This is a genomic window from Rathayibacter sp. AY2B9, assembly GCF_002931595.1.
Taxonomy (GTDB): domain Bacteria; phylum Actinomycetota; class Actinomycetes; order Actinomycetales; family Microbacteriaceae; genus Rathayibacter.
Map to the genome: position 1 here is coordinate 129,732 of NZ_PSUB01000008.1, position 42,499 is coordinate 172,230.

The following is a 42,499-nucleotide window of genomic DNA, read 5'->3' on the forward strand; positions in this document are numbered from 1 at the left end:
CGGTCTTCGTTCCGGTGACGGTGACGGTGACGGTCGCGCCGACGTCGGCGGTGACGGGCTTATAGGTCGATGTGGTCGCGCCGCTGATCACGGTGGTTCGGCGCTTCCACTGATACGTGAACGTCGGCACGGGATTCCACGTCCCGGGCACTGCCGTCAGGGTCAACCCGACCGTGGTTGTCCCGGTGATCGTCGGCGTCGGCGCGGCCGTGAACGCTGTCGCTGCGGCAGCCTTGATCGCCGCGGTCGCCGCGGAGGTCTTGGAGGTCGTGGTGTAGCCGGTCTTCGTTCCGGTGACGGTGACGGTGACGGTCGCGCCGACGTCGGCGGTGACGGGCTTATAGGTCGATGTGGTCGCGCCGCTGATCACGGTGGTTCCGCGCTTCCACTGATACGTGAACGTCGGCACGGGATTCCACGTCCCGTGACAGCGGTCAGCGTCGAGCCCACCGTCGTGGTTCCGGTGACCGTGGGGACCGGCGCGGCCGTGAACCCTGTCGCTGCGGCAGCAGGGGTTGCGGGTAGCCCGGTCAGTACGAGCGCTAGTAGCAAGAGCATCGCAATGCGGGCGCGGGAGGAGAGCTTGAGCAGCACCGGAAACCAATCGAGGATGTGACAAGGACCGCGACATCGCTCGGGAGGACGGAAGAGTAGCAGCCCACACCGCCCGGTTGAGAAGCCGCTCATTGTCTCCACAGCCGGAGCTACTCCACAATCACCAAAACGGTGACAAATCGGTTGACGTGGCGTGAGGGGCCGATGTGAGAGTTAGGTGAGCGGTCCGGGCTCGAAGAAGTGCGGCGGCAGGGGTGTGTAGGGCAGCGGGTCGCCGGGCTTGTTCTCGTCTGTTAAGAGTGACGAACGGCGGGTGCGTCCCGGCGCACCAGCTGGTCGGCTGCGGGAGAGCTTGCAACCAGCGAACTGACATAACGTTGGTTATCGGAGCTTGGACCCGACAGTCTTGAGTTTGCCACTGACTCGGGCGCAGATCTCACGCTCTACGCTCAATCAGTGAACGCCCAGGAGCACATGGCGCGTGACCGCGTTGGTACTAGAACGGATCTACCCCGCCCGCGACATCGCCGCTCCCCGCGCATGCGCTACCGCTCCTCCGAGCCACTTTCCCCGTCAGACGAGCCCTCATTGGCGATTCTTACGCTACATTGCGTTCACAACCTCGCCGGCTCGATTGGACACCTGGTGCACAACAACATCTCGGACGAAGACTGGAACGCCCTCGTCGAGGGCCTTGTCCTCAAGCGGTATCACCTACTTCTTGGTGCAGGTGCTTCTCGAGACGTTCAGGATCGGAACGGGATTACGCTTCCGGGCGGGGACGAGATGGCCACCGAGATGGCCAGTACCTTTCAAATAACAGTTAACGACCGCGAGCGAACCGATTTACCTCGTATTTTTCGAGCCGCGGAACGCCATAAGACTACCACGGGTCAATCACGAAGCGAATGGATCGCAGCTCGATTCTCTCGCACGCAACCCCCGGCCTGGTACGAAATGATCCACTCGGTTTCGTGGAAAACGATGTGGACACTGAATATTGATGATGCCCTCGAGGAATCCATAGAAGGCAACTGCCGCTCAGTCCATTTCACGGACCAAGTCGAAGAGGTGAACTATGGAACACCCTCCATTGTACACCTTCACGGAAGCGCAAGAACACCATCCAAAGGCGTGGTGTTTACCATTGACGAATATAACGAGTACATCTTGCGGCCGCGATCTTGGCCAATCCGTTTCCAAGAAGTTCTTTCTGACAACCCGTTTGTGATTCTGGGTGCTGCCCTACACCACGAAGTCGACCTAATTAGTTCTTTACGCACCCGCTCCGCCGGAAGATCTCGTATAGAGCCAACCATCGCCGTTATGCCGAACCCGTCGGCGATGGACATAGAGGACTTTGCGCAGTGGAACATCAAAATCTTTGACGGCACTGCCGAACAGTTTCTAGTTCGAATGCGAGACTCGCTTGTTGAAGCAAGAGTGCGTCTTGTTCCCACCGGGCCCAACCGGGCCCCCAGTCCAACTCTTGTCTCTTTTCTTGAACGATGGCGACCAATAGCTAGGACTCCTCGATCGCCCTGGCATGACTACCTTGGCGGCGAAGAACCGCAATATGCGGATGCAGCAAGCGACAGTATCGTAGAGCGAAGTATGCAGGCCGCGATCATCAGGGCAGTCGAGCAAGGTGAGCCCGTCCTCATTTATGGTCCGCCTTTCAGTGGAAAATCTTCTGTCGCCCTTTCCTCTTTGAGACAACTCGAGAACCAGGATTGGCGCGTCTTTTCCTTCGATGGCGACTCCGAATTCGATCATCTAGCGGTTATAGCAAAGCTTAGAGAAAATCCTGAAAGCATCTTATATATCGATTTTGCCAGTGAGTTCACAAGTTCGATACAGAGGCTATTGCAACATGCTGAAACTGTTGGTATCCCGGTTCGGCTAGTAGCAGTTGCCCGCTCGGGTCCAATTGAACAGTTGCGCGCGACCAGACGGTTCACAGAATTCGAAATACCGGAGACTCTCACCGAGAAAGAGTTGATCCTCTTATGGACTAAACTGAAACAATCGAATCGCCTGGTTCGACCATGGTCGGCGATGAAGGGAATGCCTACCTTCAACGAACTCAAGAACGCGGGAGTCACCTCCATGAGCAGAGCCATTTCTGTTCTCGTGCTCGGCGAAGCGTTTGAGTCCAGAGTTCAGCGTGATTATCGTTCGATCGCGGACCCTAGCGTTAGAAGCGTCGCCATCCTTGCCGCCCTAGGCTCACGAGTAAGCGGTGGCATAACACTGGGAGTCGTCGCTGTCGCCCTTGGAATCAGCGCTCGATTGATTGAAGATAAGCTCGCGACGGACAACATGGGTGCATCGATCGTTCGACTCGACAACGGCCGCTTGCGGCTGCGGCACCGCTTCTTCTCAGAGTATCTGACGGACAGCGTAGTCCTGCAGAAGGAAATGAAGGACGTAGTCACTGGGCTATGCTTCGCACTTGCCCCCCAATTGAGCCTCGATGCTATTAAGCATCGCACTTGGGCTCATCGTATGTCGCGTCACGTTCTCGACCATGACCAATTGTCGAACCTTATCGGCAGGTCTGAGCTGGACAATTTCTACACCACTATTGAAGGCGCATTCAGCTGGAATGCGAGATTTTGGGAGCAACGTGCTCTCGCTGCCGATAAAGATCATGCTTCGGTCATCGCGCGGCAATACGCGAACCGCGCGCTCGAAACGTATCGTGATAGCTACACTCTCAATACTGTCGCCACAATCTTATTGAGGCAGATAAAATACCGAGATAATCTGAGTCCGGCTGATCAGGGACGCGTGCATGAAGGCTTTTGGGATGCGGTTGTTTATCTACGAGAAGCTCGCAATACCGCTAAGGCCACATCGGAGCACCCATTTGTGAATTTCTTCACCAACGTCATCCGATACGGAAGATGGCAGATCCGGACGTCGGGAGAGCTTAGTTTTGCCGTCAGGAAGGAATGGAACGAGTGGTATCGCCTGGCACAGGAGAGTAGTGCGTACGTGACCCCGGAGAGACTTGCTGGACTTCAGCAGTACCAACACGAGTGGCTGCTTCTCGTAACGAACTGATGACCACATCAGGCGGTATCGACGCATGAACTCACCGGTGGCAGTGCTGGGTAGCGGTTAACGCGCCCGCTCTCGGCTGCGGCGAACGGGTCACTGAAGGTGTGCGGCTGGTCTCCGGCACGAGCACTCGTCCGGATTGCGTGACCGCTTGGCTCACCGGACGCCCTTGAGCGATCTATGCGCGCATGCGCACATCGATGACGCTTCGCGGGATCCCATGGGCGTTTATCTCATTCGCGATGGCCGTGCTGTCGTAGAAGAGGTGGAGGCAATACATGGGGAAGTAGGCCCATCGATTTGGCACGCCCAGTTGAGGAGCGCCGTAGCCCACCCGCCGAGCGGCCGGACTCGGCGCCGACCGCTCGATGGTGCTGCAGCACCAACTAGCGCGCATGCTCGCCGCGCTCCGGCAAATGCGCTGCTGAACGTCCGCGGTTGGTTCTCGGCACGTGTACGCGACCGGACTGCGCGACCACATCGCTCGACGGACGTCCCTGAGCGATGTCGGCACGCATCCGCACGTCAATGACGTCTTGCGGGATCCCGCGGACCTTCATCTCGTTCGCGGCGGCCGTGCGGCGAGCGGCGCTGTCGTACGACATCCCGCTCTCTGCTCGCAGCGCGTCTGCTCGCCCCTCGGCGCCAGCCGGAACGGCGTCAGCGGTACGGGCGCTCTGGGAGGGCAGGGGCTCGTTGCGGAAGTAGGCGGCCTCGTCGCGGTACTCCGCAGCGTCGGAGCGCAGCTGTTCCGGGGTCAGCGTCGCTGTTCCGCCGGCATCCGCCTCGCGATCGAACCGGTCTGCCTCGCTCAGCAGGAAGTCGACATCCTCGTCAACGTCGCCGCGGTCGAGAGCCAGTTGGTAGTTGTCATCGAACCTGCCGAGCCGAGCGGCTTCCGCCTCGGCCGCGAACTGATCGAGACGCCCTGCCTCGACGTCGGCAGCGATGGACTGGTGGAGATCCCCGCCCGCGGCAGCGAGCTCTGAGGCGGCGGCGTTGTCGGCGGCGGTCAGCGCGCCGGCGCCGTCCCGGTAGAGCTGCGCCTGAGCGCGGGCGTCGTCTGCGAGGGCGCGCAGCTGGTCGGGCGTCTGCTCGGAGGTTCCGCCTTCCTCGGCCTGCGCCTCGTACTCGCGAGCGTTCAGCTCGAGCGCGGCCGCCTGATCGATGTTCTCTTGACCGTTCTCCGCTCCGCCCTGGTCGGTCGGCGTGGTCGGCTCGTCCCGCGTGGCGTCGGCGCGGCGCTGGTCGGCGTCCATCATCCCGGCGACGGCTGCGGCTTCGACGGTTGTCTCGACGCTCTCCGCCCGTCCTCCGTCAACGGCCGCGCGCTGCTCGTCGGTGAGGAGCTGCAGGACCTTCTCAGCGATCGCAGCGTCCACCGCCGCGTCATTGCCGGCCAGAGCCTTCACCTCGTTCAACGGATCCGCAGGGCCGGACTCGGGCACCCGATCGGTGGCCTCAGCGGCTGCGACGACAGCGAGGGCCTTCTCGGCGGAGAAGTCGGCCGACTGGTCGCCGCGCAGCTTGTCCGCGATGTCGGCGACGTCGACGCCGTAGCGGTCCTGGACTTCACGCGCGATGGCCTGTGTGGCACGTTCGGCTACAGGGTCGAGGTCCTTCCACTGCTGCGCCGTGGAGAGGACGTCAGCGACCTGCTGCAACTCGGCGCGCTGCCACCAGTCGGGGCGATCCACAACAGCGATCTGCGCACGCGCGACGTCGCGCTCAGCCGAGAAGCGGGCCGCGAGCGCGCGCGCGTCGGCCTCGCTCGTGCGCAGCGCCTCACGCGCCAAGTCCTCCCGCAGTCGGGCGAACTTGTCGCCCAGCTGGAGCGCGACGGTCAGCGCGACCCGCGCCGACTGACCGACCTCATCCTCAACGCTGTCCCCATCGCTCATCAGCTCTGTCCCCTCTCGCTATCTCTCGAAACCGTCGCGCTCACGCGTGCCGGCAGTCTTCGTGGTCGGCACCTGTACAGCCGGCTCCGCCGCGGGAGTCAGGCGCGTGGGCACCGGCCCGCCGCGACCCGCGGCGAGCTCTGCGCGCTGCTTCGCGGCCTGCTGCTCCGGCGGGAGCGCGGCGACCTGGTTGGCGGCGATCTGCGCGGTGTAGCCGTCACGGACGACGGTCAGGCGCTGCGTCATCATCCGCGCGAGCTCCTGCGACCGGTGCAGATCCCCGACATCCTTCGCGGCACGGAAGATCGACGCGGTGGTCTGCGCGAGCTGCTTCAACAGAAGAGCCTCCGCTGCCGCGTTCTGGCCGCGCTTGGCCTGCACCAGGATCAGCGCAGCGGTCGTTGCCGTCGACGGCATCGCGACCGGTCGCGGCCGCGACTCGCCCGCCCGCGGCTGCGCCGACCGGGCCAGCGTCCGCGACGCCTCGGCCAGCGGTCCCGGCGTCGGCTCCAGGCGCCGCCACCACGCCGCGTACTCGCCGGACGCCTCGCGGGCGAGGTGCGCCCAGGTGGCCCTGTCTGACGGGTCGACGGAGGCGATGTAGTCATGCAGACGGCGCATGTCCTCGGCGTACATGGCGAAGAACTTCGGAGACATCTCGCTCTCCTCGCGCCCCGGATTCGCCGGCCGGGACTGCCACGGATTCTTCGACGTCGCACGCCACTCCTGCGCCGCTTCGGACGCGGACTCGGGACGGTCCGGCCATCCCTTCCGCAGCTGCGGGAGCGTGAGGTCGAGGGGTATCCTGCCGCCTCCGTGCCGCACGACGGGCTGGCCCTTCTCCGGGCACAGCGCCACGGAGTAGCCGACCACGACGTCGTCACGTCCGACCGCGAACCGCGGACGGATCACGATGCCCTCACGGCGCATCCGACGCACGAGCTCGCCCTCGTCCTGCGACGCGGTAGCCGCCGCTCGAAGGCTCCGCTCCAACCGCTTCGCGTCGACCTCGGTCCCGCCGCGGCGCGACGCGGACTCGCGCTCGGCCGGCTTCTCGCCGCGCTGCGCCCCTGCGCGCTCGGACTCGTGCAGCGGCTGCAACTCGAACTCCCGCTCGAGCTCCCGCGTGATCGTCTGCGCCTTCGAGAAGTCGCGATGGACAGAAGCCTTCGTGCCGTCCTCGCGCACCAACGACACGGCGATGTGCACGTGGTCGTTACCGTTTTTCGACAGGCCGTGACGCACCGCCACCCACCGGCAATCAGCCTTGCCGATGTCGGCGCCGGCGAACCCCATCCGCTCCACGAACCGCTCGGAGATCTCGGCCCACTTCTCTTCCGAGAGCTGGCCCTCCTCGGCGCTGATCGAGAGCGAGCAGTGCCACACGTCGACGTCAACGCGCTCCTTCGACGTCACACGCCCGTCTCCGGATCCGTGACCTCCTTGACGCGGGTGACCGACGTCCCGAAGACGCGGCGCGGCTCATCCAGATCGGCAGCGATCGCGAGGGCCGCTGCGCGGTCCAACTCGACGTAGCCGTTCTCCGCCATGATCGCGCCGTTACCGGCGACCAGGTGTGGCTCTACGTGCTCGTTCGCCCGACCCTCACCCTGCAGGTAGCTCATCAGTCCGGACATGCGTCCGCCCCGGGTCACGCTCGGGATCACGCGCCGGCCAGCCTCTTCATCGCCACCGATACTCAGAGACGACCGCGCGGTAGTCAGCGATCCTCGTCGGGGAATCGGCTCTCCGTGTTCGCGAACCGGGCGAGCTGGTTGAGGTTGCTCGAGACGTACCCGATCGTGCTGCGGATGTTCATCAGATCCGCGGCAACTGACTTGAACTCCGCGTCCGTGATGACCGCGTCCTCGGCCGTCGCGGACTCGAACGGGGAAGTGCGACGCCCGCAGCGGGTCGAGCAGGCTGTCGCCGGCGACTACTCGCCGTCCTTCGCCCTCGCGCTGATGCAGAAGGACGCGGGGCTGATCCAGGCCTACGCGGACAGCGTCGGCGCACCCGTCCCCGGCGTCGCGACGGCCCGCCACTACATCGACGAGGCGATGGCCGCCGGCTTCGGCGGGGAGAACGCCTCGGCGCTGATCAAGGCGATCGCCGCGGAGGCCGACGTCGACCTGACCCGGCGCTGACCCTCCGCCCCGGGGTGCCCCTGCCCGGCCGTGACGGCCGCCGCAGGGGCTCCCCCGGCACCCTCCCCGTCCCGGCCGCGCCGCGTGCTTCACTGGAGGGATGACCACGCGTGACGACCACATCGCCGACTTCGCCGAGTTCCTGACCGCCTCCCCCTCCTCGTACCACGCGGCCGCCGAGGCGGCACGGCGCCTCGAGGGAGCCGGATTCACGGGGCTGGACGAGACGCAGGCGTGGCCCGCGGGGCCCGGCCGGTACTACGTCGTCCGCGACGGCGCGATCATCGCCTGGCACCTGCCCGAGGGCTCCGGGGCGACCACGCCCTTCCGCATCCTGGGCGCCCACACCGACTCCCCCGGCTTCATGCTCAAGCCCCGGCCGACGATCGGTTCGAAGGGCTGGCTGCAGGCCGGCGTCGAGATCTACGGCGGCCCGCTGCTCAACTCCTGGCTCGACCGCGAGCTCGAGCTGGCCGGGCGCGTGGTCACCCGCGACGGCTCGACGCGCCTGCTCCGGACCGGCCCGCTGCTGCGGATCCCGCAGCTCGCAATCCACCTCGACCGCACGGCGAACGAGGGACTCACCCTCGACCGCCAGAAGCACACCGTCCCCGTGTTCGGCGTCGGCGACGCCTCCGAGGTCGACCTGCTCCAGCTGCTCGCCGCGCACGCCGGGCTCGACGACGCCTCCGACATCGCCGGCTACGACCTGCTCACCGCCGACACGCAGGCGCCGCGCCGCTTCGGCCTCGACGAGATGTTCCTCGCCGCCGGGCGGATGGACGATCTCAGCTCCGTGCACGCCGGCCTCGTCGCACTCCTCGCGGCGAGCGCCGATCCCGCGGCGCCGCCCGCGCACATCAGCGTGCTCGCCGCCTTCGACCACGAGGAGCTCGGCTCGGCGAGCCGGTCCGGAGCGAGCGGGCCGTTCCTCGAGGACGTCCTCTCGCGCATCGGCACGGCCCTCGGCGCCGGCGTCGACGAGCGCGCCCGGGCGATCGCCGCCTCCTGGTGCCTCTCGGCCGATGCGGGCCACTCGGTGCACCCCAACTACTCCGAGAAGTACGACCCGGCGAACCAGCCGGTCGCCGGGAAGGGGCCGCTGCTCAAGATCAACGCGACGCAGCGCTACGCGACGGATGCGCGCGGTGCGGCGCTGTGGGCGGGCGTCTGCGAGCGCGCCGGGGTCGGGTACCAGGAGTTCGTCTCGAACAACTCGGTGCCGTGCGGATCGACGATCGGCCCGCTGACCGCGACCCGGCTCGGCATCTCCACGGTCGACGTGGGAGTGCCGCTGCTCTCGATGCACTCGGCGCGCGAGCTCGCCCACGTGGACGACCTGGTCGCCCTGACCGCGGCGATCGAGGCGTTCTTCACTCCCTGAGCCGGGTCCGGCGCGATCGGGGTCCGCGGCGCCGCGCAGTGTGCGGGCGGACCCTGCGACCCCGCGCAACCGCCAGGCGGACCCCGCGGCTCCGCTCAGTCGCCGGGCGGCCGCCGGCGCTGCTGCTTCGTCTCGGAGCGCTGCTGCTTCGCGGCGAGCCGCCGGCGGGTGGAGCCGCGCGTGGGCCGGGTCGGGCGCCGCGGGGCGGAGGGAGGCGCGAGGGCCGCGGTGATGATCCCGCGGAGCAGCTCGAGGGCCGTCTCCCGGTTGCGCAGCTGCGAGCGCTCCTGCGCCACCGTGACGGTGACCGCTCCGGAGACGAGCCGCCGCCCGAGGCGCTCGAGCAGGCGCGAGCGCTGCTCGTCCGAGAGGGCCGTCGACTCCTCGACGCTCCAGGTGAGCTGCACGCGGCTGTCGGAGGTGTTCACGTGCTGCCCGCCGGGCCCGGAGGAGCGCGAGAACCGCCACTGCAGCTCCGATGCGGGGACGACGAGCCCCGGCCGCACCTCGAGATCCATGCGGCAAGCCTGGCACGCGCCCACCCCGGAGCGGGAGCGCCGGCGATCCGCTCCCGGGTGCGGTGTCCTCTTGCGGACGTGTCCGCTACAGGCTCTTGTCCCCGTCGTGGTCACGTCCGGACACTGGAGAAGTGCCCGGGCGGGCGCATCGGCCGACTCCTCAGGGCCACCCGAAGGCGTCGAGGGGTCGGCCGCACGGCTCGGTCCCGCGGGGGCTCAATCGCGCGGCACCGTCTCGGCGAGGTCGATCTCGCCGTCGCCCAGCGCTCCCGGCTCGAGTGCCTCCGGATCGTCGAGCACCGGCTCTCCGGCACCGGCGTCGCCGTCGCGGGTGCGCGAGTCCGCCGCCCACGCCGTGCCGAGCGCGAAGAGCGTCGCCACCCCGTAGTACTCCATCGCGGCGGCCACGCGGCGGCGGCCGGTCCGCGGATTCATGCCGAGCCGGTGCGACGCGGTCTCGAGCGTGACGCCCTGGCGCATCAGCCGGAGCAGCGGCAGCCAGCTCTGGTCAACGGCGCCGATCGGAGCGGCCTGCCGCCACAGGACCTCGAAGTACGACTCGACCAGCCCGGCCAGCGCCGCATGGCGCACGCCGAGCACGCTGGTCGGCTTCGTCTCGCCCCACTCGAACGGGACGGCGAGGTGGTCGCCGTCGACCCAGAACCAGCTCGGCGGGCTCTCGAGGAGCCGGTACTCGACGCCCGCCGCCTGGTACGCCTCCACCCGGGCGAGCACCCGCGGGTCGCGCGCGCCGGCGGCCGGCATGATGACGCGCACCCGGTCCTTCGCCGCGAGCGCGTGCCCGAAGCGGATCGCCCGCTCCGTCGGCGGGTCGAGGAACCGCTCCACGTTCGGGAGCACCGCCACGAGCGAGCCGGAGTCGCGGCGCACCAGGTCGAACCAGAGGTCCTCGGAGGCGTGCGGCCCGTGGCGGAGGAGGGTCGGCACGGGATCCGACGTGTCCTCGCCGACCCGCCAGGCGCCGAGCAGCATCGGCAGGCCCGCGACGACGCGCTCGATCCCGTCCAGGGACTCCCTGCCCGCCCGCCGCGCCGACTCCGTGTGCCGGGCGATGGCCGCGGCCGCCCACTCCATCGGCGCCGGGAAGTCGAGCTGCTCGCCCTCGCCGCCCATGAGCCCCCGGCCGCGGAGCCGCTCGATCGCCGCAGCGACCTCGGCCTCGTCGATGTGGGTCAGCTCCGCCGCGTCGGCCAGCGTCGCCGGCCGTCCCCGCAGCAGCGCAGCCAGGAGTCCGTCGTCGTCCATGCGTCTCCTTCGCCGTGGGCCGTCACCCGAGGGTGCCGTCTCCGCGGTCGAGGAGCAAGGGACGCGCGGCGGACGGCGGGGAGCGGCCAGGCGGGGGCGGGGGATGAACTCGTGACGGGCCCGGACCTCGGCTCACCTGAGGACGTCCAGCGGAATCCTTCTTCTTCGCTCTCGATCGCACTCTCTCGCAGTGGCGGCTCGTCACCGGGAAGGCGGTGGTCACTGCGGACGTCCGGGATCGATCAGGAGCGCGGTACTGCGGTCACTCGGACAGCAGCGGGATCGAGCGGCCCAGGCGCCTGCCGTACTCGGCGATGGCGCGGCCGACGGGGAGCCGCTCGGCCTCGTAGCGCTGGAGCGCCTCGTCGACCGGGTGCCGCGCGAGGGAGCCGGCGAGGGCCAGCGCGTCGCCCGCCGCCTTGGCCGCACCCATGGCCGTGTGCGGCCTTACCGTCACGGCGGCGTCACCGAGGAGGGCGACCCGGCCGCGGACCGTCCGCGGCGGGACGTAGTCGACGATCGCCTGCAGGAAGGGCTGCGGCTCGGCCAGGACGGCGGCCGCGAGGGGCGGCGGCAGGCGGTCGAGCGCGTCTTCCTCGAGCCGGCGGCGGAGGTCGTGGGCGAGATCGCCGGGCGCGAGGGACACGCTCTCCGGCGGACGGCCGGACGCCGTCATCACTCCGCGGAGGGCGTCCTCGGAGAGGGGCCGGTACCAGACCCAGTTGTAGCGTCGGCGGCCGGGCTCCACCTCGCCGGCGGGTCCGGGGACGAGGTAGCCGAGGATGTGCTCGCCGGGCGCAGTGTAGAAGGCGAAACGCCCGAGGAGAGTCGCCGCGGCCTGGGCGGGGAGCGCCGACTCCGGGATCAGCCCGCGCCAGGTCGAGTAGCCGGCGTAGCGGTTCCCCGGCGCCTCGGGCGCGACCGCCGCGCGCATGACGGATCCGAGGCCGTCGGCTCCGATGACGATCTAACTCCAGGCCGCTCCCGTCGCGCAGCTCGACGACGACCGGGTCCGTCCCGGTCGAGGGGCGCACCCCGGCGACGGCGTGACCGAGGAGGTAGCGGTCGGCGGGGATCCGCGAGCGGAGCGAGTCGTAGAGGTGGTCCCACGACACCTGCGTCTGCGGGGAGGGGTCGCGGCCGATCACGCGCCCGGAGCGGTCGAGGGTAATCCGCTCGTGCGCGACGACGCCGACCCGCGCCTCGTCGTCGCGGCCGATCGCGTGCAGGAGGTCGATCAGGTCCTGCTGGGCCACCAGCCCGGCGCCCCGCCGCGACAGGCCCGTCGCCGACCGCTCGAGGACCGTCACGCGGTGCCCGTCGCGGACGAGCAGGGCCGCGGCGAACAGTCCGCCGATCGAGCCGCCGACGATCCCGACGTCGAGCGGGCGCACCGCTCCTCCTGCTGCAATGAGCGCGACCGCACCGGCGAGCGGGCGGCCCTCGTTCCTACAGAGGGCGGAACAGCGCGGCCTCAGGACGCATCAGCCCGGAGATCCGGAGAACCTTGGACAGCCGTGCCTCGCGAACTCAGCGACCATCACTGCACAGCTCTCTCACCTAGACGGATCAGAAGGGTCTTCGCATGGGCATTCATCGGTTCGGGTGAATCCGGCTCGTAGCGGAAGAGTGCGGTTCCCGACCGATCTGCAAACGCGAAAGCAGACCTGGTGAAGCCGGACTTGGAAACAATGACTGGTTTTTTCTGATCGATCATCGATGCGCCGCACAGATCTCGCACCGCGGGTTCGGAAATCGGTCGCGTCTGATACTTCACCTGCACGATGAGATCGACGGACTCGATATCGATCCCTCCGTCCCTGGATCCGCGTCCCAACCGGGCACGTGCAACGCCTTGGCGGATCAGCCAGCGCCAGACCTCCCGCTCAGCCTCTCTCCAAGGCCGGTCCTGGTTCGTGGATGCTGCCAGACTCCGCGGATAGCCGTAGTTGCCGCCGGGTCCTGAGTCCGGACCGCGGTGCCAGACCGGTCCATCCGACCTCGGCGGGGTCGTGGGTTCGACCAACGAGCCGAAGGCCAGTTTCTCCCCAGCGGACATGATCAAGAGCTTGGGCGGTCGCGGAACAACCTCGGCAGATCGCTCCTTCTCGCGGTGACGCTCCCCGAGGTGACTCCTCGCCTCGGAATCCGACATCCCCACGAAACTGAGCGGAGGCGGACCTTGACGCACCGGTTGCCGGAGCAACGACAGCGCCACGAGTCGACTGTTCGTCTTCCAGGACGCGACCGCCGCTTCTACCAGTACCCTCGCGCCGAGTTTCCGATGCGCGGCACGATCGCGAGGGGCGAGCTGTGACCAGAGTTCTTGAGCGGTCGACTGGATCTCAGCCCTGACGGCCTGCTCACTGGTGAGCCGCACCAGCGACGATCCGAGAGCCTCCACCCGCGCAAGAGCCTCACCCAGCTGCAGCTCGCGTCCCACGCCACGACTCTAGTGAGAGCAGCCGTCCCCAGGCGATCAGTATCGAACAAGCGGTCGAAGACGCCCGTGCGCCCACCGCATCCTTCGCGGGCAGGAAGCAGCGAGCGCGAGAGTGTCGGCGGACGGCTCGTTCGAGACGGTGACGAAGAGGGAGAGACCTCGGCGGTTCTCGCGTGCGCCGTTCAAGCGTTATCCGCACTCAAGGGGGTGCTCCGAATGTCTCTGCTGACACCTGTGTCCTGGCTGATCATCGCCGCGAACGATCGGGAACACCAGAGCGCCCGCGAACACGCCGACAAAGATCCCGTACGCCGTATCGCCGGCCCCCTCAAGTGCGGTCGTCCACCCGCAGCGACCGGATCATCCCGCGGAGCAGGCGCGCCGCCGCCTGCCGCTCCTCCTCCGCGAGCCCCTCCAGCATCCGCAGCTCCACCCCGCGGACGGCGGCGGACGCCTCGGCGAGGCTCCGGCGTCCGCGCTCGGTGAGTCGGGCGGGGAGCGCCTTGCCGACGGGAGCCGCGTCGGGGCGGGTGACGACGCCGTCGCGCTCCAGAGTCTGCAGCAGGACGTTCATCGACTGCCGGGTGACGAAGGCGCCCCGCGCGAGCTCCGAGTTCGAGAGGCCCGGCCGCTGGGCGAGGAGCTCGAGGCAGGAGTAGTGGGTGACCGTCATCCCGAGCGGGCGCAGCACGGCCTCCATCGCCGCGCGCAGGGCGCTCGACGCCTCCTTGAGGAGGTAGCCGAGCGAGGTCTCGAGGTCGATGCCGTCTTGACTCATGTCAGTATTCTGACATACGCTCCTGTGTGTCAGAAAGCTGACACAACCGAGGAGGAACCCCATGCCCGTCACCGGCCCCGACTTCGTCTCGCTCCAGGTCCGCGACCTCGCGGCGTCCCAGGCGTTCTACGAGCAGTACCTCGGCCTGGTCCGCTCGCCCGCCGGCCCGCCGCACGCCGTCGTCTTCACGACGACTCCGATCGCCTTCGCCCTGCGCGACCTCGCGCCCGGCACCGACCTCGACTCCGCCTCCCGCCCCGGGGTGGGCGCCGCGATCTGGCTGCACGCGACCGGCGTGCAGGAGATCCACGACGCGCTCGTCGCCGACGGGCACCCCGTCGTCGCGGCTCCCATCGACGGCCCGTTCGGGCGCACCTTCACCCTCGCCGACCCGGACGGCTACCACGTCACCCTGCACGACCGCGCCTGAGCGGGACGGTGCGGACCGCGCCTGAGCTGAGCGGGGCAGAGCGGGACGGGACGGGGCCGAGCGCCTCAGCCCATCGCGCGCAGCTGAGCCGCGAAGAGGTGCAGCGAGCGGTCGACCTCGGGCAGCGCCGGCGTCCGGTTGAGGTGCCCGTGGGGCATGCCGACGGCCAGGTGCCCGGTCACGGAGACGCCCGCCTCCGCGAGCTGGCGCAGGAGCAGCTCGGCCGACCCCCGCAGCTCGTCGTACTCGTTCACGACAACCGTGACCGGAGGCAGACCCGCCAGCGGCGCGGAGCCGGGCAGCGCCTCGACGGGGAGGTCGGAGATCCGCCCGAGGTAGGTGCGCACCATGCCCTCGATGCTCGACGGAGGAAAGCGGAGGACGGGCGGCAGCTCACGCAGCTCGGCCGCGATCGCGTCGTCGACGGCGGGGTTGGGGAAGTGGGCGAAGGGGTAGGCCAGGAGCACGTGCTCCGGCAGCCGCGCACCGGCGTCGCGCTCGCGGAGGACCGCGCCGAGGGCCAGGGCCGCTCCCGCGCTCGCGCCGCCGATCGCGACGGGTGTGGATCCGGACTCCGTGCTGCGGAGGTGCCGCCAGGCGGCGTGCACGTCGTCGAGCGGGACGGGGTAGCGGACGTCGGGGCCGGCGAGCCGGTAGTCGACGGAGACGACCCGGGCCCGCGCCCGGTGGGCGAGCTCCGCCGCGACGACGTGCGACTCGCGCATGTCGATGCTCCCGGCGGCGAACCCTCCTCCGTGCACCCAGAGCAGAGCGCGCTCGGGCGCGGCGGGCGAGTACACGCGCAGCGGGACCGGTCCGTGCGGGCCGGACGCCGTCTCCGTGACGACGTCGATCCCCTCGGGCAGCGACCAGGGCCCCGGATCCTCCTCGAACGCGGCCATGCGGGCGGCCTGCTCGGCGTCGAGCGGATACGCGAGGCCGGCCAGGAGGGGCAGCCGAGCGGCGAGGTACGGATCGAGCGGCATCGGCGCCTCCTGCGGGGTCGGGGTCGCGGACCACGCTAGCCCGGCCGCGGGTCCTCGAGCGGCGCCTGCTCAGCCGCGTCTCTGCAGGAGCATCACGCCGTCCAGGAGCACGGCTGCCGTGCCGTCGGGAGCGGTCACGGCGCGCTCCCTCGTCTCGACGAGCTCCGCGGTCCACTCGGCGGGGTCGAGGGCCAGCTCGGCGAGCTCCTCCTCGGGGCCGACGAGGTGCATCGCTCCGTGGCGGTGGTCGTCGCCGCTCGCCCACGGCGGGGGCGCGGCGTGCGAGACGACGGCGAGGCGGCCGCCGGGAGCGACGACGGAGGCCGCCCGCCGCAGCACGTCGATCCGCGGAAACTCGGCCATCGAGTGCAGGAAGCTCGCCGTCACCAGATCGAACTCCCCCACGACCGGCCAGTCCTCGGCGAGGTCGGCCTGCACGAAGTCCACATCGGCGCCCCGCTCGGCCGCGGCCGCGCGCGCCCGGCCCAACGCCGTCTCGGAGAGGTCGAGCCCGGTGACGCGCCAGCCGAGCGACGCCAGCCACAGCGCGTCCGCCCCCTCGCCGGCGCCGAGGTCGAGGGCGCGGCCCGGCGGCACCGGGCCGACCAGCCCGACCAGCGTCGCGTTCGGCCGGCCCGACCAGATCCGATCGGAGTCGGCGTAGCGCGCCTCCCACTGCTCGCGTGCGGTGCTCATGCTGCTCCTCGTCCCCGGGCGCAGGGGCACCCGCGTCGAGGATGCCGCGCCGCCGCTCCGGCCGCCAGCCGTCGTGCCGAACCGGCACGGGCACCCGTCCCGCGGACGACACGTCCGGACGGAGCCGCGGCGCCGCGCGGACCCGCCGGACGCACTTCCCCGACACGCCCCGCGCCGATTAGCGTCGGTGCATGGCCCTCCGACTCGAAGAGATCATCGTCGACTGCACCGACTTCCGGACCCTCGGGCACTGGTGGCAGGAGGCGCTCGGCTGGGACGTCGTGGACGAGGACGAGGACGGCATCGAGCTGCTCGCCCCGTCGGGCCGCGGGCCGAGCCTGCTCTTCCTCGACGTACCCGAGCGCAAGACCGTGAAGAACCGCCTGCACCTGGATTTCGTGCCGGACGACCAGGAGGCGGAGGTCGCGCGGCTGGTCGGCCTGGGGGCGACGCGGTCCGACGTCGGGCAGGGCGAGCAGTCCTGGGTCGTGCTCGCCGACCCGGAGGGCAACGAGTTCTGCATCCTCTCGGCGCGGGAGTGAGAGCGCTTCCACTTTCCAGGACGGTTGTCGGGAAAGCGCTTCCATGCGCATGCATCGAAAAAGATTCTGAAATGTCAAGGGTAGAACGATCGTTCTCGACTCCCTAGCATCGCCTCCGACGCGTTTCCCGACCGGGAGCGCGCGGAGCCGAGGAGTCACCGTGACCACCTACGACAGACCCGTCGCCGCCGTCGGCATGACGCAGTCGCAGCAGCAGGGCGAGCTGCTCGCCGGCCGCGCCCTCGAGAACCGCGCCTTCGGCCTCTACGCGTACGCCTACCGCCTCACGCTGTCGGACTCCGCGGCGAGCGCCGCCCTCCGCCACGCGGCGGTCACCGTCCGCAGCGGACGGCCGCAGGGACTCGACGACACGGGCGCCCTCGACCTGATGCGCTCCGAGGTCGGGCGCGCGAGCGTGCAGCGCGGCGGCTCCGCGATGGAGCGCACCGAGCAGGCCCCGCCGGCGATCCGCGAGGACGACCTGCTGCGCTCGGGCTTCCACCGCCGCCTGCACGCCCTGCCGACGCTCGAGCGCCAGGCCTGGCTGCTCCGGCACACCGGCGGCCACGACGTCGACGCGATCGCGGCGATGCTGCAGGAGCCGGCGGAGCGCATCCGCTCGGCCCTCGCCTCGGCCGCCCGCACGCTGGTCGAGGGCGAGCTGGCCGAGAGCGAGTCCGCGGAGTAGCGCGGCACGAGGTGCCCGAGAGACGCCGGGTCCAGCCGGCGGCGCCCCTCAGGCGTCTGGGACCCGGCCGCGACTCGGCGCGACCGGGAGGACGGGGTCAGTCGAGGTAGTCGATGTCGTCCCACGGCTGGTGGACGTCACCGGTGTCGCGGTCGTCGTCCGGCACCTCGAGCTCCTCGAAGATCACCGGAACACCCGTCGAGATCAGGACGCTGACCTGGCGGTTGCCCACGATCACGAAGTCGACGAGGCCTCCTCCGGCCTGCGTCGCCTCGGTCGCCGACCGCTTCAGCTCGGCGACGTCGGTCCCCTGGGACAGCCCGTAGGTCTTGCCCTCGATGGTGACGGTGGTGCGGATCATGTGGCGCTGCTGCTCCTCGGCTCGATGGGTTCAGCGTACGAATCGCGACAGAGCGCTGCCAGGCCTTGCGGTGGAGGCCCGCGGCTGCCACGGGTGAAGGGGCCGGCTGAGGCGAGCGGCGTCCGGAGCCGAGGCGGGAAGCAGCGTGACGGGCCGCTCGGGCGGATCCGCCGCTCCTGACCTCGGTTCCGGACACCGGGCGGCGGAGTCAACCGGGCGCGCTCCACGGAGCTCCCGCCGTAGCGTGGAACCTGTCCGCACGTTCCGCATCCGGCGACAAGGAGGATCCGATGACCGAGAAGAACACTCCCGAGGACCCGCAGACCACCGACCCCGAGCACGTCGACCCCGAGACGGCCACCGACCCCGAGGGCGACCCGGTCGAGAACCCGTCGGGCTGACGCCCGCACCGGAACGGCCCGCGGCCACCGGGACACCGCTGAGAAGGCGGAGTCCCGGGGGTCGCGGGCCGTTCCCGTGTCCGGCGCCGCCATACTGACGGAGTGCAGGCCGAGGACGATGAGCGCAGGGATCTCGAGCGGATCCTGTCGGCCCGACCCCGCGACGACGGCGCCGACCGGGACGAGCGGCGCGAGGCGCTGCGACGGCTCGGCGAGCTGGAGGCGGAGGACGCTCCTCCCGGAGTGACGGGATCCGGCGCTCAGACCGGCGCCGCGCCGTCCGGAGCGCAGCCGGGCGCGGCGCATCCCGGGACGGCGACCGGCTCGCGTGCCCCCCTGCCGGCGACCGCACTCCCGCTGTCGGCGACCGCCGGCTCCGAGACTGCGGAGTCGCCCGCCGAGCACCCCGACCGGCCGGCCCCGCGGACGCCGCACCCCCGCCGCCGCCGCCTCGTGCTCGCCGCCGCGATCGTCGGCAGTGCCGCGGTCGGCGCGATCGTCCCCACTGCGCTCCTCCTCCCTCCGCCCGCGGACCCCGTCGCCCCGCCGACCGCCTCCGCGGATCCCGCCGACCGCTTCGCCGCGCTCGTCGAGGGCTGGGAGCCGACCACCGACGTCCCGCCGGGTCTCGCCCTGCTCGCCGGGGAGGCCGTCGTCTACGGCTCCGGGTTCGACACCGCCGAGAACGACCGCCTGCTGATCACCGAGCCGAACGGCACCACGGTGTGCCTCGCCGTGCAGCGCCCGGACGCGTCCTTCTTCGCCGGCTGCACCGGCTCGGAGGCGTTCTTCGCCGGGGAGCCCCTCCGGGTCAGCGGCACGACGCTCCGCAGCGGCGCCCCGGTGTACACGCAGATCCTGCTCCGCCCGGACGGGACGATCGAGGGCGGCTACCAGCTGGTGCCGGAGCCGCCGCAGCCCGAGGCGGAGGAGTCCGGAACGGTGGAGTCCGGGTCACCGGACCCCGCGACCAGCGAGCCCTGAACCGCCGGGCCCGCGACCAGCGAGCCGTGAGCCTGCGACCAGTGAGCCGCTAGGCGCGCGTCGCCTCCGCCGCGTCCGCGATCACCTCGGCCGCGGACGCCGTCCGCTCCCACACCGCGCGCTGCCGCTCGGCGCCCGTGCCCCGCGCCAGGACCCGCTCGACGCCGCATGCCGCGACCTCCTCGTCGCCCGACTCCGCCAGCGCCCGACCCGCGTGGTCGAGCAGGCGCGCCAGTACCGCGGAGGCGGGGGCCGGGCAGCCGTCGACCGGATCGATCAGGTCGCCGGTCGTGCCGTGGCGGCTCGCCAGCCAGGAGGAGACGGCGATCACCGGAGTCGGCAGCGGCACGGGCGGGACCCCGGCGCCCGCGTCGCGCACGGCCGTCTCGGCGAGCGCCCGGATCAGGACGGCGATCAGCGCCGAGTCCTCGGCGTGCAGCGGGACGTCGGCGATGCGCACCTCGACGGTCGGGTGCGCACGGGAGAGACGGGCGTCGAAGTAGAGCATGCCCTCGTCCAGCAGCACGCCGCAGGAGGTGAGGGAGGCGACGACGCTCCGGTACTGCTCGACGTCGCCCCAGATCCCGACCGGGCCGGCGGTGGGCCAGCGCCCCCAGGACTGGTAGCGCCAGCTGGCGAACCCGGTGTCGACGCCGGCGCTCAGCGGGGAGTTGGTGCTCAGGGCGAGGAGGGCGGGCAGCCAGCCGCGCAGCCGGTCGAGGACCGCGATCCCCTCCTCCGGCGACCCGATCCCGACATGGACGTGCAGGCCGCAGGTGAACTGCTCGCGGGCGACGAGGCCGAAGCGCTCGGCCATCCGGTCGTAGCGCTCGTCGGCCGAGAGGTGCGGCTCGAACGCGGCGGGGCTGGTCGCGACCGCGACGGCGCGGGCACCGACCTCGCGGGCGGAGTCGTCGGCCAGGCGGCGGCCCTCGCGCAGTCCGGCCAGCAGCGCGTCGTACGTGCGGGCGGGCGAGCCGACCGCCTCGATCTGCTCCGCCTTGAGCTCGGCGGCCAGGGCGACCGCCACGGAGCCGCGCACGGAGCCGAGCAGCAGCGGCGCCGCGGGCGTCGGGAGGAACGTACCGGCGTCGACGAGGAGGTACTCCTCCTCCACCCCGAAGGTGCGGGCGCTCATCGGAGCGCCTTCCGCTCGAGTCCCCCGCCGCAGCCCACCCGGTCATCCCACCGTGCCGGGCGCCCGCCGGGCAACCGTCCTCGGCCGATGTTCAGCGTCGGGACGCCCGCGGCGCCGGTCCGCGGGCGGGCTGTCAAGGCCGGGTGCTGCCGGGCGCGGAGCGGCAGGATCGGAGCACACCCAGAACCGGAGGTCCCCGTGCCCGACAGCACTCCCGAGCAGGCCGAGTACGACGTCGCCGTCATCGGCGCAGGACCCGCGGGGACGGCCGCCGCCCTCCGCGCCGCGGAGCTGGGAGCGCGCGTCGTCGTGCTCGAGGCCGCGCGCGTCGGCGGCACCTGCGTCAACACCGGATGCGTGCCCACCCGCGTCCTGGCGAAGACGGCGCGGATGATGCGCGAGACCCGCTCCGCCGGCGACTACGGGATCGAGATCGGCACTCCCGTCCTCGACTGGGCCGCGACCGTGCGCCACGTGCACGAGCGCGTCGACCTGGTGCGCTCGATCAAGCGCGAGGCGCAGCGGTTCGAGGAGGCGGGGGTCGACCTGATCCACGAGGGCCGCGCCCGTTTCGTCGACGAGAGCACCCTCGTGCTCGACAGCGGGCGGCGGATCCGCGCGCGCTCGATCATGGTCTGCGTCGGCGGGCACTCGCGGCGGCTGCCGATCCCGGGCGCCGAGCTCGCGACCGTGCCGGAGGACGTGCTCGGGCTGACCGAGCTGCCGCGCCGCGTCGCCGTGATCGGCGGCGGCAACACGGGCGCCCAGCTCGTCACCGTCTTCAACGCCTTCGGCTCGGAGGTGACGCTCCTCGACGTCGCCCCGCGGATCCTGATGACCTCCGACTCCAGCATCTCCGAGCACGTCGGCGCCGCCTTCGAGCGCCAGGGCGTCCGCGTCCGCACAGGGATCGAGACGGTGTCGGGCATCGAGCGGCAGGACGACGGCTCGCTCGCGATCGCGTGGCGCGAGGGCGGCGAGGACCGCACGGCCGAGGTCGACGCGGTGATCATGGCCACCGGCTGGCCCGCCGACGTCGAGGACCTCGGACTCGAGAACGCGGGCATCGAGGTCGTCCGCTCGGCGATCCCCGCCGACCAGTACTTCCGCACGGTGGTGCCGCACATCTTCGCGGTCGGCGACGCGAACGGGCGCGACATGCTCGTCCAGGCGGCGCAGTTCGAGGCGGAGGCCGCCGCCGAGAACGCGGTGCTCGGCGCGAACCGGCGCACGCCCCAGTTCCTCCTGCCCGCAGGCGGATTCACGGACCCGGACTACGCGGGCGTCGGCTTCACGCAGGAGCAGGCCCGCGAGCGCGACCCGCAGTGCGTCGTCGCCTCGGTGCCGTTCTCCAATTTGGACCGCGCCGTCATCGACGACCGCGAGAACGGGTTCCTCACGCTGATCGCCGACCGGCGCCGCGAGCTGCTGCTCGGCGCGCACGCGGTCGGCGAGAACGCGATCGAGGTCGTGCAGTCGGTGACCACGGCGATGGCGGCCGGAGTCGACCTCGCGACCCTCGCGAACGTCCGCTTCGCCTACCCCACCTACAGCGCGGTGATCGGGATGGCGGCGCGCGCCCTGCTGGCCGAGCCGGCGCGCCCGACCGAGCTGGACTGACGCGCTACCCGATCCTCGGAGGCGGCGCCAGCCCCGAACCGGCGGCCCGCCGCCTCCGAACAACTGGAGACGGGCACTCCGCCCGCCCCGCCGAGAGGAACCCCTGTGCCGATCCCCGCTGTCGACTACAACCACGTCCGACTCACCGTCCGCGACATCGCCGTCTCGCGCCCCTTCTACGACTCCGTCTTCGGCTTCGACGTCGCCTTCGAGGCGCCGCCGGCCGACGCGTCGCCGGAGGAGAAGGAGCAGCTGGCGTTCGTGTTCGGCGGCGTGATCTACCAGTTCCCGGGCGGACTGCTCGGCCTGCGCCCCGTCGCGCCCGGCGACGACCGCTTCGACGAGGACCGGGTCGGGCTCGACCACGTCAGCTTCACCGTCCCCGACCTCGACGCGCTGAAGGCGGCCGCGGCCGTGCTCGACGACCTCGGCATCGCCCACGAGCCGATCAAGGACGCCGGCGGCATGAGCCTCCTCGAGTTCCGCGACCCCGACAACATCGCGCTCGAGATCACGTCCCCGAGCTGATCGGAGCAGCGCGCGCACGATCGGGCGGGTCTCACCAGGCCTCCACGCTGATTGAGTAGCGCGCGTATCGAGATCCCCCACGCTCGAAGGGGCGGGTCTCGATCCGCCGTTGCGCCGCTACTCGACCAGCAAGGGTCCCCGCCGTGCTGATCGAGTAGCGCGCTCAGCGCGCGTCTCGGGATCCCCGCGAACCCACGGAGCGCGGATTACGGACGACGTCGACGGTACGGAGTCGTCGTCGACACCCGGACCAGGCCCGCGCGCTCCAGGATGGGCCGCGAGTACCCGGTCGAGTCGCTGTGCACGAGGGTCTTCCCGAGTGCCTGTGCGGAGGCGGCGCGGGCGGCCGTGACCAGGCCGTAGAGCCCGCGTCCGCGGTACTCCGGCAGCGTCGCTCCGCCCCAGATGCCGGCGAAGGCGGTGCCCGGGACAGGCTCGAGCCGGCCGCCGGACGCCATCCGCCCGTCGACCTCGGCGACCCACAGCTCCATGCCGTCGCCGCGCGCCAGGCGGGCGACGAGCGAATCGGCGATCGACACGTCGACCTCCTCCTCGAAGGCGGCGTCGATCATGGCGCTGAACGCGCGGACGTCCGGCTCGTCGACGACCCGCCGCAGCACGACCCCCTCCGGGACCGGCCGGTCCGAGAGCAGCGCCTCGACCGGGCCGATCATGATCGACTCGGCCTCGTCCGGCGCGAAGCCGTTCGCGACGAGGGCGTCGTGCAGGCCGGGGGCCTCGTCGTGGCTGCGGGTCTTCCACTCGACGCGGGTGATGCCGGGATCGGCGTCGAAGTGCGCGCAGGCCGCGGCGACCAGGCGGGCGATCTCCGCGGAGGAGGCGCCGGCGAGGTCGCGGTAGGTGACGAAGCCGCGTCCGCCGGCGAAGGTCACCAGACGCAGAGGCCCCTCGCGCGTCACGGAGACGGCGCTCGGGGTCTCGGCGTCGGAGCGGAGCTGGTCGTCGTAGGCGCGGAGGTAGTCGGAGCTCATCGCCCCGACGCTACCCCCGGACCCGGGCGATCAGGTCCTGGATGAAGGGGATGACGTCCTTCGCCTGGTCGACGCTGGCGAATCCGGTGGCGACGAGCGGCCAGATCGAGCCGATGAGCGTCGCGATCACGGCGGCCACCGCGGCGACCCAGGCGAGGGCCGCGTTGCGGGAGAGGAACGCGACGGCGAGGCAGGCCAGGCCGACCGCGTAGCTGAGGACGATCGAGAGGACGATCGCGCCGACCGGGACGTCGAGCGCCCCGGCCGTGGTGCCGTCGGCCGCGCCGATCAGCCCGAGGACGGGCAGCAGCACGGCGACGACGACCACGAACGAGAGCACGACGCCCGTGCCGAGCGCGATCCAGGCCGCACGCGGCTTGCGTCGCGCGCCGTACGAGCGGGTGCGCACGGGACTACTCCCGACCGGCGGTGGACGACGCGCGGTCGTCCTCGGAGCGGTGGGCGTCGGCGTCGTCGGACGCGTCGTCGCGATCGGCCGCGGCCTCGTCGCGCTCGACGTGCTCGGACTCCTCCGCCGGAGCGACCTCGACGGTCGCGGTGCGGGGGTCGCCGTCGTCGTCGACCGGCTCGACCTGGACGCGGACCACGAACTCCGCGGTCTCGACGACGGCCGGGGCCGCGTGCGTCTCGACGCGGGGGTCGTCCTCGTCGCGCTCGGCGGCGCGCTCGTCGTCGGCCGTCTTCTGGGCGGCTGCGCGCTCGTCGCGCTCGTCGGCCGCGCGCTCCATCGCGTCAGCGGCGTCGTCGGCGGCGTCCGCCAGGCGTCCGCGGGCGGAGTCGACGGCACCGGAGACGGCGTCGCGAGCGTTCCCGGCGGCCTCCACGGCGGAGTCGCGGGCGTCGGACGCGGCGCGCTTGGCGGTGTCGACGAGCGGCTCCTCGTCCTCCTCCGGCTTCTCGATCGGGTCGAACGGGCCGTGGACGTCGGTCGCCTCGACGTTGACGACGACGTGGCCGCCGGCGACCGGCTCCGCCACGCGCTGCACCTGATCGCGCACGGCGTCCAGGACCTCGCGGACGGGGTGGGGGTACTCGACGACGAGGTCGATGTCGACGGTGGTGACGCCGTCGGCCTTCGAGACCGTGACTCCGGGGACGGTGCTGGTGCCCAGCACGCGGCGGGAGGCGCGGTCGAGGCCACGGGCGACGGCTCCACCGAGGTGGTGGACGCCGGACACGCGCTGGGCGCTCTCGCCGGCGGCGGTCGCGACCCGGCTCTCGGTCGACTCGGGCTCGGACGGCTTCCCGTCGCGGCGGGCGGACTCGCGCCGGCTCTGCTCGTTCGGGGTCGGCTGCTCATCGGTGCGGATGCGCTCGACGGTGCCGGGCTCCATCGGATCGGACATGGGGTGCTCCTTCAGAAAGACTTCCATCCCGCCTGAGCGGGGCTCTCCGGCCCTCCCGATCGGGAGGGCCGGACGGTGGTGCCGGCGGCTACTGCACGCGGGCGGTGCCGCTCATCTTCGTCCGCAGACCGCTGACGATCTGGATGACGACGGGCGTCTCCTCGCCGAGCAGGGCGTCCCACTGGCGGACGGCCTGGTCGACCGTCTGCCGGGTGCGGGCGGGCGAGGCGCCGCGGCGGGTGTGCGCGGTGACGCGCAGCACCTTCTGGTGCTTGATCTCGAACGCGGTCACGTCGACCGCGACGATGGACGGCTCCTGCGACAGGGCCTCCTCGAGGACCTGCTCGGCGACCTTCGCGTCGATGGTGACGGAGCCGCCGGTGGGCGTCCCCGCTCCCTCTCCGGAGCCGACGCGCAGCAGCGTGGAGGTGCGGCCGCGGCCCTGGCGCACGATGAAGCGCACCAGCAGCAGGATGAGGACGAGCGCGACGACCGCGATGGCCCAGAGGATCCACGGGGTGCCGCCCGAGAGGGCCTGGCTCGTGGGGTCGGCCGCGTCCTGCGCGGCGGTGGACACGTTCTCCTGCACCTGCGGGAGCAGCGACCCCACCGCGACGGCGCCGCCGGCGAGGAGGAGGACGAGGCCCACGACGAACAGGAGCAGCCGGTTGAGGAATCGGTTCGTGGTGGTCATCAGCGGACCGTTCCCTTCTCGGACAGGCGCACCTTGGAGCGCAGGCGCGGGGTGCAGTCGAACGTGGCGAGCTCGGCGTCGACGGCCTCGCGGATCGGCGTGACGTCGATGCTGCGGCCGGAGGTGCGGGAGACCGTCACGTCGACGACGCGGGATCCGACCGACACCGACACGTTGTCGGGGTCGACGTCACCGGCGTAGCCGGCGGTGCGGGCGACGGCCTGCGCGATGACGCGGTCGTCGACGATCGCCGCGGTGCGGTCGGTGCTGACGGCGCGACGGCCGCGACGGCCGGGCTTGAGCGACACGACGATCAGGACGAGCCCGATCAGAGCGAGCACGGCGCCGGCGGCGGCGGTCAGCGCGATGGGCGCCGCGGCCGCGTTGAGCAGCGAGGACGCTCCGTCCTGCGGGGCCACGAGCAGCGCGGGCTGGCCGAGGACGGCGAGGACCGCCTCCGTGCCCAGCCACGCGAACAGGAGGATGAGCAGGACGGCGAGGACGATCGCCGATCCGGAGCGGGACGAGTGCGTCTCGCGCCGCACCAGGCGCGGGTAGAGCGCCCGGCCGGCAGTGGTGGGAGTCGTCACGACACCCTCCTTCGTTCTCGGAGGTCGGCACCGGTGATCCGGAGGTCGACCCGGCCGATCGTGGAGCCCGTCAGTTCGAGGCAGCGCGAGCGGATGGTCGTCTGCGCCCGGCTGAGTCGGTCCAGCAGCGTCCCGGAGGAGCGGCGGCCCGTCTCGCCCAGGGGCGTGACGTGGATGGGGGCGTGCGCGACGACGTGGAGGCGTCCTCCCTCGTCGTCGAGCTCGACGGACACGTCGGACGGGTTCACGTCCAGCGCCTCCGCGGTGACGGCCGACACGACTCGGCGCACGGCGCGCGAGCTGATCGTCGTGCGGCCGTGGCTGGCCTCGTCGGCCATCACCGCCGCGGTCACGAGGACCGCCGCCCGCGGAGGGTGTCGCCGAGGGAGCGCAGGTCGAGCTTGCCCTCGACGACCCGCCCGACGCCGTAGCCGATCGCCATGGCGAGCGCGACCCAGAGGAGCGCCCAGAAGCCGAAGACGAGGGCGGTCAGCGCGAGGACCGCGCCGAGGACCAGGCCGATGTGGGACGGAGTCACTTGACGCGGCTCTCGGTCTCGTCGTCCTTGTCGTCCGAGGGGATGAAGACGTCGGAGATGGTGACGTTCACCTCGGCGACCTCCATGCCGACGACCGAGGAGATGGCCTCGGAGACGGCGGAGCGGATGCTGTCGGCGAGCTTCTGCAGCGCGACGGGGTACTCGGCGACGACGGTGATGTCGGCGGCGACCTGCTTCTCGCCGACCTCGACGGAGATGCCCTGGCCGCGGTCCTGCGCGTTGATCGCGTTGCGGATGGCGCCGATGGCGCGGGCGGCGCCGTTGCCCAGGTCGTGCACGCCGGGGACCTCGCGGGCCGCGATGCCGGCGACCTTCTCGACGACGCCGTCGGCGATCGTGTTCTTGCCGGCCGAGGTGGCGGTGCCGTGCTTGGCCGAGGAGGCGTTGGCGAGGCTGGTGGGGGTGACGTTGGTCATGATCTTCTCCAGATGGTCAGAGGTCGTGGCCGGGGCCGCGGTGCTCACGATCCGTGGCACATGATGAAGACGTGGCCCGGGGCCCGGACGTCCCGGTGGCTCAGCCAAGGTGCAGGGAACGTCGAGCGGAGATGCGTTTCGCGGCTACCGGCGTCCACAGGCCTCGGCGGCGTACTCGCTGAGCGGCCAGCGGAGTGCACAGCCGCGTCAGGCCGCGGTCGCCGTCCCCGCCGGGAGCCGGCGGTCGCGCCGGCGGGTGAGGGCGCGGCGCCAGGCGGGGCTCCACCGCTCCTCGGCGACCGCGTTGAGGCCCCAGGACAGCAGGAGGACGACGACGAAGGCGACGAGTCCTGCTCCGTCGCGGCCGATCAGCGGCCAGAGCGCGCTGACGATCGCGCTGCCCACGACCAGATGGAGGATGTAGAGCGAGTAGCTGATCCGCCCGAGCCAGAGCAGCGGCGCCCATCTCAGCACGGCGGTCCGGCGCCGCATCGCGACGACCGTGACGGCCGCGCAGACGCCGAGGACGACCGCTCCGTCCGGCCCGCCGTGGAGGAGCTGGGCGTTCAGGGCCGCGATCAGAGCCGCCGGCACGGCGAGGAGCTCGAAGCGCCCCTGCCGTCGCGAGAGGAACAGCAGCATTCCGACGCAGAAGAGGGGTCCGTACTCGGCCAGCGTCAGGTTCGCCAGGACCCGGACGGCGACCGGCGCCGAGACGACGTCGACGCCTCCCGAGACGAGGTGGGCGGCGACGGAGGCGGTCGCGGCGACGCCGAGCCAGACGACCACCAGCACGCGGACCAGCCGATCCGTGAACCGGCACTTCGTGAGGACGAGCACGAGCAGCACCAGCAGGTAGAACTGCATCTCGACGGCCAGCGTCCAGAACGCGCCGTTCACGTTGGGCACCAGCAGCAGCCGCTGCACCATCGTGAAGTTGAGCAGCAGCTCCAGCGGCGTGAGGTCGGTGCCGGGGACGCGGGCGAGAGCGCCGACGACGATCGAGACGACCACCGCGATCCAATAGGCCGGGTAGAGGCGGCTGACGCGGGAGATCGCGAAGTCCGACGGCCGCCGCGCGCGGTCCGCGGACATCAGGATCACGAAACCGCTGATGACGAAGAAGAGCTGGACGCCGAACTCGCCGAACGGGAGCGCGAAGGATCCCGGCGGTGCATCGGGATGATCGAGCGAGAACGCGGTGGTGAAGTGGTAGACGACCACGCCGAGGGCGGCGAGGCCGCGCAGACCGTCGAGCTCGACGAAGCGTGACGCCACGGCTCCCCCGCTCCGGAGCCCCCGCCCCTCGCTCGAGTGTTCCAGAGCGCTCCGGCCGCCCGCGCGTCGGCCGTCCGTCGTTCCGCGCCGCGCCCGGCACCCGCCTCGACCCGCATCCCGGCGGCGGAGGCGCGGGGAAGGCGGCGCTCAGCTCTCGGGACGGATGCGGAGCGCGCGGGCGAGGGTATGCCGAGCTGACCGAGCGGTTCGTCGCGGATGCGATCGCGTCGGCCTCGCGTATGACCGAGCGCGGGCTCCTCCCCGCGGAGGAGCAACGCGTCAGGCCTCGTGCAGGTGACGGTCGAGCGTCATCCAGCTCTCCCGGCTGAGGCGGGCGGCGCCGTCGGTGTCGCCCGCGCGGAGGGAATCCACGATCGCGCGGTGCTGCTCCACGGATCCGCGGGCCGCGAGGGAGGCGAAGCGCTGGCGCTCGGCACGGCGGATGAGCGGAGTGGCCTGCTCGAGCACGTCCTCGATCATCCCGTTGCCGCTGAGCCCGGTGAGCACCGCGTGGAACGCGTCGTCGGAGCGCAGCGCCAGCTCGACGTCGCCCTCCGCCAGCGCCCGCGCGAAGTCGTCGTTCGCTGACTCCATCGCGGCGAGCGCTTCCGGAGTGACGGCCGGGCCGGCGAGGCGCGTGGCGAGCTCGTGCATGGCGGCGGCGATCTGCTGGGCGTCGCTGATGCTCTCGGCCGTGGCGGGGGTCACGATCGTCGCCCGGCCGGGCTTGGCCGAGACGAGGCCGACGCGGGCCAGCCGGAGCAGCGCCTCCCGGATCGGCGTCCGGCTGACCCCGAGCCAGGCCTCGAGCTCCTGGTCGCGGAGGCGCCCCCCAGTAGGCGCGCGAACCTGATGCCCCCACCGGCGCCGGAGAAGCCTCGCGCTCCTCGATGAGCGAGAGGACATAAGCTCGCACACGTGGCAGCCGGCGCAGTGATGTACAACTTCGCGATACAGCTGGCTGATGTGGACCGCGGCGTCTACGAGGACATCACGTTGCGGGCCGCTCGGCACCCCTCCGAGACCGACGCGTACATGATGACGCGCGTGCTCGCGTACTGCCTCGAATACGTGGAGGGGATCACCTTCAGCGAGGGGATCTCGTCGACAGCGACCGAGCCGGCGGTGCTGGTCCGCGATCTCACCGGCAGGCTGACCACGTGGATCGAGGTGGGCGCGCCGGACGCCGAGCGACTGCACTTCGGGAGCAAGCTGGCCGACCGCACGACGGTCTACACGCATCGCAACCCGGAGAAGGTGATCGCGGCGTGGTCCGGCAAGCGCGTCCACCAGCTCGAGCAGATCACCGTGCAGAGCTTCGACCAGGGGTTCCTGGATGCCGCGGTCGCGGTACTCGAGCGCCGCAACACGCTGACCGTGTCGGTCGTCGAGGGGCAGCTGTATCTCGAGTTCAACGGCGTGACGTCGAGCAGCGACATCCACGTGCATCAGCCGGGCTGAGCCGGCGCCGAGTGTCACGAGGTCCGTGTCCGGAAGACCGGTCGGAGGACACGATGAAGCATCCTCCGAAACGGCCCCTCGGGACGCACCCGGAGACGACGAGTTCCCGGCACCGTCCTGAGACGGTCCGGGCCCTCGGGCTCGCCGGGGCTGCGCGTCAGCGGCGCAGCGTGTGGCTCGGCTTCTCGTCGAAGCGCACCTGGTACGCGCTCGCGAAGCGGCCGAGGTTGCCGAAGCCCCACTCTCGGGCGACCGCGGCGACAGTGGTCGAGCAGGGGTCGCCGGCGACCAGGTCGGAGTGGGCGCGGTCCAGCCGCACGTCTCGCAGGTAGACCGACGGCGACACTCCGAGGTGCCGCTTCGTCGCCTGCTGCAGCGTGCGGGTGTGCAGTCCGGCCGCGCGGGCGGCGTCGGCCGGAGTGATCGGCTCGTGGGCGTGGTGCTGGAGGAAGTCGAGCGCCACCCGGGTGCGGGAGGCGGACGGGCGCCGCAGCACGGCCGGTACGTCCCACGCGCGCCACGGGAACAGCAGGAGCAGCACCCGGGCGAGGTCGAGCTCGGCGGTGAAGCGCACGAGCGGAGTGATCGCGGCCGTCGCGAGCGCGGCGCTCGCCTCCGTCACCGCGGCGCGCCAGCGGGCGAGGACGCCGGGGTCGGCGTCCGCCCCGTGGTCGAAGGAGACGGGCTGGCGGGGGCCGGCGTGCGTCTCGGTCGCGACGTCCTCGAGGAACCCTTGGGCGAAGTGGATGAGGTTCTGCCGGTGCGGCTCGAACTCGAGCCCGAACTGGCGCTCCGCGGGGAACAGGAACGGGGCTGAGAGCGCGCCGGTCCGGGTGAACGGCGGCAGGTTCAGGCGTCCGCCTCCGGCGCGGAACCAGCCGACGACGTACTCCTTCAGGTGGGGGACCTGGCCGGTGAGGGCGCCGGAGCAGTCGGAGGTGCGCAGGGTCACCCGGTCGCTGCCGCGGACGGCGTAGCGGTAGGAGAAGCCGCGCTGCAACGGAGCGACGCGGAACTCGCCTCCGCCGTACGCCTCGGAGTAGACGGCGGACGCGGCGGACGGATCGTCGCCGGAGGCTTCGTAGCGCCGGTCGGCCCGCTCGTCGCCCGCGAACGGGCTGCCGAGGGTGAAGGTCGACTCGCTCATGACGTCCGCCCGGGGCGGCGGCGGAGGGAGCAGTGCATGGGGACTTCTTCCGGGTTCGGGGTCCGTGCGCTCGGGGGGACGCACGAGGGGTACGGAATCAAGACGTGTCGAGGAGCCGGAATGTCACGAATCCCGTCTCGAGACGTCCCCCATCGGCGGCACTCGCAATCCGGCCAACGGATTCGGCGGCCCGTTGTCAAGGCTGGTAGTCATGCCGGACGGCGCCCCACACTGAGGGCATCGGCGCGCGGGGACACCGCGCGCGGGACCGCGGAGGAGGCGCTCATCGACGACGACCCCCTCCTGAACGCGTCCGACGCGACCCTCGCCGCGCGCGCCGTCGACGGCGACGTGCAGGCGTTCGAGCAGCTCGCCCGCCGCCACGGCGCCCTCATGCGCGTCTACGCCGCGAAGCTCCTCGGCTCCGAGGCGGAGTCCGAGGACGTGGTGCAGGAGGCGTTCCTCACCGGCTGGCGGCGTCTGGCCGATCTCGACAGCCCGGCGCACATCCGCAACTGGCTGATGCGCATCGTCACCCACAAGGCCATCGACCGGATCCGCGTCCGCCGCCGCCACGACGACATCGACGACTGGGATCCGCCCGCGCCGCCCGAGCACTCCCCCGAGCGCATCGTCGAGGCACGACTCCAGCTGGACGCGGTCTGGGAAGCGCTGGACCGATTGCCTGCTGATCAGCGACGCTGTTGGCTACTCCGCGAGACCGCCGGCTACAGCTACCAGGAGATCGCCGACGCTCTCGAACTCCCCGTCTCGACGGTCCGCGGCCTCCTCGCCCGGGCCCGTCGATTCCTGCTCCACGAATTGGAGGCATGGCGATGACCGACGACGCCGCCGTGCCCGAGGACGACCTCGACGGCCACACGCTCGAGGAGCTGGGCGAGTACCTCGACCGCGGCCGCGAGCCGCGCGACCCCTCGATCGAGAACTCCGCCGCGTGCCGGCTCGCTCTCGCGAACCTCACCCGCCTCACCGAGCTCTCGGCGCGGGCGCTGCGGCAGGAGGCCGACCGCGAGCCCGACCGCGACGAGGTCTGGATCGCCGGCCTGCTCGACGCGATCCGCTCCGAGGTGCGCTCCGGCCGCGACATCCCCGTCCGCCACCCCGACCCGACCCTCCGCCTGGCGCTCACCGAGGCGGCCGTGCGCGGGATGATCCGCCGCGCCGGCGACACGATGGGCGGCGTCATCATGGGCCGCTGCACCCTCGACGGCGACGTCTCGGCTCCCGGCGCCGTGGTGCGGATCGACGTGACCTGCGCCCTCGAGTTCGGCCTGCCGGTCGCCGTGGCCGCCGACCGCCTGCGCGAGCGCATCCGCTACGCCCTCGAGCGCCACACCGAGCTGACCGTCGGCGCGATCGACGTGACCGTCGACGACGTGTACCCCCACCGGGAGGAGCGGGAATGACCGACGACACCGAGCTCTCGCAGCGGCTGACCGCCGAGATCCGCGACATCGAGGGCGTCGCGGGGGTCTACCCCGCCCAGCCGATCGTCGAGGCCGCGGCCGACGCGCTCGCCGTGAAGCTGGACCTGCGGCAGCCCGACGTGCTGGTCGACATCGACCGGTCGGAGGGGTTCACCACGGTGAGCGCGCACATCGCCGCGTCCGCCGCACTGCCGGCCCCCGAGACGCTCCGGCTGGTGGGCGAGCGGATGCACGCGCTGCTCGCCGCCGACCCGTCGGTCTCGGGGCCGCTCGCCGTGAACGTGAAGGTGCGCCTCATCGAGGATTCGGGGCGCGCCGAGCACTGAGCGGGGCCGCCGCCGCCCCCCTCCCGCGAGAGGCAACCCGAGTACCTCGCGCGGCGTGCCGCGTACCGAGGTGGCGTCTCGCGGAAGGGATCAGGGGCAGCCCGTCCGGGTCAGCAGGAGACGAGGCGGTCGAAGCGGGACGCGACTCCCGAGCTGTCGCTGAACTTGCGGTTGATGACGCTCATCGTGTTGCAGCCGCTGTCCGGGCCGTTCTTCCAGATGACCTTGACGTTGCTCGCCTGGTCGCAGTGCCACCACGCCGTGACCTGCGCGCGACCCAGGGAGTCGCGCTGCGAGCGGACCTCGTAGCAGTTGCCCGGGCCGCCGTTCTGGTAGACGAGCTACCCGGCGGAGGCGGGGGTAGCGACGGCGACGGCCCCTCCGAGGGCGAGGGCGATCGCGGCGAGCGTGGCCGTGAGACGACGGTGCATGGCGTTCTCCTTCGAACGGGCGATCGGAGGCGACGGCGGCCGCCCCTCTGCCAGCACCCTGGACCCGGCCCGGCCGAGCCCGGTCGTGAGCTTTCGTGCCGGAGATCACCCCGCCTGGAGGGTGGGGGGAGAGCGAGTACTCCTCACTAGCGTCGAGGCGCGTGCAGCTGCGCGCCCCTTCGACGCAGAGGACTCGCCATGCCTTCACGACTCCTCGACCGGCCGCGACTCGCCCTCGCCCTCGCGGCCCTGTGCCTCGGAGTGCTGGCGGCGACACCCCCGCAGGCGGTCGCCGCCCTCGCACCGGCGTCCACGACTCCGACCGCCTCGTCCGCCGGCCAGGCCGTCACGGCGGCACCCGCCGACGCCCCGGGCTGGACCACGCTCCTGCGCGACGACTTCACCGGGCCGGCGGGGGCGCCGGTCGGGAGCCAGTGGGAGCACGAGGTCGGCACCTGGGGCACCGGGGCGGTCGACCGCACGACCGCGTCGACGGCGAACGTCTTCCTCACGGGCGGCGGCGCTCTGGGGATCCGCGCCCTCCGCGACTCCGCCGGAGCATGGACCTCCGGACGGATCGTCACCGCCGACAAGTCGTTCTCGGCGCCGGCGGGCGGCCGACTGCTGATGACCGCCTCGATCCAGCTGCCGGACGTCGCGCAGGCCACCGGGTACTGGCCCGCCTTCTGGGCTCTCGGGCGGGACGCGAACGCCGTCATCGACTGGCCCGCGACCGGCGAGTTCGACATGCTCGAGGCCGTCAACGGCACCGCCCAGGTGATCCAGACGCTGCACTGCGGAGTGCCGGACGGCGGCCCCTGCGACGAGCCCGCCGGCCGGACGAGCGGGATGCTGGACTGCGCGTCCTGCGTGACGGGGTTCCACCGCTACTCCGCCCTGCTCGACCGGACCGTGCCCGGCGACGAGCGCGTGGAGTTCCTCGTCGACGGCGTCACCCGGCACGTGGTGCGGGAGTCGGAGGTGGGGACGGCCGCATGGCAGGCCGCGGTCCCGAACGACGTGCTGCTGATCCTGAACCTCGCCATCGGGGGCGGCCTGCCGAACGGCGTGTGCGGGTGCGACAGTGCAGCCGCTCCGAAGAGCTCCGGCGGGACGATGCTCGTCGACCACGTCGCGGTCTACCGGTCCGACGCGGCGCCGGCTCCGGTCGTCGTCGGAACCGCCGCGGTGGGCGCGACACTGTCCTCCTCCGCCGGTCTGACGGGACCGCTCATGCACCGCTGGGCGGCGGGAGGCGTCGACATCGCGGGTGTGACGGGTCCGGATCTCGTGGTCCCCTCCTCCGCGGTCGGCAAGCGGGTGACCGTGACGGTGAGCGCCGCCGACGGCTCCGGCCCGACGACCTCGCAGCCGACCGCACCGGTCGCCGCCGGCACCCTCGGCACCGCGACGCCGACCGTCACGGGCACGGCCCGAGTCGGAGCGGTGCTCACGGCAGCCCCGGGTCCGTGGACGCCGACTCCCGTCAACCTCACCTACCGGTGGAAGGCGGACGGCGCGGCCATCGCGGGAGCGACGTCGCCGCGGTTCACGCTCACGAAGGCTCAGGCGGGGAAGCGGATCACGCTGACCGTCACCGGGACGAAGACCGGCTACTCCACCGCGAGCCGGACCTCCGCGGCGACGGCGGTCGTGGGACGGTGACGGGCGCGGGCTGTCCCCCGCCCGCCACCGTGTCTCAGACCTCGCGCTTGCGGCGAGGAGCGATGCGCAGGACGGCGGTCCCCGCAGCGATGAGGGCGAAGGCCGCGAGTGCCAGCCAGACCGAGTCGAACCCGGTCATGGCGAGCGTTCCGGCACCGACTCCGGCTCCGGCGGCTGTTCCGATGTGGTTGTACATGTCTCTCTCTCTGTTTCACCAGTCGCGCCGACGGCGTGTCAGCGCATCCAGGTAGGCCTTGGTGTGGACGACCTGCAGGAACAGGTCGACGACGAGCTCGTACATCGACGCGGCGGCGAGCATGTACCGCCAGCCGCGGTCGCGGACCGTCACGATCCGCTCGACGACGAAGATCGCGGTGACGGCCAGCCAGAACGGCTGGAGGCTCAGCTCGCCCCAGCCGACGGCGTAGACGATCGTGGCCAGGTAGACGTAGGTGATGATGCAGCCGAGCATCGTGAGCAGCTGGCGCCCCCAGTAGGGAGCCGTGACCCGCGTGAAGCCGTACTGCACGCAGTTCTCGACCGCTCCGCGCTTCCAGCGCAGGCGCTGACGCCACAGGTCTCCCCAGGTCGGCATGACCTCGGTGACGAGGGTGCAGCCGGCGGGGCTCAGCACGTCGTAGCCGAGGTGGCGGATCGCGAACGTGAGCTCGTTGTCCTCGGTGAGGACCGTGGTGTCGTAGATGCCGCCGATGCCGTCTCCGGAGGGGAGGGAGCCGGCCAGGCGGGCCGCGCTGATGCGGCGCATCACGGCGACCTGGAGCACGGCCGCGGTGCCCGTGACGACCAGGCACTTCCCGTTCAGGCGGCGCACGTCGCGGGCGTAGCGCGCGTACTCGTTGCGCTGGAGGTGGCCGACGAAGCCGCCGCCCTCGCCGCCGCGGAACACTCCTCCGACCGCGCCGATGCCGCCGTGCAGCCTGCCGCGGGCGATCTCGAGGAACCCGGGGTCGAGCGCGGAGTCGGCGTCCTGCACGAGCACCAGGTCGTCGTCCTGCAGCCCCGGGAGGACCTCGGCGAGGAACTGGTTGAGGCCGCCCGCCTTCTTGTGGCTGTTCCCGACGGTGACGAAGACCTCGGCGCCGTGCGCGAGAGCGATCTCGACCGTGGCGTCGGTGCAGTTGTCGGCGATGACGACGATCCGGTCCGGCGGCCAGGTCTGCCGGCGCAGGCCCTCGATCGCCGCGGCGATCCCGGCCTCCTCGTTGTGGGCGGGGAGGGCGGCGACCAGGTCGCCGATGCGCGACGAAGCGCGGCGGCCGCTGCGGGGGCGGGTGCCGGCGATCGGGGTGGATGCCGGAGGGAGCCGGTCGGCGTCGACGGCGGGGAGCACGGTGCGCTCGAGGACTGCAGTGGGGGCCGGCGGACGCTCGAGCAGCGCGGTCGCGGCGGCCGGACGCTCCAGGAGCGCGGTCGCGGCGGTCGGACGCTCCGGGACGGCGGTCGCGGCGGCCGGATACTCCAGGACAGCGGCCGTCGCGGCCGGAAACGCGGTCGGCGCAGCCCGACACTCCAGGACAGCGGCCGGCACGACCGGTCGCTCGACCACCGCGGACGGGGCGGCCGGACGCTCCAGCACCGCGGTCGGGGCGGCGGGAACCGTCACCGCTCCGGCAGGCGTCGCGGACGCGAGGCGGCGCGGAGCGGAGACCCGTTCGCGCCCGGAGCGGGCGGCACGGCGTCCAGAGAGCGGGCGCGAGGCCGTCTCGTCGTGCGCCTCCCAGGTCGCCCGGCGACGGGGAGCCGTCGGCTCGTCCGCGCCGTGGCCGGGCTGCGTGCTCATGACTGTTCCTCTCCGCGGCCGGGGGCCGATGTGCGCCCGCGCGGAACGGAGGTCGTCGCCGGGGTGGGCGCGACCCGAGTGAGGAACGGCGTCCGACGGGGGGATCGGAGCAGGGCCTGACAGAGGACAGCATCGGGGGGTGCTGCGATCAACCTAGGGGCACGGAGATGATGGAAGCAAGCAAAATTTGTCACCCTAAAGGGGCCGAACAAGGTCCTTGCGGCTTCTTTGTCTTCGTCGTAGTTGATCCTCGCCTCGCTGAGCCTCCTCCACACCCGGCGCACCCCTGTCCGCTCGGCCCCGCGGCGGGCCGTTCGGGGGTCGGCGGCGCTCTTGTGCGCCGAGCCGCCGGGGTCCACCATCGAGCGACGGCCCCCGCCCGGGGCGGCCGCACCCGACGGGTCAGGGGCGCCATGCGGTCGCGAGGTCTGCTCTTCTGCCTGATCCCGCCGATCCTCTGGGGCGGCATGCTGCCGGTCGCGGACAGCATCGCGGCGACGGTCGACTCCTTCTTCATGACCCTCATCCGCTACACCGCCGCCGCGGTCGTCCTCGCCCTGCTGCTCGCCCGGGCGGAAGGGCTCCGCGCCTTCCGGCTCGACGGCCGCGGGTGGCGGCTGGCACTGCTCGGCGCCTCCGGATTCGCCGGCTTCGGCCTGCTCGCCTTCACGGCTCTGCGGTTCACCTCGGCCCCGAACGTCAGCCTGATGATGGGGATGATGCCCGCGATCGGCGCGGTGCTCGCGAGCATCGGCGCGCGTCGCCTGCCTCCTGCCGCCACCGTCGGCTGCATCCTGCTCGCGCTCGCTGGAGTCGCGCTCGTCGTCACCCGCGGCGACGTCGCCCTCCTCCTCGACGGCGAGCTGGGGTTCGGCGAGCTGCTCGCCCTGCTCGGAGCGATCTGCTGGGTCGTCTACACGCGCGGAGCCGCGGCGTTCCCCGGCTGGTCGGCGCTGCGGTACTCGACGCTCACCACCGCGCTCGGCTGCCCCTCGATCGCCGTCGCGGTCGCCGTGGCGACGGCCACCGGCTCCGCGCACCCGCCGACCGGTGCCGAGGTGCTCGCGGCCTGGCCGCAGCTGGCCTACCTGATCCTGCTGGCCGGAGTCGTCGCCGTGCTGCTGTGGAACACGGGCATCAAGCTGCTCGGCGCCCTCAACGGCACGCTCTTCCAGAACCTCGTCCCGGTCACGACCTTCGCGATCAGCATGGCGGGCGGCTACCGGCCGGGGCCCGTCGCCCTGCTCGGCGCGGCCATCGTCGTGACGGCGCTGCTGCTCAACAACTGGGCGACGCGGCGCGCGGCCGCGGTCGCCGCGCGTCCCGCGGCGGTGCCGGCTCCGGTGCGCTGAGCGCACCGCGGGAGCCTCCCGCTCGGGGCGGTCACTGGTCGGAGTTGCCGGCCCAGCGGACGGAGCCCTGCGCCTCCTCCTTGCTGATCGGGGACACTGTGCGGCAGTGCGAGCACTCGAGCAGGTAGCGGGTCGAGACGGTCAGGACGGGGACGAAGAAGAGCGAGAGGCGCGTCCGGCGGCGGAGGATCCGCTGCTCGTCGCGCTGCCCGCAGACGCGGCAGACGAAGACGAGCGTCCGGAGGAGGTCCTCGACGGCTCGAGTCCCGAAGATGAGGAGCATGCGTCCGAGCGTAGGGAGCAGGGCGCGCTCCACGGAGGGGGTTGCCGGGGCGCCGTCGCCGCGTAGCGCCGGGCGCAGACGACCACGGCGAGCGCTGTCTCGAGCAGGTCGCCTCCGTAAAACAGCAGGAGCGCCGCCTGGCGTCCGGTCTCGTCCGGCGCCTCCGCGTAGAGCACGGTCGCGAGCAGCCCGTGCGTGGCGATGCCCGCTCCGAGCACACCCAGGCGCAGGCCGAACGGGGCGCGGTGCGGGTTCGGATCGACTCCGGCGAGCGCCGCCGTCAGCAGGCAGCCGCTGAGCAGGAAGTGCAGGCCGAGTGCGAGGTGCAGCAGCGGGTCGGCGTGCGCGGCGGCGAGCAGCCCGGTCGCGTGCACGAGCCAGAGGGAGCCCGTCGAGAGCAGGAGCGCCGTCATCGGGTGGGCGAGGAGACGGGCCGGGCGGCTCCGGAGCAGCCGCGAGAGCCGTCGGGCCGCGGTGACGTCGAGCGCGCGCAGGGCCAGGGTGACGGGGGCCGAGAGCACCAGGAGGAGCGGCGCGAGCATCCCGAGGACCAGGTGCGTCAGCATCGCCCCGCGCGGATCCGCGTGCGACCACTCCGCGAGCGGACCCGCGAAGCAGAGCGCCGCGGTCGCGAGCCCGCCGAGGAGCAGGGCGGTGCGGTGCAGCGGCCATGGCCGTCCGCGCCGCCGCTCGAGTGCCGCGGCGCCCCCTCCGAGCGCCGCCGCCGCGGCCAGCGGGACCAGGAGCAGCAGGCCCGGGTCGAGCAGGGAGTGGTCGGCGTTCGGGGTCACGCCGTCGCGCGCCGTCGCCGAGGCAGGAGAAGGAGCCCCGCCGCGAGCAGCACCGCTCCCGAGGCGATCCAGGCGGAGTCGTAGAGCAGCAGGTCGACGTCGTAGCGCACCTGGTGCACCCGGAGCAGCTTGTGGTCCACGACTCCGTCCTACAGCTGGAACAGCCCCGCCCCCGTGAGCCCCGCGGCCCACGCCGTGCGCGGACGCAGAGCGGATCGGCGCCGGGCGTCGGCGAGCAGGAAGCCGCCGCCGACGAGTGCGAGGATCTCGGCCGCGTGCAGCAGCCCGTCCGAGAGCAGGCCGATCGCCGGAGTGGAGCGGTCGTAGAAGTGGTGCCAGGCGAGGATCTGGTGGAAGACGATCTCGTCGACGGCCGCCAGGAGGCCGACTCCGATCAGGAAGGCGCCCTGGAACGCCCTGTCGCCGCGGAGTCCCCGACGCCGCATCCGGTCCCCTCCCGATCGAGTGCCGGGGCCCCGGGATCCCGAGACCCCCGCGCCTCCTCCCGAGGCCCCGCCACCAGGGAAGCGGACGCCCGGATCGCGGCCTAGAGGGTTGACTCCTCGCGCCCGCGCCGGTCGTGCTGCCCCTCCGCTACGGGCTGGGCCGACGAGGCGCAACCCCGCGCGAGGGGCGCTCCCGTTCGGGAGAGTGGAGGCATGCAGCAGCTGACCTACGCCTCCAAGAGCTTCGTGACGACCGACGCCGTGACCGAGGCCCTCCTCGACCTGGTGACCGCGATCGACCGCCAGGAGCACTCCGAAGCGGTCACGGTCCCGGCGTTCACCGAGGACGGCGAGCTCATCGAGGCGAAGATGACGCTCGACGCGAGCAGCGAGCTCGTCGCCGTCCCCGTCGAGGTCTCCATCAAGGACGAGGAGTCGACCACCGGCGCCGTCGAGGCCGCCGTCGAGGACATCCGCTCCCGCATCAAGAGCAACCGCGCCACGATCGCGCGCCCCGTGATCGACGAGGACCCGGAGCCCTACAACTACGAGGAGTTCTGAGCCGCGCCTGCGGGCCTCCACGCATCCGCACCTCCGCACTGAGGTGCCCGGATCTGCTCGTGACACACCGGAGCGGCCGGCCGATCCGGGCACCTCAGCGCCGGTCCACGAGCTGCGCCTCTTGACCGGCGGCGCAGCAGGGAGTCGGATGAGGGCGTGCGCGCGCTGATCCCCGTCTCCGATCCGTGGTCCGTCGACGGGAGCGGGCGGACGGACGACGGGCCCGTCGACGACCTCTCGGTCCGCGCCGAGCGGGACGGCGGCTCGTACTCGGTCCGCACGCTGCGGCTGACCGGTGTCCGCCTCGGGCCGCGCGGCTCGGTGCACGGAGTGGTCACCGACCCGGTCGCGACGGCCGCGCTCGCGATCGGCTCGCTCCTCCTCTCGGTGATCCCCGCCGGCCTGCCCGGGGACCGGACGCGAGCGGCGATGGTGGCGGCGGAGGCGCGGGCCCAGGAGCTGGCCGCCGACCGGCCCGCGTGGGACGTGAGCGCCCTCCCCCTCGAAGGGATCGACTACGCGCTCTTCACCCGGACCCTGCCCGAGGGCGCCGTCGCGCACGCCGACCTCGGCTGGGCCGTCGTCGCGCTGTGGAGCACAGGCCTGCTCCCCCGGGGTCCCTTCCACCTGCTCGACATCCCCGACGAGCCCGTCCAGCGCTGAGTCGCCCGGATCGGCTCGCGACACACCGCAGCGGGGAGCCGATCCGGGCGACTCAGCGAACGGGTCAGCGCACTCAGCGCGGGGTCACGCGCCCGCGACCGTGGAGCCGCGCACCAGCAGCTCGGTCGGCAGCAGCGTCACGCGCTGCACCTCCTCGCCGGCCAGGAGTCGCACCAGCACGTCCGCCATCGCCTCGCCGAGGCCCGTGGAGGGCTGGCGCACCGTGGTGAGGCGCGGCTCGCTCGCCTCGGCGAAGTAGTCGCCGTCGAATCCCGCGAGCGCGATGTCGCCCGGCACCGTGAGGCCGCGCTCGCGCAGCGCCGTCAGGGCGCCCGACGCCATCTGGTCGTTGGAGGCGAAGACCGCGTCGATCGGCCGGCCGGAGTCGAGCAGGCGGCGCATCGCGGTCGCGCCGTCCTCGGGCGAGTAGTCGCCGTACTCGACGAGCGAGTCGTCGAGGCCCGCGGCGGTGACGGCCGAGCGCCAGCCGGACAGGCGGTCGATCGCGGCGGGCATGTCCTGGCGGCTCGCGATCATCGCGGGGGCCGTGCGGCCGAGGCCCAGGAGGTGCTCGGTGACCGTGCGCGCCGCTCCGGTGTTGTCGACGTCGACGAAGTAGCTGCCGCCCTCCTCCGTCAGCGGCCGCCCGCCGAAGACCACGGGGAGGGAGGCGCCGAGCTGCGCGTAGGAGTGGTCGCCGCTGTGGTGCGAGACGACGAGCGCGCCGTCGACGTTGCCGCCGAGCAGGTAGCGCCGCGTCTTCTCGGGAGCCGCCTCCGACGCGATCACGATGGTGAGCGTGTACTCGGTGCCGGCGAAGGCCATCGCGGCGCCCTGCACCACTGAGGCGAGGAACGGATCCGCGAACACCTTCGCCGCCGACTCCGGCACCACGAGCGCGACGGTCTGCGTGCGGCGGCTGGCGAGGGAGCGCGCGGCGCGGTTGGGCACGTAGCCGAGCTGCTCGATCGCGGCGAGCACGGCCGTCCGGGCGCCGTCCTTCACGCGCGGGGAGTCGTTGACGACCCGGCTGACCGTCGCGCGGGAGACTCCGGCCAGCGCGGCGACGGCTTCGAGGGTCGGGGCGGCCGAGGCGGTGTCGTGGGTCATGCGGGCCTTCCTCGCGGGTGCCTCCGAGGCTAGCCGAGCGCCGGAGGAGCGGGCTCGTGCGGGGCGTCCGCGGCGTGAAGTGGCGCGGATCGCGGCCATTCGGGGGTGATGCGGGGCGGCGGACCGGGCCGGCGGAGTGAGTCCGCGGCCTGCGAGGGCGCGGATAGCGGCCGTTCGGGGTGGCGCCGGGCGGTCGGGGCGCCGCCTCGGCGATCACCGGCGCGACCGGCGCACGGCGATCGGTCGCGCACTGGCGGAGGCAGGCAGCCTCGCGCCCGTCAGCGCCCGCGGCGGAAGCGCGCGAGGAGGCTCCGGAGCCGCTCGGCCTGCCGGTCGGTGAAGTCGTTCGACAGCCGGAACGCCTCGTTCGTCGGGTCCGCCCCGTTCGCGACATCGCGGATGGCGCGCAGCGCCTGCTCCGACGGCGTCGGCCCGTCCCCCGGACGCGGCTCCGACGGCCCGCTCGAGGGGTCCTCGTCGCGCCGGTCCTTCGGCTCCATGTCGCCTCCTCTGCGCCAGCCTAGGCGGCGGGAGGTCGGGCCAGGAGGCCCGAACGGGGCGTGATCGGCGGGATCCTGCGCGGCAGTGGTCGGGATGCTCCGAGCACGACGACCGGTCGGGTCGCGAACCCGCCGGCCGCTCGTCCCGGGCGGCAACTTCCTCGCCAACGCCTCGCAGGTGCTGAC

Annotated in this window: 46 protein-coding genes and 4 pseudogenes; 17 read left to right on the forward strand and 33 right to left on the reverse strand. The window is 71.9% G+C overall.

The window, feature by feature from the left end; genetic code table 11:
• Nucleotides 1–409: pseudogene (locus C5C25_RS09705) on the reverse strand (carboxypeptidase regulatory-like domain-containing protein); the annotation flags it as partial.
• Between the two features lie 791 nt (nucleotides 410–1,200).
• Between C5C25_RS09705 and C5C25_RS09710 the strand changes: the two are divergent.
• The gene (locus C5C25_RS09710; RefSeq protein ID WP_181110563.1) at nucleotides 1,201–3,624 is read left to right on the forward strand and encodes an SIR2 family protein; all 2,424 of its coding nucleotides are present in this window, start codon (nucleotides 1,201–1,203) and stop codon (nucleotides 3,622–3,624) included.
• A gap of 383 nt (nucleotides 3,625–4,007) precedes the next feature.
• Here the strand turns inward: C5C25_RS09710 and C5C25_RS09715 are convergent, their stop codons facing one another.
• The 3 genes from C5C25_RS09715 to C5C25_RS09725 are packed head-to-tail and all read right to left on the reverse strand — an operon-like array spanning nucleotide 4,008 to nucleotide 7,189.
• The gene (locus tag C5C25_RS09715) at nucleotides 4,008–5,522 is read right to left on the reverse strand and encodes a hypothetical protein (protein WP_104250478.1); all 1,515 of its coding nucleotides are present in this window, start codon (nucleotides 5,520–5,522) and stop codon (nucleotides 4,008–4,010) included.
• Between the two features lie 18 nt (nucleotides 5,523–5,540).
• The gene (locus tag C5C25_RS09720; protein ID WP_104250479.1) at nucleotides 5,541–6,938 is read right to left on the reverse strand and encodes a relaxase/mobilization nuclease domain-containing protein; all 1,398 of its coding nucleotides are present in this window, start codon (nucleotides 6,936–6,938) and stop codon (nucleotides 5,541–5,543) included.
• Nucleotides 6,935–7,189 carry a hypothetical protein gene (locus C5C25_RS09725; RefSeq protein WP_104250480.1) on the reverse strand — a complete coding sequence of 85 codons (255 nt, stop codon included), beginning with the start codon at nucleotides 7,187–7,189 and terminating at the stop codon, nucleotides 6,935–6,937. The genes C5C25_RS09720 and C5C25_RS09725 overlap by 4 nt, the downstream gene beginning before the upstream one ends.
• Before the next feature lie 228 nt (nucleotides 7,190–7,417).
• Between C5C25_RS09725 and C5C25_RS09730 the strand changes: the two genes are divergently transcribed.
• Both C5C25_RS09730 and C5C25_RS09735 read left to right on the forward strand, forming a co-directional pair.
• Complete coding sequence (locus tag C5C25_RS09730) at nucleotides 7,418–7,669, forward strand: NAD-binding protein (RefSeq protein WP_181027148.1); 252 nt, start codon at nucleotides 7,418–7,420, stop codon at nucleotides 7,667–7,669.
• A gap of 100 nt (nucleotides 7,670–7,769) precedes the next feature.
• The gene (locus tag C5C25_RS09735) at nucleotides 7,770–9,053 is read left to right on the forward strand and encodes a M18 family aminopeptidase (protein ID WP_104225863.1); all 1,284 of its coding nucleotides are present in this window, start codon (nucleotides 7,770–7,772) and stop codon (nucleotides 9,051–9,053) included.
• A gap of 95 nt (nucleotides 9,054–9,148) precedes the next feature.
• On the opposite strand, the gene arfB is transcribed toward C5C25_RS09735, so the two are convergent.
• From arfB to C5C25_RS09760, 6 genes and pseudogenes are all read right to left on the reverse strand, one after another.
• Nucleotides 9,149–9,571, reverse strand: a complete 423-nt coding sequence (gene arfB, locus C5C25_RS09740; protein ID WP_104224044.1) for an alternative ribosome rescue aminoacyl-tRNA hydrolase ArfB — start codon at nucleotides 9,569–9,571, stop codon at nucleotides 9,149–9,151.
• A 216-nt stretch (nucleotides 9,572–9,787) separates the two neighbouring features.
• Nucleotides 9,788–10,837 (reverse strand): hypothetical protein, encoded by a 1,050-nt coding sequence (locus C5C25_RS09745; protein WP_104250482.1) that lies wholly within the window; start codon nucleotides 10,835–10,837, stop codon nucleotides 9,788–9,790.
• Nucleotides 10,838–11,099: 262 nt separating this feature from the next.
• Nucleotides 11,100–11,771, reverse strand: coding sequence for an FAD-dependent monooxygenase (locus C5C25_RS16830; RefSeq protein ID WP_258069383.1), 672 nt, complete (start codon nucleotides 11,769–11,771; stop codon nucleotides 11,100–11,102).
• A 46-nt stretch (nucleotides 11,772–11,817) separates the two neighbouring features.
• A pseudogene (locus tag C5C25_RS16835) lies at nucleotides 11,818–12,231 on the reverse strand (FAD-dependent monooxygenase); the annotation flags it as partial.
• Nucleotides 12,232–12,377: 146 nt separating this feature from the next.
• Nucleotides 12,378–13,280, reverse strand: coding sequence for a restriction endonuclease (locus C5C25_RS09755; protein ID WP_104295131.1), 903 nt, complete (start codon nucleotides 13,278–13,280; stop codon nucleotides 12,378–12,380).
• 328 nt (nucleotides 13,281–13,608) lie between these two features.
• Nucleotides 13,609–14,058, reverse strand: a complete 450-nt coding sequence (locus C5C25_RS09760) for a MarR family winged helix-turn-helix transcriptional regulator (RefSeq protein WP_104250484.1) — start codon at nucleotides 14,056–14,058, stop codon at nucleotides 13,609–13,611.
• A gap of 61 nt (nucleotides 14,059–14,119) precedes the next feature.
• On the opposite strand from C5C25_RS09760, the gene C5C25_RS09765 reads away from it, so the two are divergent.
• Complete coding sequence (locus tag C5C25_RS09765; protein ID WP_104250485.1) at nucleotides 14,120–14,488, forward strand: VOC family protein; 369 nt, start codon at nucleotides 14,120–14,122, stop codon at nucleotides 14,486–14,488.
• A gap of 65 nt (nucleotides 14,489–14,553) precedes the next feature.
• On the opposite strand, the gene C5C25_RS09770 is transcribed toward C5C25_RS09765, so the two are convergent.
• Together C5C25_RS09770 and C5C25_RS09775 are read right to left on the reverse strand one after the other, a co-directional pair.
• Complete coding sequence (locus C5C25_RS09770) at nucleotides 14,554–15,474, reverse strand: alpha/beta fold hydrolase (protein WP_104250486.1); 921 nt, start codon at nucleotides 15,472–15,474, stop codon at nucleotides 14,554–14,556.
• A gap of 69 nt (nucleotides 15,475–15,543) precedes the next feature.
• Complete coding sequence (locus C5C25_RS09775) at nucleotides 15,544–16,170, reverse strand: class I SAM-dependent methyltransferase (RefSeq protein WP_104250487.1); 627 nt, start codon at nucleotides 16,168–16,170, stop codon at nucleotides 15,544–15,546.
• Between the two features lie 191 nt (nucleotides 16,171–16,361).
• Between C5C25_RS09775 and C5C25_RS09780 the strand changes: the two genes are divergently transcribed.
• Nucleotides 16,362–16,712, forward strand: coding sequence for a VOC family protein (locus tag C5C25_RS09780; protein WP_104224051.1), 351 nt, complete (start codon nucleotides 16,362–16,364; stop codon nucleotides 16,710–16,712).
• Between the two features lie 160 nt (nucleotides 16,713–16,872).
• Nucleotides 16,873–17,400 (forward strand): hypothetical protein, encoded by a 528-nt coding sequence (locus C5C25_RS09785; RefSeq protein WP_104250488.1) that lies wholly within the window; start codon nucleotides 16,873–16,875, stop codon nucleotides 17,398–17,400.
• 97 nt (nucleotides 17,401–17,497) lie between these two features.
• On the opposite strand, the gene C5C25_RS09790 is transcribed toward C5C25_RS09785, so the two are convergent.
• Nucleotides 17,498–17,761, reverse strand: a complete 264-nt coding sequence (locus C5C25_RS09790) for a hypothetical protein (protein WP_104224053.1) — start codon at nucleotides 17,759–17,761, stop codon at nucleotides 17,498–17,500.
• Nucleotides 17,762–18,264: 503 nt separating this feature from the next.
• Here C5C25_RS09790 and C5C25_RS09795 point away from each other — a divergent pair.
• Nucleotides 18,265–19,146, forward strand: coding sequence for a hypothetical protein (locus C5C25_RS09795; RefSeq protein ID WP_104250489.1), 882 nt, complete (start codon nucleotides 18,265–18,267; stop codon nucleotides 19,144–19,146).
• A gap of 49 nt (nucleotides 19,147–19,195) precedes the next feature.
• On the opposite strand, the gene C5C25_RS09800 is transcribed toward C5C25_RS09795, so the two are convergent.
• Nucleotides 19,196–20,284, reverse strand: a complete 1,089-nt coding sequence (locus C5C25_RS09800; RefSeq protein ID WP_104250490.1) for a glutamate--cysteine ligase — start codon at nucleotides 20,282–20,284, stop codon at nucleotides 19,196–19,198.
• Between the two features lie 198 nt (nucleotides 20,285–20,482).
• On the opposite strand from C5C25_RS09800, the gene C5C25_RS09805 reads away from it, so the two are divergent.
• Nucleotides 20,483–21,904, forward strand: coding sequence for an NAD(P)/FAD-dependent oxidoreductase (locus C5C25_RS09805; RefSeq protein WP_258068126.1), 1,422 nt, complete (start codon nucleotides 20,483–20,485; stop codon nucleotides 21,902–21,904).
• 105 nt (nucleotides 21,905–22,009) lie between these two features.
• The gene (locus tag C5C25_RS09810) at nucleotides 22,010–22,432 is read left to right on the forward strand and encodes a VOC family protein (protein WP_104223996.1); all 423 of its coding nucleotides are present in this window, start codon (nucleotides 22,010–22,012) and stop codon (nucleotides 22,430–22,432) included.
• Nucleotides 22,433–22,638: 206 nt separating this feature from the next.
• Here C5C25_RS09810 and C5C25_RS09815 read toward each other — a convergent pair whose 3' ends face one another.
• The 11 genes and pseudogenes from C5C25_RS09815 to C5C25_RS16990 all read right to left on the reverse strand — a co-directional run.
• Complete coding sequence (locus C5C25_RS09815) at nucleotides 22,639–23,424, reverse strand: GNAT family N-acetyltransferase (RefSeq protein ID WP_104250492.1); 786 nt, start codon at nucleotides 23,422–23,424, stop codon at nucleotides 22,639–22,641.
• 10 nt (nucleotides 23,425–23,434) lie between these two features.
• Nucleotides 23,435–23,833 carry a hypothetical protein gene (locus tag C5C25_RS09820; protein ID WP_104223994.1) on the reverse strand — a complete coding sequence of 133 codons (399 nt, stop codon included), beginning with the start codon at nucleotides 23,831–23,833 and terminating at the stop codon, nucleotides 23,435–23,437.
• A gap of 4 nt (nucleotides 23,834–23,837) precedes the next feature.
• Nucleotides 23,838–24,791 (reverse strand): Asp23/Gls24 family envelope stress response protein, encoded by a 954-nt coding sequence (locus tag C5C25_RS09825; RefSeq protein ID WP_181133681.1) that lies wholly within the window; start codon nucleotides 24,789–24,791, stop codon nucleotides 23,838–23,840.
• 88 nt (nucleotides 24,792–24,879) lie between these two features.
• Entirely contained in the window at nucleotides 24,880–25,485 is a 606-nt protein-coding gene (locus tag C5C25_RS09830) for a hypothetical protein (protein WP_104250494.1), read from the reverse strand.
• Nucleotides 25,485–26,075 (reverse strand): DUF6286 domain-containing protein, encoded by a 591-nt coding sequence (locus tag C5C25_RS09835; RefSeq protein ID WP_104225847.1) that lies wholly within the window; start codon nucleotides 26,073–26,075, stop codon nucleotides 25,485–25,487. Before C5C25_RS09835 ends, C5C25_RS09830 begins: the two co-directional genes overlap by 1 nt.
• Nucleotides 26,072–26,428 carry a hypothetical protein gene (locus tag C5C25_RS09840; protein WP_258062845.1) on the reverse strand — a complete coding sequence of 119 codons (357 nt, stop codon included), beginning with the start codon at nucleotides 26,426–26,428 and terminating at the stop codon, nucleotides 26,072–26,074. Before C5C25_RS09840 ends, C5C25_RS09835 begins: the two co-directional genes overlap by 4 nt.
• Nucleotides 26,425–26,613 carry a DUF2273 domain-containing protein gene (locus tag C5C25_RS09845; protein WP_104223990.1) on the reverse strand — a complete coding sequence of 63 codons (189 nt, stop codon included), beginning with the start codon at nucleotides 26,611–26,613 and terminating at the stop codon, nucleotides 26,425–26,427. Before C5C25_RS09845 ends, C5C25_RS09840 begins: the two co-directional genes overlap by 4 nt.
• Entirely contained in the window at nucleotides 26,610–27,050 is a 441-nt protein-coding gene (locus tag C5C25_RS09850; protein WP_104223989.1) for an Asp23/Gls24 family envelope stress response protein, read from the reverse strand. The genes C5C25_RS09845 and C5C25_RS09850 overlap by 4 nt, the downstream gene beginning before the upstream one ends.
• A 207-nt stretch (nucleotides 27,051–27,257) precedes the next feature.
• The gene (locus C5C25_RS09855) at nucleotides 27,258–28,328 is read right to left on the reverse strand and encodes an acyltransferase (RefSeq protein WP_181133682.1); all 1,071 of its coding nucleotides are present in this window, start codon (nucleotides 28,326–28,328) and stop codon (nucleotides 27,258–27,260) included.
• Nucleotides 28,329–28,607: 279 nt separating this feature from the next.
• A complete protein-coding gene (locus C5C25_RS09860) occupies nucleotides 28,608–29,036 on the reverse strand; it encodes a GntR family transcriptional regulator (RefSeq protein WP_258069384.1) in 429 nt (142 codons plus the stop codon).
• Nucleotides 29,037–29,045: 9 nt separating this feature from the next.
• A pseudogene (locus tag C5C25_RS16990) lies at nucleotides 29,046–29,234 on the reverse strand (GntR family transcriptional regulator); the annotation flags it as partial.
• A gap of 12 nt (nucleotides 29,235–29,246) precedes the next feature.
• On the opposite strand from C5C25_RS16990, the gene C5C25_RS09865 reads away from it, so the two are divergent.
• The gene (locus tag C5C25_RS09865) at nucleotides 29,247–29,789 is read left to right on the forward strand and encodes a YaeQ family protein (RefSeq protein ID WP_104250497.1); all 543 of its coding nucleotides are present in this window, start codon (nucleotides 29,247–29,249) and stop codon (nucleotides 29,787–29,789) included.
• Between the two features lie 157 nt (nucleotides 29,790–29,946).
• On the opposite strand, the gene C5C25_RS09870 is transcribed toward C5C25_RS09865, so the two are convergent.
• Nucleotides 29,947–30,936: a helix-turn-helix transcriptional regulator gene (locus C5C25_RS09870; RefSeq protein ID WP_104250498.1), complete on the reverse strand. Its 990-nt coding sequence runs from the start codon at nucleotides 30,934–30,936 to the stop codon at nucleotides 29,947–29,949.
• A gap of 351 nt (nucleotides 30,937–31,287) precedes the next feature.
• Here C5C25_RS09870 and C5C25_RS09875 point away from each other — a divergent pair, with 351 nt between their 5' ends.
• The 4 genes from C5C25_RS09875 (at nucleotide 31,288) to C5C25_RS09890 (ending at nucleotide 34,806) form a co-directional block, all read left to right on the forward strand.
• Nucleotides 31,288–31,776 (forward strand): RNA polymerase sigma factor, encoded by a 489-nt coding sequence (locus tag C5C25_RS09875; RefSeq protein WP_244248147.1) that lies wholly within the window; start codon nucleotides 31,288–31,290, stop codon nucleotides 31,774–31,776.
• A complete protein-coding gene (locus C5C25_RS09880) occupies nucleotides 31,773–32,363 on the forward strand; it encodes an Asp23/Gls24 family envelope stress response protein (RefSeq protein WP_146076902.1) in 591 nt (196 codons plus the stop codon). The genes C5C25_RS09875 and C5C25_RS09880 overlap by 4 nt, the downstream gene beginning before the upstream one ends.
• Nucleotides 32,360–32,710, forward strand: a complete 351-nt coding sequence (locus C5C25_RS09885) for a hypothetical protein (protein WP_104223972.1) — start codon at nucleotides 32,360–32,362, stop codon at nucleotides 32,708–32,710. The genes C5C25_RS09880 and C5C25_RS09885 overlap by 4 nt, the downstream gene beginning before the upstream one ends.
• Nucleotides 32,711–33,339: 629 nt before the next feature.
• Nucleotides 33,340–34,806 carry a family 16 glycosylhydrolase gene (locus C5C25_RS09890; protein WP_104250499.1) on the forward strand — a complete coding sequence of 489 codons (1,467 nt, stop codon included), beginning with the start codon at nucleotides 33,340–33,342 and terminating at the stop codon, nucleotides 34,804–34,806.
• A 34-nt stretch (nucleotides 34,807–34,840) separates the two neighbouring features.
• Here the strand turns inward: C5C25_RS09890 and C5C25_RS16535 are convergent, their stop codons facing one another.
• Nucleotides 34,841–35,002 (reverse strand): hypothetical protein, encoded by a 162-nt coding sequence (locus tag C5C25_RS16535; protein ID WP_167305255.1) that lies wholly within the window; start codon nucleotides 35,000–35,002, stop codon nucleotides 34,841–34,843.
• A gap of 15 nt (nucleotides 35,003–35,017) precedes the next feature.
• Nucleotides 35,018–36,607, reverse strand: a complete 1,590-nt coding sequence (locus C5C25_RS09895) for a glycosyltransferase family 2 protein (RefSeq protein ID WP_104250500.1) — start codon at nucleotides 36,605–36,607, stop codon at nucleotides 35,018–35,020.
• 413 nt (nucleotides 36,608–37,020) lie between these two features.
• On the opposite strand from C5C25_RS09895, the gene C5C25_RS09900 reads away from it, so the two are divergent.
• Complete coding sequence (locus tag C5C25_RS09900) at nucleotides 37,021–37,959, forward strand: DMT family transporter (protein ID WP_104309181.1); 939 nt, start codon at nucleotides 37,021–37,023, stop codon at nucleotides 37,957–37,959.
• A gap of 31 nt (nucleotides 37,960–37,990) precedes the next feature.
• Here the strand turns inward: C5C25_RS09900 and C5C25_RS16995 are convergent, their stop codons facing one another.
• The 3 genes and pseudogenes from C5C25_RS16995 to C5C25_RS09915 form a co-directional block, all read right to left on the reverse strand.
• The gene (locus tag C5C25_RS16995; RefSeq protein ID WP_374953052.1) at nucleotides 37,991–38,149 is read right to left on the reverse strand and encodes a hypothetical protein; all 159 of its coding nucleotides are present in this window, start codon (nucleotides 38,147–38,149) and stop codon (nucleotides 37,991–37,993) included.
• Nucleotides 38,101–39,033, reverse strand: a complete 933-nt coding sequence (locus C5C25_RS09910; RefSeq protein WP_104250502.1) for a cytochrome c oxidase assembly protein — start codon at nucleotides 39,031–39,033, stop codon at nucleotides 38,101–38,103. The genes C5C25_RS16995 and C5C25_RS09910 overlap by 49 nt, the downstream gene beginning before the upstream one ends.
• Nucleotides 39,030–39,479 (reverse strand): annotated as a pseudogene (locus tag C5C25_RS09915) (DUF2243 domain-containing protein). Before C5C25_RS09915 ends, C5C25_RS09910 begins: the two are co-directional and overlap by 4 nt.
• A 213-nt stretch (nucleotides 39,480–39,692) precedes the next feature.
• On the opposite strand from C5C25_RS09915, the gene C5C25_RS09920 reads away from it, so the two are divergent.
• Together C5C25_RS09920 and C5C25_RS09925 are read left to right on the forward strand one after the other, a co-directional pair.
• Nucleotides 39,693–40,040: a hypothetical protein gene (locus C5C25_RS09920; RefSeq protein ID WP_104223965.1), complete on the forward strand. Its 348-nt coding sequence runs from the start codon at nucleotides 39,693–39,695 to the stop codon at nucleotides 40,038–40,040.
• Between the two features lie 156 nt (nucleotides 40,041–40,196).
• Nucleotides 40,197–40,703, forward strand: a complete 507-nt coding sequence (locus C5C25_RS09925; RefSeq protein WP_104250503.1) for a hypothetical protein — start codon at nucleotides 40,197–40,199, stop codon at nucleotides 40,701–40,703.
• 84 nt (nucleotides 40,704–40,787) lie between these two features.
• On the opposite strand, the gene C5C25_RS09930 is transcribed toward C5C25_RS09925, so the two are convergent.
• Nucleotides 40,788–41,813, reverse strand: a complete 1,026-nt coding sequence (locus C5C25_RS09930; RefSeq protein ID WP_104250504.1) for a LacI family DNA-binding transcriptional regulator — start codon at nucleotides 41,811–41,813, stop codon at nucleotides 40,788–40,790.
• A gap of 278 nt (nucleotides 41,814–42,091) precedes the next feature.
• Nucleotides 42,092–42,313 (reverse strand): hypothetical protein, encoded by a 222-nt coding sequence (locus C5C25_RS09935; RefSeq protein WP_104232942.1) that lies wholly within the window; start codon nucleotides 42,311–42,313, stop codon nucleotides 42,092–42,094.
• Nucleotides 42,314–42,499: the final 186 nt, after the last annotated feature.

What these genes read in the sequence shown, in the direction of transcription:
- C5C25_RS09715 (WP_104250478.1), bottom strand. Translation starts at nt 5,522, where the DNA reads ATGAGCGATGGGGACAGCGTTGAGGATGAGGTCGGTCAGTCGGCGCGG.
- C5C25_RS09735 (WP_104225863.1), top strand. Translation starts at nt 7,770, where the DNA reads ATGACCACGCGTGACGACCACATCGCCGACTTCGCCGAGTTCCTGACC.
- arfB (WP_104224044.1), bottom strand. Translation starts at nt 9,571, where the DNA reads ATGGATCTCGAGGTGCGGCCGGGGCTCGTCGTCCCCGCATCGGAGCTG.
- C5C25_RS09745 (WP_104250482.1), bottom strand. Translation starts at nt 10,837, where the DNA reads ATGGACGACGACGGACTCCTGGCTGCGCTGCTGCGGGGACGGCCGGCG.
- C5C25_RS16830 (WP_258069383.1), bottom strand. Translation starts at nt 11,771, where the DNA reads ATGCGCGCGGCGGTCGCGCCCGAGGCGCCGGGGAACCGCTACGCCGGC.
- C5C25_RS09760 (WP_104250484.1), bottom strand. Translation starts at nt 14,058, where the DNA reads ATGAGTCAAGACGGCATCGACCTCGAGACCTCGCTCGGCTACCTCCTC.
- C5C25_RS09765 (WP_104250485.1), top strand. Translation starts at nt 14,120, where the DNA reads ATGCCCGTCACCGGCCCCGACTTCGTCTCGCTCCAGGTCCGCGACCTC.
- C5C25_RS09770 (WP_104250486.1), bottom strand. Translation starts at nt 15,474, where the DNA reads ATGCCGCTCGATCCGTACCTCGCCGCTCGGCTGCCCCTCCTGGCCGGC.
- C5C25_RS09775 (WP_104250487.1), bottom strand. Translation starts at nt 16,170, where the DNA reads ATGAGCACCGCACGCGAGCAGTGGGAGGCGCGCTACGCCGACTCCGAT.
- C5C25_RS09780 (WP_104224051.1), top strand. Translation starts at nt 16,362, where the DNA reads ATGGCCCTCCGACTCGAAGAGATCATCGTCGACTGCACCGACTTCCGG.
- C5C25_RS09790 (WP_104224053.1), bottom strand. Translation starts at nt 17,761, where the DNA reads ATGATCCGCACCACCGTCACCATCGAGGGCAAGACCTACGGGCTGTCC.
- C5C25_RS09800 (WP_104250490.1), bottom strand. Translation starts at nt 20,284, where the DNA reads ATGAGCGCCCGCACCTTCGGGGTGGAGGAGGAGTACCTCCTCGTCGAC.
- C5C25_RS09815 (WP_104250492.1), bottom strand. Translation starts at nt 23,424, where the DNA reads ATGAGCTCCGACTACCTCCGCGCCTACGACGACCAGCTCCGCTCCGAC.
- C5C25_RS09825 (WP_181133681.1), bottom strand. Translation starts at nt 24,791, where the DNA reads ATGTCCGATCCGATGGAGCCCGGCACCGTCGAGCGCATCCGCACCGAT.
- C5C25_RS09830 (WP_104250494.1), bottom strand. Translation starts at nt 25,485, where the DNA reads ATGACCACCACGAACCGATTCCTCAACCGGCTGCTCCTGTTCGTCGTG.
- C5C25_RS09850 (WP_104223989.1), bottom strand. Translation starts at nt 27,050, where the DNA reads ATGACCAACGTCACCCCCACCAGCCTCGCCAACGCCTCCTCGGCCAAG.
- C5C25_RS09870 (WP_104250498.1), bottom strand. Translation starts at nt 30,936, where the DNA reads ATGAGCGAGTCGACCTTCACCCTCGGCAGCCCGTTCGCGGGCGACGAG.
- C5C25_RS09880 (WP_146076902.1), top strand. Translation starts at nt 31,773, where the DNA reads ATGACCGACGACGCCGCCGTGCCCGAGGACGACCTCGACGGCCACACG.
- C5C25_RS09885 (WP_104223972.1), top strand. Translation starts at nt 32,360, where the DNA reads ATGACCGACGACACCGAGCTCTCGCAGCGGCTGACCGCCGAGATCCGC.
- C5C25_RS09890 (WP_104250499.1), top strand. Translation starts at nt 33,340, where the DNA reads ATGCCTTCACGACTCCTCGACCGGCCGCGACTCGCCCTCGCCCTCGCG.
- C5C25_RS16535 (WP_167305255.1), bottom strand. Translation starts at nt 35,002, where the DNA reads ATGTACAACCACATCGGAACAGCCGCCGGAGCCGGAGTCGGTGCCGGA.
- C5C25_RS09895 (WP_104250500.1), bottom strand. Translation starts at nt 36,607, where the DNA reads ATGAGCACGCAGCCCGGCCACGGCGCGGACGAGCCGACGGCTCCCCGT.
- C5C25_RS09900 (WP_104309181.1), top strand. Translation starts at nt 37,021, where the DNA reads ATGCGGTCGCGAGGTCTGCTCTTCTGCCTGATCCCGCCGATCCTCTGG.
- C5C25_RS09920 (WP_104223965.1), top strand. Translation starts at nt 39,693, where the DNA reads ATGCAGCAGCTGACCTACGCCTCCAAGAGCTTCGTGACGACCGACGCC.
- C5C25_RS09930 (WP_104250504.1), bottom strand. Translation starts at nt 41,813, where the DNA reads ATGACCCACGACACCGCCTCGGCCGCCCCGACCCTCGAAGCCGTCGCC.
- C5C25_RS09935 (WP_104232942.1), bottom strand. Translation starts at nt 42,313, where the DNA reads ATGGAGCCGAAGGACCGGCGCGACGAGGACCCCTCGAGCGGGCCGTCG.